The organism is Leptotrichia sp. oral taxon 223 (genome assembly GCF_013394795.1).
Taxonomy (GTDB): Bacteria; Fusobacteriota; Fusobacteriia; order Fusobacteriales; family Leptotrichiaceae; genus Leptotrichia.
In genome coordinates this window covers 461,372-519,042 of the sequence record NZ_JABXYU010000001.1, presented here as the reverse complement: position 1 = coordinate 519,042, position 57,671 = coordinate 461,372, and the positions used below count along the sequence as shown (strand labels likewise).

Below are 57,671 nucleotides of genomic sequence, written 5' to 3'. Positions count from 1 at the left end.
GATATTATAACCAGTTTTGATCTAGCGAGAACTTTTTGGATTGTACTAGGAGTTACAAGGGTTTACTACGACATTATGATAGCAAAACGTGGGAATAATCTGAATATGACAAGTATGCTGTATGTACAGATTATATTGCTGGGAAGTTATTTGATTTCTATTTACTTTAAATATGAAATTAAAGATATGCTGCTTCTAGTGATATTAGTGTGGCTGGTTATAAAGTTGATGATAGTAAATAGCATAAAATATTACAGATTGACAAATTATGCGAAAAAGATAATGGATAAGATATATTGACTAAATATTTAATAATTTTAAGTTTTGAGATTTATAAAAAAGAATACTGTTAGAGGAGGAGAATAAAAATGGGAAGAATGATTGGAATTGATTTGGGGACAACGAATAGTTTGGCAACATATATTGATGATAATGGGGAAATACAGTTTGTAAAAAATGAATATGGGAATATTTTAATTCCGTCTGTTGTGGGAATTGATGAAAATGATGAAATAATCGTGGGAGAACTGGCGAAGGAAAGAAGAATGATGAACGCTGGAGAAACTTCGAGCAATTTTAAAAGAAGGATGGGAACGGAAGCAAAAATTAAAGTAAAGAATAGAACTTTTGATGCACAAATGCTTTCTTCATTTGTACTGAAACATTTAAAGGAAAATGCTGAAAAGCAGCTGAATGAGAAGATAGACAGGGCAATAATAAGCGTACCTGCATATTTTAATGATAAACAGAGAAAAGATACCAAAATAGCAGCAGAACTGGCAGGGCTTACAGTGGAAAGGCTTATAAATGAGCCAACAGCTGCGGCATTGTCGCTTGGAAGCCATATTTTAGATCAGAATCTGAAATTTATAGTGCTTGACTTGGGTGGAGGGACATTTGATGTTACTTTGCTTGAAACATTTGAGGATATTATGGAAGTAATTTCGATAAGTGGGGATACGATGCTTGGTGGAGAGGACTTTACTACCAAAATATGTGAAATTTTCTTGAAAAATATAGGGTTATCAATATCTGACTTGAGCCGTGATGAAAGAACAAAATTGTACACAAAGGCAGACAGGGCAAAAAAACTGATAAGTTTGAAAGATGTGGAAATTGAACTGGAAATTAAAGGAAAAGATTATAAAGCAGAAATTACGCAGGCAGATTTCAGAGCAGCTGTAAAACCATTGCTTGTAAAAATAAAAGTTGCAATTGACAAGGCTTTGCAGGATGGAAATACAGATGCAAGAGAAATTGAGAAAGTTGTGCTAGTCGGAGGGGCTGTAAAATTGGGAATTGTGGAAGAATTTGTGGAAAAGTATTTTAATAAAATGCGTGGAGAAAAAACTTATTTTGACAATACTGATTTTATTGAAGGTAACAAACTCGTGTCAATAGCTCAAAATCCTGATACTGTCGTAGCTTACGGCGTTGGTGTAACTGTGGGAATGAAAGAGAGAAACAAAGCATTTAAGGAAAGAATTTTGACAGATGTGTGTCCATTTACACTCGGAATTGAAGTAATTGGACAGAGATTTGCACCGATTATTCCAAGAAATACAACCGTTCCGACAAGCAAGTCGGAGTATTTTTCAACAGTAGAAGACAATCAGACAATAATAAGAATCGCAATTTATCAAGGGGAAAGCTTGAATATAAATGATAATCTATTTTTGGGAGAATTTGAAATAAATGTGCCAAGAAATAATGCAGGAAATGAAACCGTAAATGTAAGATTCACTTACGATATAAACGGAATTTTAGAAGCAGAAGCAACTGCAATGAGTACGGGAGAAAAGAGAAATAAATTAATTATAAACGGCGATTTATCCGAAGAAGAAAAAAACGAAAGAATAAAAATATTGGAAGAAATAAAAATTCAGTCAGAAAATCAAAACAAAGATAAATTGCTGATTGAAAGGGCAAACCGAATTTATGCCGAAATAGTAAATACAGAAATTAGAAACTACATTTCAGAATATTTGGAAAATTATCAGATGATTGTAAGAACTGGCGATAGAATCCGAATTCAAAAAGTAAAAAAAGAATTTTCAGCTTTTCTTGATAAAATAGATCCAGAACTGAACGACTTGAGTGTTGATGATATTTTGAGAGATATTGACGAAAAAGAAGAAGATGAGGCTGTGGAAGAGGAAGATGAACTGGAGTTCTGGAATTAGAAAAATAAATTTTAAAATATTGTGTTTATTGAGATTTGTATACTTTTATAAATAATTAGTGTATTTTTTATAAGGAGAAAATAATTATGAAAATAAAAAAATTGTTGAAAATATTTGGGTTGTCAATTTTGGTAGGAAATATTGTGAATGCAGAATACATAAAAAAAAATGGAGAAATTTATTATCGGGACTGGAGTGAAGAAAAGACAAGAATATTAAAAAATATAGATAAAAAATCATTTGAAATATTGGAAAATGATTTTGCAAAAGATTAAGAATAATATTTATTATCAAGGGGAAAAGATTGAAAAAATAGATCCTAAAAGTGCTAAAATATTTGGAAGTCATTTTGTGAAGGATGAGAAAATTGTTTTTGATGCTTATGAAAAAAAGGAATTGAAAGATGTGGATACAAAAACGCTTAAATCGGTTGGAGATTATTATTTTAAAGATAAGAACAATGCTTATTTTGATATGAAAAAAATTGATGAAAAAGTTGATTTGGAGACGTTTGCTTATTTGGACTATTTTTATGCGAAAGATAAGAATAATCTGTATTTTTATGGACAAAAAGTGAAGGGTGTAAGTCCGAATAATTTTAATTTTTTGACTTTGTTAAGCAGCGTTCCTGATAACATAATTAAAAGTGGGAATGATTTTTATCTTGTTTATGAAAATGATTTGAATGAAAAGATATATGCGAAAAAAATGGATTTCCCAATTGACAGGGATACTTTTGAAAGTTTTTCCATGAGAGTTTATAAAGATAAAAATAATTTTTATTATTATGATGAAACTGATGATATAAAAAAAGGAAAAACGCTTATTAAATTTAAAAATGAGGCTGATATAAAAACACTTAAATTTTTGAAGGAAAAAAATGGTGAAAAAAGTGATGAATATATAAAAGATGAAAAGAATGTCTATTATGTGGATGAAGAAAATGCAGAGATAAAAAAGATAGAAAATGCTGATTACAAAACCTTTCAAGTTATTGAATACTTATATGCAAAGGATAAAAACAATGTTTATTATCAAGGGAAAAAGTTAAATAATATTAATCCAAATTACTTTAAAATTGTAGACAATGAAATAAAATATAATAATGAATTTTATAAAATTGATGACAATATGAATCTTATAAAAATAGAAAGAGAATAAAAAGTTGAAAAGTTAAAAAGGTATTTTATTTACTAAAAATTAAAGATTATAAAAAAAGGAGTAAGTGCATGAAAAGAAAAAATTTAGTAAAAATATTAACTTTATTTATCCTAGCAGGAAGCATTGCAAATGCAGAATATCTGAAAGAAAATGGCGAAATTTATTATCAAATGCCGTATTATGAGATTAAGTCTAAAGTAAAAGATGTGGATATTGAAAGTTTTGAAACTTTAAGGGAAGACAAAGGGCTTATTGGTGATTATTATGCAAAAGATAATAAAAATGTGTATCTTTTTGGTAAAAAACTTAAAGATGTTTCGCCTAAAGGATTTGAAATTTTAAAAGAAAATTATGTAAAAGATAGTGAAAATGTGTATAAAATTGAAATTGAGTATATAGACCCAATACCGATATTCTCAAATAATAAAATAAATACGAAAAAAATATCTGTAGACGGACTTGATGTTAAAACTTTTAGAGCTTTAGAAAATAGCAAAGATGTTACGAGCATAGATTATTTTGTTGATAAAAATAATATTTACTATGCCTATGAGAATTTGGAAAAGATACAAGGAGCAGATAAAAATTCTTTTGAGGTTTTGGGTTATTATATCGCAAAAGATAAAAATAATGTTTATTATAATGGTAAAAAAATGGAAAATGTGGATTCTAAGAGTTTTAAAAATTTTGGTGATTTTATAGGAAAAGATAAAAATAGAGTTTTTTACATTACAGGAAATGAGGATATCAAAGATGCTGATGCGTCAAGTTTTGAGATAATGGGAGATACTCGTTATTTTAGAGATAAAAATAATATTTTTGTTATTAAATACAGTAATGATTTTCCTGATGGACAAGGTTTTATAAAATTACCAAATATTGATAGGAACAGCTTTATTACTTTGAGCGAGGAATTTGGAAAAGATAAAAATGGAATTTATTATATTGGTGAAAAAATAAACGGAATTAATCCGAATAATATTAAAGTTATTGAGAAAATAGGACAGGATAATTATATTCTTCAAAGCGGAAATAATTACTATTTGACATTTAATAGCAATAAAGATTTGTATGACAGGAAAAACGATAAAATTGAAGTGAAAAAAATAAATAATTTGAACATTGATTTTGATACATTTAAGTATTTTGGAATTTTTAACTACTATAAGGATAAAAATAGTTTTTACTATCATTCAGATAATAATTTTAAAAAAATCAAAAGTGAAATTGATGTTAAAAGTGCTGAAAAAGTGCTTGAATTGAATGATTTTGTAAAAGATAAAAATAATCTTTATTATTTCTCTAATGGAAAAATTAATAAAATAAATTTGAATATTGATGTAAATAGTTTAGTATTTTTGGACAATAACAGTTTTCCTTACAGCAGTTATATAAAAGACAGAAATAACGTATATTTTGTAGATAATGAAAATGGGAAAGTAAAAATAGTAAAAAATGCTGATAAAAATACATTTCAAATTGTAAATGGAAATTATGGGATAGATAGGAAAAACGTTTATTATAATGGAGAAAAACTGGATTTTGTTGGTATTGAAGGACTTAAAATTTTTGATGATAATTACTTAAAAGATAATAAAAATGTCTATGAGATTTATACGACAGATGACGGAAAAACTAAAATAAGAACAATAAAAAATTTAAACATTGATGTGGCAAGTTTTGAGAATATTTTAAAAGAAGCATTTTATAAAGATAAAAATTCGGTTTATTATGTCGATATGACTGAAGATAAACAGGAATTAAAAAAACTGGAAGGAGCAGATGCTGCTACATTTGAGCTGGGAATTTTTTCAAAAGATAAAAATAGCGTATTTATTGATAAACATAGATTGGAAGGTGTTAGTCCGAAAGGATTTGAAATTTTGGATAAAAATAGGTTTCAATTTATAAAAGATTACAAGAATATTTACTATTTGAGTGAAAATGAAAATGGTACGACTTACACACCAGTAGTACTGAATATAAATGGAGTAGATATTTCAACATTTGAACTTGTTGAAAATTCTTCTATGGGAATTCATGCATATTTTAAAGATAGCAGAAATGTTTATTTTTTTACGACATCCAATGCTAGTAATATAATAGAAATTAGAAAAGTAAATGGAGCAGATCCAAAAACATTTAAATATTCAGGTTACTATTACTATGGAAAAGATGATAAAAATGTCTATTTGTTTAATAAAAGAGCAAACGGAATAGATGCAAAAACTTTTGAAAAAGTAAGTTATAATATCGCAAAAGACAAAAATGGGTTATATATTTTGGAAAGTATTAATGAATTTGAAATGAGAACTAAAAAATTGAAGATAGATGGATTGGACTGGAAAAGTTTTGTGAACATTGATGAGGATTATTATAAAGATAAAAATAATGTTTATTATGAATCAGATAATAATCTTTATAAAATAGAAAATGCTGATTTAAAAACTTTTGAAATTTTAGATTCAAGTTATACTGGTTATGGTAATTTTTCAAAAGATAAAGATTATATTTATCTAAATAATAAGAAATTAGAAGAAATAGATGCAAAAACTTTTGAAAAAATGCGGGCTAATCTTATAAGGGATAAAAACGGCATTTATAAAGTGGAAAAAGATGAAGAAAAACATGAATTTAAAATAGTTCCAATTAATGCAAAAATTAATTTTAAAAATCTAAAAAGCTTAGATTGGGGATATTTCAAAGATGACAAAAATATTTATTATTTTGACGAAGATAAATTTGAAAAAATAGAAGGGGCAGATGCTAGTTCATTTGAAAAAGTAGAATATTCTAGTTTTTACAAAGATAAAAATTATGTCTATTATAATGGTAAAAAGATAGTTGGAATGGATTTTAAAGATATTGAAAATATAGATGAGGAATGGTCAATTACAGAACTGGACGGAACGTGGATAAAATACAAAGATAACGTTTACTATAAAGGGAAAAAATTAAAAGGAATCAGCTCTGATAATTTTAGTTATTTTGATGGTGGATTATCGTATGATAAAATTTTAGTTGATAAAAACGGAATTTATAAATTTTTGAAAAATGAAGATAATGAAAAAACAATAGAAGTAACTCGACTGGATAGTAAAGGCATTGATTTAGAAACTCTTGAAAGAATTACTTCTCCAATGGACAGTTCCAATTATTTCAAAGATAAGAATGGCGTTTATTTTATGGATGGAAATAAATTTGTAAAAATAAATGGAGCGGATAAAGATAGTTTTGAAGTAACGATGAGAGGAAAATATGGGAAAGATAAAAATAACGTTTATTTCGAAGGGAAGAAAATGGAAGGGAAAAATCCAGTTGACTTTGAGGAGGAAATGGAGATTAAGCAATAAAAATTATTTTATTTGAATTGTTAATAAATCAAAAACTTGAGAATAAAAAAGGAGAGTTGTTGTGAACATTAAAGGACATTTGTTAAAAATTCTGCTTTTGTTTGTTTTGGCGGGGAGTGTTGCGAATGCGGATATTCGTGTGATTCCTATTTATAAAATTAATGGAAACAGTGTGTATTATAGAACAGAAAATGGATTAAAAAAATTGCAAAATGCAGATGCGAAAACATTTGAGATTTTGGGTTACCATGTTGCAAAAGATAAAAATTCTGTTTATTATTGGGATGAAAAATTAAATAAAATAGATCCAAAAACTTTTGAAGTAGTTGAAGGATATTATATTACAATGTTTAAAGATAAAAATGGAATTTATACTTTTGGAAAAAATTATGATAAATTAAAAATTATAAATTTTAAAGAAAATGGGATTGACATAGATTTTAATGATTTTAAAGTAATTTCAAGTGAAGATCCAACTATTTATAAAAATAAAAATGATATTTATTTCCAAAAAGGTGGGAAAATTTTACAAATAACAAATGTGGATGCAAAAACTTTTGAAAAAATAAATGGACGTAGCTATCTTGATAATAAATATTATCGGGATAAAAACAATGTTTACTATTTTTCTGAAGATAAAATGTTGAAACTGGAAAATGCAGATAGAAACAGTGTTAATGAATTAAGTGAAAATATTTTAAAAGATAAAAATTATGTCTATTTTGAAAATCAACAAATAAAAGGTTTAGATGTTAACAGTTTTAAAGTTATTTATGAAAATAGAATATCAGAACCTGAAAATTTGATAAAGGATAAAAATGGTGTCTATTATATTGATGAAAATAAAAAAACTTTAATAAAATTTAGAAATGATGAGATAGATATAGAAAGTTTTGGAATAGCGAATGAAATGTTGGATGATTATTTCAAGGATAAAAATAATGTTTATTATTTGCAGGGTTATAAACTTCATAGGTTAGATGATTTGGATATTGAGACTTATCAAAATATTTCTATGACAAGATACAAAAAGGATAAAAATAATTTGTATTTTAAGTGGAAAAAAGTGAAAGGTGTTAATCCTGACGATATTGAAATAATTGAAAATAATTTTATAAAAATAAAAAACACATTATATAAAATTTCTAATTTTGAAGGAAAAGAAGCTGAAATAGAACCTTTATCAGTTGATACAAATACTTTTGAAGAAATTGAAAATAATTATTATAGAGATAAGAATAATGTTTATTTCTATAAAGATGGAAATTTGCAAAAATTAAAAGATGCGAATGTTAAAAATTTTAAAATGTTGAAAGAAAGTTCTGATTTTGGAAAAGATCAGAGTACCATTTATTACAAAGGGTATAAATTAGAGCAAGTGGATAAAAATAGTTTTGAAATATTAGACGAAGCTTATGACGGTTCAATAATAAAAGATAAAAACGGGATTTATATTTTAACTGAAAAAAGTAATAAAATAAAAATTAATAAAATTTCAGAAAATCAAAATAATATTGATTTTAATAGTTTTATAGAAATTACGAATAATCCATATATTTTTAAAGATAAAAATGCTGTTTATACTTTGAATACAGATGATGATAAAACAGTTACGGTTTTTAGTTTTGAAAAAAATGATTATAAACTAAATAAACTAAATAAATTAAATAATATAAATCCTAAAAAATTTGATATGATGGAACTTAATTATTTTAAAGATGATAAAAATATTTTCTATTTTTCAGATAAAGAAAAAATGATGAAGAAAATTAAAAATGCTGATATTGAAAGTTTTGAAATAATGAATGATGATTATGCAAAAGATAAGAACGGTGAATATTATCGTGGAGAAAAGATTAGAGAAAATAGAGGAATTAAATAGGGTAAATTTCAAAAAAATGATATAATAAAAACAAGAATTGAAAAGAAAAAAGAATAATATGCGGAGCAAGAAATTTACTATATCTTAAAGAAATAGTTGAAAAAAGAAAGGGGCAAATTTAATATGGACATTAAGATTAAAGCAAAACTGCCAATTGGAATATCCGATTTCAAAAAAATTATCAAAAATGACTATTATTATTTTGATAAAACCAATCTAATTGAAAGTATTTTAAATGACGGTTCTGAGGTAAAACTATTTACTCGTCCAAGACGATTTGGAAAAACATTGAATATGTCGATGCTGAGATACTTTTTTGATGTTAAGAATAAAGATGAGAACAGGAGATTGTTTGAAGGGTTGAATATTTCTAAAAGTGAGTATTTTTACATGCAGGGGAATTTTCCTGTGATTTCGATTTCATTTAGAAATTATGATGAAGAAAACTGGGAAAATGGATTTAAGGCTATCAAAGGAATTGTAAAAAGGTTATATTCAGATTATAAATTTTTAATTGAAAAAATGGATGAGATTGAAATTGAAGAATTTAATTCTGTGCGAAGAGGATTAGATTCGGTAGAATGGGAGGCTTCTTTACTCAATTTGTCAAAATATTTGTATGAATATTATGGAAAAAAGGTGATTGTGTTGATTGATGAATATGATCAGCCTATAATAAATTCGTATATAAAAGGGAATTATGAAAAAGCCATAAGTTTTTTTAAAAGTTTTTATGGATTAGTTTTAAAAGATAACGAGTATCTTGAAATGGGAGTTATGACTGGAATTTTAAGGGTTGCAAAGGAAAATATTTTTTCTGGATTGAATAATTTAGAAGTTCACACAATTTTAGATGATGAATTTACAGAATATTTTGGGTTTATGGAAGATGAAGTGGAGAAAGCGCTTGAAGATTTTGGTTTGGAGTATGAATTGAAGGATGTCCAAAAATGGTATAATGGATATTTATTTGGAAATAGAAAAGTTTATAATCCGTGGTCTATTGTCAACTTTTTAAAAAATGGAAACTTGAAACCTTATTGGGTAAATACAAGTGGAAATGCTCTTATTAAATTATATTTGAAAAAGCTAAGAGACAGTATTTTTGATGATTTCACAAAACTTTTGAATAAAAAAAGTATCTTAAAAATTATTAATGATAATATGACTTTTGGTAATTTAAAAGCTAATTTTGAAAAAAATATTTGGAATTTATTTTTTCATAGCGGTTACTTGACTTTGGCAGAAAAATACAATGAAAATGATGTTTATTTGAAAATACCGAATGAAGAGATATTGAAAATGTTTTCAGAAATGTTTATAGAAGTATACTTTGACGATTATGAAAAATTTTTGTATATGTCAGATGCTTTAAGAAAAGGAGATATTTCAAATTTCAAAAAATATCTAAAAGAAATTCTATTGGAAAATGCTGGAATATTTGATGTGAGTGGAACTTACAAAGAGCAATTTTATCACGGATTGATGTTAGGATTAGTTTTAATTTTAAAAAATGAATACGAAATTACATCGAATAATTTTGCAGGAAAAGGGAGATATGATTTACTTTTAAAACCTAAAAATATTTTGGAAGGAAAAGAAGGGATTATTATTGAGTTGAAAATTATTAATGAAGTGAAAAATTTAAATGATAATAAAATTCATGAAAAACTTGAAAAAGAATGTGAAGTTGCATTAAAACAGATTGATAAGAAAGAATATAGTTCAGTTTTAAAAAATGCTGGGATTGAAAAAGTTTTGAAAATTGGGATTGCGTTTATGGGGAAAGAATTTGAAATAAAGTTTGAAAGAGAATAATAGAAAATAGTTTTTAAGATATGCTTTTAAAGCATAACTGGTTATAAAAAATAAGTATTTGATATAATAGGATAAATATTGTAAAATAAATCATAAGAAAATAAAAAATTTAGATTTTATTTAATTTTAAGAGGTGATTTTTTATGAATAAAGTATTAGTGGCTTACTTTTCAGCGACAGGGACAACAAAAAAAGTTGCAGAAAAATTGGCGAAAGCAACTGGGGGGAATTTGTTTGAGATAAAGCCGCAAGTTGAGTATACTTCTGAGGATTTGAACTGGAACGACAAAAAAAGTAGAAGTTCAGTGGAAATGAATGATGAATTTAGCCGTCCAGAAATTGAAAATGTTGTAGAGAATATTGATGATTATGATACTGTGTTTGTTGGATTTCCAGTTTGGTGGTATATTCCGCCTCGTATTATTCAGACTTTTATTGAAAAACATAATTTGAGCGGAAAAAAGATAATCACTTTTGCGACATCAGGTGGAAGTGGAATAAAAGGCTCAACAGATTTTTTGAAAAAAAATTATTCGGAATTGAATATTATTGAAGGCAAAAGATTTGGGTGGAATGAAAGCTTGGAAAGCATTGGAGCTTGGGTAGAAAAAATAAAAAAATTTTAATGAGAAAGAGAAATATTTTTTGATTAAACAGAGGTGAAAGAAAATGAGTAAAAAAATTACTGCAGGAAGAGATTTATTAGGTAATATTGCACCAAAATTTGCACAATTGAATGATGATGTTTTGTTTGGAGAAGTTTGGGCAAGAGAGAACAAGTTATCGGCTAGGGATAGAAGTCTTATTACTGTTACGGGACTTATGGCGAGTGGAATTTTGGATAGTTCTTTGAAATTTCATTTAAAAAGTGCTTTGGAAAATGGGGTTACAAGAAAAGAATTGGCAGAGGCTGTTACACATTTAGGATTTTATGTGGGATGGCCAAAAGCCTGGGCTGTATTTCGGCTTTTGAAAGAGATTTATTCAGAAGATGGGACGGCTGATCCTGTAAGCAGCTTGTTTGGGAAAGGCGATTATAACGAGGCTTATGCAAAATATTTTAATGGGAGAACTTATTTAAAAACATTAGTTGAGCCGAATGACACTTCAAAAGTTGGTATTCATAATGTTGTTTTCGAGCCGGGAGTTATAAATAATTGGCATTCTCATTCAAATGGACAAGTATTATTGGTGACTGATGGATACGGATGGTATCAAGAAGACGGGAAAGAAGCGATAGAATTACATCCAGGAGATGTTGTGAATATTCCTAAAAATGTTAAGCATTGGCATGGAGCGGCAAAAGACAGTTGGTTTACTCACATTGCTTTGTCAGATGGCGGTTCGACTGAATGGTTTGGGATATTGTCAGAAGATGAATATGAAAAGTTGCCAAAAGCGGTGAATGCGAGATAAGTTAGTATAATAAAATTATAAAATGAATGAGGATTTATGGAATTAAGAATTTTAAAATATTTTTTGATGGTTGCAAAAGAGGAAAATATAACAAAAGCGGCAAAATCACTTTATATCACACAACCGACATTATCACGGCAATTGGCACAGCTCGAGGAAGAGCTGGGAGTTAAACTTTTTACGAGGAGTAATCATAAAATTTTATTGACTGAAGATGGGAAGTTTTTGCAGCGAAGGGCGAGGGAAATACTTTATTTAACGGAAAAAACGAAAAAAGAGCTGTCTTATGACAATGAAATTGTTGCTGGAGAAATATCCATTGGATGTGGCGAATTTTTGGGAATGAATGAACTTGCAAAATTACTCTCGGAATTTCAGGAAAAGTATCCAAATGTTAAATTTGACATTTATAGTGGAACAGCCGAAGATATTATTTATAGAATTGAACACGGTTTTTTAGATATGGGACTTGTCTTTGACTATATAAATAAGGAAAAGTATAAATTTATAAGATTGAAACAGATTGAAGAATGGGGACTTTTGGTTAGAAAAGACCATAAATTGGCTTCAAATAAATTTATTTATCCAGAAGAAATAAAAAAAGAATCGGTAATTATTTCTAAAAATAAATTAATTCAAAATGAATTTGCAAATTGGATGGGAATTCCTACGGAGAAATTAAATGTTGGCGCTACTTTCACACTGGTTTATAATGCTGCGATGATGGTAAAAAATGGAATTGGAATAGCAGTTTGCTTAAAATTAGAGAATAATTTTGAAGATTTGAAATTTATTCCATTTTATAAAGCAGCAATTTCTAAGACAATTTTGGCTTGGAAACCGTGTTTAAAATATTCAGTGGCAACGGAAAAATTTATTAAATTTATTGAGGAGAAAAGAAATGCTACCAATTTTTAATATTTTTGAGCTTGGGGTCAAAGAAGGTAAAAAAAATGCATATGTGGCAGTTGGAGAAAATAATATTACAAAATCAGTTTTAAATGATAAAGGGACACTTGGGATGTATTTGGTGCAGGAAAAAGAAAATCCCAATATGACTTATATGTTTGAGGTTTATGAAGACGAGAAAAGTTACCAGGAACATATCAAGTCAGAACAATATAAAGAATTTTTAAGACAATCACCAACAATCTTGACTAATCATAAAAAGAAAATTCAAGTAATGCCAGAGTATATGGGAAATAAAAAGTTTGTGCAAACAAGAAATACTCGTGTAAATTATGTTACAGTTGATGTAAAAGAAGGATTTAATGATGCTTTCAGGGAAATTGTACTTGATGAAATGAAGCAGTCGATAAAAGAAGAAGGTGTTTATGTAATTTATGCTGCGACGGCAATAGGAAATCCAAATAAATGGTACTTTTTTGAAATTTATGAAAATGAAAAAGCGTATCAAAAACATAGGAAAACAGCTCATTTTAAAAAATATATTGAGCAAACGGAAAATATAATTGAAAATAAAGAATTTATAAATATTGAAGGTGTAAAATTGTTAAGTAAGGGTAATTTAAATTATGTGAAATAAAAAATATTAAATTTTGAACTTTGGTAGAATAACAATTTATGTAAAAAAATGGAGATGATTTCAAATGAAAACAACAAAAATAGAGGAAATAGATGTACCTAAAGTAGCACTAGGAACTTGGTCTTGGGGATTTGGAGGAATCGCTGGAGGAGATTCGATTTTTGGAAATAAATTAGGAAAAGATGAATTGAAACCAGTTTTTGATAGAGCAATGGATTTGGGACTAAAATTGTGGGATACTGCCACTGTTTATGCGAGTGGTCAATCTGAAACTATTTTGCGAGAATTTGTAAAAGGTAGAAGTGATGCGATAATTTCTACAAAATTTACACCTGAACTTGCAGAAGGAAGAGGAGATAATGCGATTTTTGAATTTCTTGATGAAAGTTTAGAAAGATTGAATAAGAAAGTCATTGATATTTATTGGATACATAATACAAAAGATATGGAGAAATGGACACCTAAATTGGTTGATTTGTTAAAATCAGGAAAAGTGAAAAAAGTAGGAGTTTCTAATCACAATTTAGAACAAATAAAATATGTGAATAATCTTTTGAAAGAAGCTGGATTTCAGTTACACGCCATTCAAAATCATTTTAGCTTACTTTACAGAACAATTGAAACAACTGGAATTTTAGATTATTGCAAGGAAAACAATATCGCAGTATTTTCATACATGGTACTGGAACAAGGCGCTTTATCTGGAAAATATACAAAAGAAAATCCATTGCCAGCTGGAACAAGAAGGGGTGAAGCATTCCCGCCTGAAACTTTGGCAAAATTGGAGCCATTATTTTATGAAATGAAAATTTTAGGTGGAAAATATTCTGCAACAATTCCTGAAATTGCGACTGCCTGGGCAATAGCAAAAGGAACAATTCCAATAATTGGAGTTACAAAACCTAATCAAGCTGACGATGCCAAAAGAGCTGCAAGTGTTGAATTAAGTGATGAAGATGTTGAGCTTATGGATAGAGTGGCTATTGGAACTGGCGTTACTGTGAAAGGTGAATGGGAAAGTTCGATGTAGTTTATTCATGGGATGAGCTTTATATCTAGCGTTTATAGAAACGATAGTTTGAAGGAATAAGCAAAAAAGCGTTGAAATATGCTAAAAAATTGTGGAATTAGCTAAATAAATTTAAAATATACTGTTAAAAAATAATGTTATTAAATAGCACCAAAAATTTTGGATACAAACAAGATTAGAGGTGCATTTTTTTGTTAAAAAAGTAAGTTTATTTTCAAAAACTTGATTTTATTACAATATATACTCGAATCCATTTAAAATAAAACTATATAAATTTAGGGTTTGAGTAAAATAGTCATAGCTTTTGAGTTCGCTTTTGAGGCAGTTTTACTATACAATAAAAATCATTAGAAATATAGAAATTTAATAGAGTAAATTTCAAAAAAATGATATAATAAAAACAGAAATTGAAAAGAAAAAAAGATAATGTGTATAACAATTACTGTATTTTAAACGAGGTTTTAGTATAAGAATTAGATATTTAAAAAGGAGTCGATATGAAAATTAGGAAAAATTTGTTAAAAATTTTAACATTGCTTATTTTATCAGGAAACATTATAAATGCGGGCTATATTAAAGAAAAAAATAAAATTTATTTTACTGATGAAGCTATAGAACCTGAAAGAAAGGAAATTGTAAAAAATGTAGATTTCAGGACTTTTAAAATTTTTGAGGAAAATGATGATTTTGCAAGTGATAAAAATAATATTTATTATAAAAATAAAAAGTTAGAAAATGTAGATGTGAATTCTTTTCAGATTGAAAATCCTTTTATCGTAAAAGATAAAGATAATGTTTTTTATATTACAAATAATGAAATTATAAAAATTAAAGGATTTAGTCCAGAAAAAAGTGAAGTTATTGTCCAGTTTTACGTACCAACTATACTAATTAATAAAAATGGTATTTATACTTTTGATAAATATGAAAATGGAGAAATTACGATAAAGTCAATAAAACCTGCTAGAATAGATATGAATACTCTAGAAGTCGTGGACGGAGAAAACATGACGATGCTTTTGTACTTAAAAGATAAAAATAACGTTTATTTTATTAATTATAAAGAAAGTGAACAGAAAATTTCAGATATTGATGTCGAAAATGCAGAGGATGCGGGAAATGATAACTATAATATCGATATTGAAATAAAAAAATTAGAGAGTGCAGATAGCGGCAGTTTTAAAATAGATTCTATATACGGGAAAGATAAAAATAACTTATATTTTTTAAATAAAAAAATAAAAGGTGTAAATCCTAAAACTTTTGAAATTGTTGGCTCAAATAAACTTATTATCAAAGATGATAAAGGGGTTTATTATCTTGGAAGAGAAGAAGTGAAAAAAATCCAAAATGCTGATTTAAATACTTTTGAAGAAGTATCGAAAGAGTATTATCGAGATAAAAATAATGTTTTTTACTATGATAATTATGATGGTGATGTAAAAAGAGTTAAAGGGGCAGATGCAAAAAGTTTTGAAGTAATAGATGGTTATGCGTTAGGAAGAGATAAAAATGCCGTTTATGACAGAGGAAAGCGGATAAAAGGTTTGGATCCCGTGACGTTTGAAGATTTGAGTGGAAATTTTTACAAAGATAAAAATGGAGTTTACTACGAAGGAGTGTTGATGAAGGGAATTGATTCAAAAACTTTTGAACCATTTGTAAATTATACACATGTGAAAGATAAAAATGGAATACATCACTTTTATCAAAAGGGCAATGACGTTGTTGTTGAAAAAGTTGAAATTTCTCCAGAAATTGATTTGAAAACTTTACAACCTATTGAAAATTATTCTGAATATTCAAAAGATAAAAATAATGTCTATTATAATTTTAAAAAAATAGAAGATGCAGATGTAAAAACTTTTGAGCCTGAAGGATATTCCATTGGGAAAGATAAAACAGGAGTTTATTATGGAACACATAAAGTAAGTGGCGTAGATGTAAATAGTCTTGAAGTTTTGAAAAATGATTTTTTCAAGGATAAAAATAATATTTATTATAAAAATAAAAAAATAGAAAATTTTAAGCCAAAAAATTTTGAAGTAATAGACTATTCTTTAGTAAAACAAAATAAAGATTTGTACTATTTTACTGAAGATGAAAATGATAATACAAAATTTGTCCTATTAGAAAGTAAAAATGTCGATATTGATACTTTTCAAATTCTTGATGAAGATTATACAAAAGATAAGAATAATGCTTATTACAAAGGTAAAATTTTTAAGGAAGCAGATGTAAAAACACTTAATAAACACTATAATAAAAATGATGACGGATATAAGATAAGAGATAAAAAGAAAGTATATAAAATAAAAAACAAATAATTTGAAAAAATAAAAATGATGTTTTGAATTAATTTTCTCTACATCATTTTTATTAAATTTAAATTTCCAGAAATTTTCTGCACACAATACCAATAATTATTAGTATTAGCCCAACTACACCTGGTAATATTCTTTTTAAAATTTTCTTTTCATATTCCTCATTAAAATTTATTAAATAGAATAATCCTGAAATAGTTATTAAAATTGTTCCACAAATCATACTCCATGTAGAAAAATAATTACTTTCTAATTGTAATAAACTAGAAACACCTAGTCCTATTACTGAAAATATACTTAAAAATATTCCCATCATTTCTAATATTTTTTGATCATATTTTTTTTGTTCATTAATTAACCCTCTGTATTTTTCTTCTATATCTTTTGTTTCTTTTAGTTGTTTATTTATTGTTTTTTCATGAGTTTCTATTAGTGTTTTTATTTCTTTTTCTTTTCTTTCAAAATCTGTTAGTAAAATATCAAATCGATATCGAAATAATGGTTTTTCATATTCCCAAATTAGTAATAATTTTTCATTAATTTCTTTTTTTAAATTATCTATAAACTTTTGAAATTCCCCTTTATTATCATCTATTATAGGTGGTCTATCACATGTTGGATGTATTTTTTCTTCCATTTCAATCAATTCTTTTTCTATTTCATAAATAATCCTATAATTCTTTTTAATATTTTCCCAATATTCCAAAAATATATCTTCACTTTTAAAAAAATTATCAAATTCTTTATAATTATCATGATTAATTTTAGCAATTTTTCTTTGGATTTCTTTTAGTTTATCATAATAATTTTCATCTTTTGCTGAATAGTAGTCATATTGATAATCATTAAATTGATTTTCTTGAGACAATGCTAACTGTTGTTGATAGTCTTCTTTCATCTCTTTGAAATATTCATGTTCTAATTTTTCAACTTGCCATTGTGATGAATATTTTATTTTACTCATTTATACACCTCATTTTTAAAAGTTTAGTTTTATTTACACTCAAAACTACTAGCCTTATTCTTGTCCCCACCAACATAAGTCGCTACTTTCGGATAAGGGCAAAGTGGTTGTTCTTTATTTGGGTCTGGATATTCTTTTCCAGCTTTTCCAATGATATAATCTGGGGCAATACCGTCTTCTGTCCATTTTTCAAGTGCTGTCAATGCGTCAAAGTTTTCCATTGCAGGGCCTCCACCGCAGTGATTCATTCCAGGAACCATGAATAAACGTGTGAAACTGTCAACATTTCCCATATTTTCCACTAATTTTTTATACCAGTCCCTAATGTCATGAGCTGAAAATACTGGATCAGATACACCTTCATAAATAATTATTTTCCCACCACGAGCTTTAAATGTTGACAAATCAGTTTTATCAGCATCATTTAATCCACCAATTTCATTTGTTTTGGCAACATCTTTGTCAAAATCAAATTCTGTTGGTTTCATTCCTGGTCTTGCAGGTTTTATATAATAATCACTCAAACTAGCTGTTCCCATCATGAAATTTATTGAATTTGGTGTTCCTGTTTTTGAAGTTCCATGTTTCCACATACGCCAACCCATTGTATTTATTCCTGCATCATAAGGCCAAGATGCGTAAACATTTTCGCCTTTACTATTTTTCGCACCGTTGAATATTGCATTTAATAATGCTACTTTTTTCTTTCCAATTTTTTTCTCAACCATTTCAGGTTTAAAGTCACATTTTTCCCAATTGTTTACAATTCCATCTTTCAAACCATCTTTAGCATCACATCTATCAAGTACACCTTGAGCAACAGCATCTAAATCCTCTTGCGTCAAAGCGTCTGCAACTATTTTGTTATCATTTTTATCAGTCGGTGCATATTTTAAAAATTGGTTGTTATCCCATGTTTCACCAATTGCAGCTTTCGACAATCTAAATCCAGGATTTCCCGCAATAATTCCATCAAACTCATTTGGATAATACATAGCAGCTTGCATTGCCTCACGACCTCCATTTGAACATCCCATAAAATAACTGTGTTTTGGCATCAAATTATACATTTCGTTGATTAATTGTTTTGCAACATTCGTAACTTTTCCAGTAGATTGGAAAGCATAATTTAAGATAGCTTGTTGATCTTTTGCAAAACTTGTATTACTTCCAGAATGTCCACTGTCAGTACTTACAACGGCATATCCACGAGTCAGAGCTGGTTCTGCGGTTGATCCTGACGGACAGGCTGTCCCAGTTGCTGGTGAAACGGAACCATCTAATCCTCCACCACCTTGAAATAAAAACTTATTATTCCATTTTGCAGGTAATCTCAACTCAAATCCAATCGAATAATCTTTCCCATCTGCACCTTTTCTATTTTCAATTTTCCCTTTTACAACACAGTGTGCAGGTGCCGAAGCCTTGGCCGTACTAGAACCACTAAATCTAGCATTAGCATCTTCTTCCAAAGGTCCTTCCTCTTTCCATTCTGTACTTGTAATCTCAGTCTGATAAATTTTACTGTTTTTTAAACTCATACATTTTTCCTTTGTTGCTCCAGTAAATACAACTGATTTTTTTTCAAGTTTTTTATTATTTGTTTTTGCTGCAAAAGATGTAATTCCTGCTGCCATTAAAAGTGATGAAATCATTATTAATTTAAACTTTTTCATTATACTTCCTCCTAAAAATAAACTATTACTTTACTATTACTAGTATACCATAAAAAATATAGAGTTTAAATTTATAAATTAAAAAAAAATTTTGACTAATTGACTTTTTTGGAAAATATAATGTAATTAAGTAGTTAAAAACCCTAAGGGGGAAAACTTTGTATTAAAGTAAAAAAATATTGGCAAATTGAACCGGAGTTTTTCATTTTTTTTGTTATAATAATTTTAATGAGTTCTAATAACTCATACTTTAATAAAAAGGAAGTTTAGAGCCGTGAATAGCGATGAATTTATTAGATTTCTAGTTATCATGTATATTATTTAGAGATTGACTAGATAGTCGAAAAGTATCGAATTTCACCTCTACCCTTAGGGGAGCAAGTTAATAAAATCAGCAATTTTCTAAAAGCCATACAAATCCTTTTCCCATTCGTATATCAGAATCTCTAAAATGATTTCCTTCATTCCAGTCTAAAATACAGTTTTTAACATTTTCAGAAATTTCTAAAATTTCAATATATTCTCTTATATTGTCTCCTATTTTTGATAAAATCTGATGTTTAGTCTTTTCTTCCAAATCCCCAAGACTCAAATAAACATTTTTTGCCAAAATCTCATTGTTTTTCACAAACTTCATCCAATCTTTATACCAAACTGATGGTGAAACTCCAGCTATTCCAGCAAAAATATCTTCCTGATAACCGCTCCAAAGCGAAAATAATCCAGCAAGAGAATATCCACCTAAAATATATTTCACATTCTTTTCTTGAATATTTATAAATTCTGCCAAACTTGGAATCAATTTTTCCTTTATAAACTCTAATGTTTTACCAGCTTCATTTCCAAAATTGCCTTTTCCACGAAGAAGAGGCATTTCCCATGGAGTTAGTTCGCTGTTCCAGTCGTCTATTTTAAATGCGGCAAGGCTAAAATTTTTACTTATATTTTCAGAAATATATCTTACTTCGTTATCAAGAGCGTCAATATCATGTTCGTCGACAGGCTGTATCAAAACATATTCCGTATTTTCATTTTCCTTCATATACAAAATACATTCTTTGCCTTCTATTTTTAAATTTAATTTTTTCATAGCAGCTCCTTTTTAATATTGAATTTATTTTAAATAAATTTTGATTAATATAATTAATTATAGCATATGTTTTTAAAAATTTTATTCAATTTATTTATACTATTTATAATTTTTTTCTTTGCTTAAATATATTTAATTTTTTTTAAAATTGTGGTAAAATAAATGAAATATTTGATGAAATCTTGGATTTTGCTAAGTTCTATCAATAAAAAATATTTATAGAGAGGGAAATGAAATGTTTAGAAAGAAAAAGGAAATTTTTTATGTTGGAAAAGTTAAAATTATTATTAATGAATCAACCCTTGATGTATTTAGAAATACAATCTATTATGTAGATGTGCAGGATGCTCTGTGTATTAAAGGTGTTCCGTTTATTACCTGTGATATTTATGAAGATGAATTTTCCGACCATTTAATTGCTCAGGTGGGACTGGAAGATGACGAGGAAAATGATATATTACCAAGTGTAGAGGAACTGAAAAAGAGAAAAATTGTTTGCTTTATTCAGTTAGATGAGCATATAATGAGATAAAACTGTTGAAGTGTTCAGAATTATGTACAAAATATTCAAATGGAGGTTATTTTTATGAATATAGAAATAGCACAAGTATGTAATATTGTATTGGCCACTAAAAGTGCTTTGAAAAAAAGAAATAGGATTAGATATAAGCCCATATATTATGAAAAAAAAGTTGAATTTGTATTTTTTAATAATAAAAAATATAAGGCTAAAAGTGTTGAGAAATGGTTTAATTATTGTATTGATAGAGGATTACAAAATATTAAGTTCTTAATTCCTCTATCTATAAAAGACAGTGATTTTCTTAATTTTACTAATATAAGTCAAGCTAGTATAGTCTGCTTTTTTGACAATAAATTAGTTACTTATTTTACTCCAAAATGGGAAGACTCCAATAATGAATGGCACATTATTTACACAGAACATGAATGGGAACCCCCTCTAAAAGCAAAACCTAAATTTTATGATAATACAGAAGATTTTAAAGATGTATTGAATAGAATAGCAATTTTAGCTGATAAAATTGATTTTCAAAATTTTGGAAATATTTTTAGAAAAGCTATTAGTATTTTAAATGGCGAAGAGATTGAAAATATACAAAAAACTTTTTATGGAATATATTTTTCTGAATTACCCAAAATTAATAAACTCCTTTTTTATGCCTCAGATATTTCTGACGTTTTTGGTGGAATGGGTTCCTGGAACGACAGCCCTCCTTATTATGCACACGAAAAAGGACTTGAAAGTGAATACGACAGTCTTTCAGAAGAACTTTTAACACAAATTAGGCTTGCTCTTTTATTAAATAATGCAAGAACACTCGCACCGCAAGGAACGAGATGAATTGTGTGAGAATTTTAGTAAGCATATAGGGAAACTTGTATGTAGACACGGAGCAAAACCGTGCAACAAAGAAACTGAATTGCTGGGAACTCTTAAAGCTGGTATAACCACAACATAGCAATCTTACTCATAAGAGGCAAATGTGAAGGTAGCGAAAGCAGAAAAAATATACTAGATGGTGCACGGTTAAATCCTAAACATTATGATAATAGACAATCAGCAGCTAAGCCTGAAAAGGAAAGTTCAACGACTATCCCTCGTGAGGGGAGTACAATACAAGCGATTGGTATTGGAAGTGGTTTCGCCTAAGTCCTTGAAATAGGATATGGATAAGATATAGTCTGTGCTTGTTAGAGATAACAAGAAGTTCAAGGATAATCTCCTTAATTTATTAAGGAGTATATGCCATGAGAACTGCATAAGTAGTAGCGCACTTATGTGAACGACGCTTCCCACTGTTGTGGGGTTTTAAAAACTTTAAAAATATTTAAAAATAAATAAAAAATATTACTTTTTTGACAGATAAAATGTAGAATACATGGTATAATATCTCTGATGAAAAGGAGGTGATTGTATATGTATTTAACATTAAAACAACAGGTAAAACATCTTAGTAAAAAAGAGTTTAGAAATTTAAAATGTTTATCTCATATAGCCAAGAACTTAACTAATGAAGCTATATATAATATTAGACAATACTATTTTAAAAATAAAAAGTATTTAAGTTATAATGAAAACTATAAAATACTTAAAAATAGTGAGAACTATAAGAAGTTAAATTCTAATATGGCTCAACAAATTCTAAAAGAAGTAGACGAAAGTTTCAAATCATTTTTTGGACTTTTAAAACTTGCTAAGAATGGTCAATACGATAATAAAAAAATAAAATTACCTAAATATCTTGCTAAGGATGGTTTTACAACTCTTGTTATAGGTTTTGTTAGATTAAAAGATGATATGCTGATAGTTCCTTATTCAAATTTGTTTAAGAAAACTCATCAGGAAGTTAAAATTAAACTACCACCAATATTAAAAGGCAAGAAAATAAAAGAAATTAGAATAATACCCAAACAACATTCTAGGTACTTTGAAATTCAATATACTTATGAAGTAGAAGAAGTTCAAAGGAAATTAAATAAAGAAAATGGACTAGGAATAGATTTAGGTATAGATAATCTTTGTACTTGTGTAACTAATAATGGAGCATCATTCCTAATAGATGGTAGGAAATTAAAATCAATAAATCAATACTATAACAAGACAAATGCAAAATTGCAAAGCATTAAAGATAAGCAAAAGATAGAGCATATAACATTAAGGCAAAAGAGAATAGCTAGAAGGAGAAATAATCGCATAGAAGATTATCTTTCAAAAGCAGCAAGAATAATAATAAATTATTGTCTTAATAATGATATAGGAAAAATAGTTCTAGGATATAATGAAGATTTTCAAAGAAATTCAAATATAGGAAGTGTAAATAATCAGAACTTTGTAAATATACCATATGGAAAATTAAGAGATAAATTAATATATCTATGTAAACTATATGGAATAGAATTTAAACTGCAAGAAGAGAGTTATACATCAAAAGCAAGTTTCTTTGATGGAGATGAAATTCCAGTATATGATAAAGAAAATCTGCAAGAATATATATTCAGTGGAAAAAGAATAAAAAGAGGACTATATCGAACAAGTGCAGGTAAACTCATAAATGCAGATTGTAATGGAGCATTAAACATATTAAGGAAAAGTAAAGTTGTGGATTTAAGTATCCTATACAATAGAGGTGAGCTGAACACACCTAAAAGAATAAGGGTAGTATAAAGCTATCAAACTTCTTAGAAAATTTTTAAATATTTTTAAAGATTTTAGAACCCCATGACGTAAGAAGTGGGAGGTTCAGATTCTGTAAATGAATGGTAAAATATAGTAAAATTATAATGGAGAATTTATATTGTAAATGTGATGTTAAGCAAACATGTGAATTATTAGATTAAAATAAATTAAAATTTTATGGAGGAAAAAAATGAGTATAAGTTTTTATGTAAAAAACAAGAAAAAATTTTTAGGTTATGAATCAGTTTTAAATGTTGAAACTGCATTGAGTTTGCTGGATAAGGAGCTTTACAGCTACAATACTGGAAATATTGATATTAATGATTTGCTGTTATCTCCTGTTTCTAATTATCAGTGTCTTTTAATAGGAGATGGAAAGGAAAGTGCAAGAGGATTTGAATTGTATTATGATAATAAAAATAAAAATTATAGCATAAGGGTTTTTACACCATCGTCCAGGGAAGATTGGCTTCTGGCATTGGAATACATAAAAGCGTTGGCTAAAAAATTTGATTCAAAAATTATAAGTGAAACGGGAGAAGAATATACAGTTGACAATATTGATAAATTTGACTATGAAGGTGATATACTTTATGGAATAGAAGGAATTTCATCACGAGTTAAAGGTGAAGATTCGACTCTTTACAGTATTTTTGGAGTAAATAGGATTGTTTCTTTTAATCAGGAAATGATTGATAGAATAGAAAATTCAGATAGCCCTATTGATACTTTTTCTAATATGGTAAAGGAAATACAATATTTAGATGCCTTCTCGGCAAATCAGCGATTTTTCAGAAATAAGGAAGACGGGAAAATAATAGGAGCTTATACTCTTACGCAAAATCTTAGAACGATACTTCCTTATAAACCTAGTGTTGAATTTGAAAATTCAGATATGGTTAAAAATGAAGATATTGCTTTCTGGAATATTGGACTGGTAACTATTGACGGAGATGAAAATGATCGAAACAGTTATAATGTTGCTGCACATTTGGATTATGATGACTTTATTAAAAATTTACCAGAAAATAAATATAGATTCATAGATGCTTCATATATTATGGTTGAACCGTTAAATAGGGAAGAACTTTTAGGATTAGTGAAATAAAAACTGTGGAGAGTGAGTAATGTTATTTTTAGCATATTTGTTTATTTTTTCTTTATTATCAGTTTTAATAGACTTATCAGTATTTTTTTCAATACTTTCTTTTGTATTAGGTGGAATGTTGTGTTTTAATAGCGGCTCTTCTTTACAAGGAATAGCAATTTGTGCTTTTGGATTATTGCACTTAATTTCAAGATTATGTTATCATAGTAAAGGAATGCGTGCTAGTGGTAATTCATATATTGATTATAATACAAGTTATAATTTTATTTCAATTTCTATAGCAACTGTTATTTTTACCATACCCATTTGGTATATTATTGTTAAATCAAACATAATAACATTAGGAAATTCACCTTTATATATTTTTATTCCAAGTCTTCTTATATCTTGGGCTATACTTTTTAAGATAGTGGACAGAATTTTTATACACAATAGAGAAACGCAAGAAGTAGTTTTAGGAGATTATTTTACTATTTATAAAGGTAGCAGAAGAAGGCGTAGACATATCTACATTTTTAAATTTAAAAATTCTCCAGATTTGTATTCTACTGGAATGTGGAGACACAAAATTTTTATAGATAAACTTGGCTCTAAATTTTCTTGTACTTTTGGAAAAGGGATTTTTGGAACAAGCTACATAACGAGTATAAAATTAACTGAAGATGCAGGAATAAATGCTCCTGAAAATACAGATCCATATAGTACTTTTCCTTTTAAAAAGAGAAGTTTAACAAAAAAAGATTATTCATTTCCTGGGTATATTTTATTATTTGTTAGTGGAATTCTAATATTTATTTTTGGAATTTTCATTCTTTATGTTGCTCATATTGGAGTTCAAAATTCTGATGTTAGCTTGTTAAAATATATTGAATTATATAAAGTTATTGGATTAAGTGGTATCATTTTAGGTATTACTCTTGTGATAATTTCTGCTTTTATTCTTATTAGAAAAAAATAATATTTGGAGGCTTATAGAATGAATGAACCTAAAAAATGGGGCTATATTTTTGATGAAAAGTTAAATATGTATGTTCCTAATTTACCAAGACAAAAAAAAATCGCAAAAGTACTTTTGATTTTATCATTAATATCTTTTGTTGCTGTTTTAATACAAATATATTTTTGGAATAAAATTTCTTATGAGAAAAGATCATTTTTAGCTTATACCCATGTAATATTTTTTCTTTTTTTAGCTATATATCTTGTTTTAAAAATAAATATTCATCTGATAGAGAAAAGGCTAGAAGAAATTAAAGGATTGAAATTGTCAAAAGATTTTGAAATAAGAGCTTTAAAAAATAGACGATTTTTTGGATATATGATGCTTTGGGTTCTTTTAATTGTTATGTTTTTTTCTTGTCCTAATATATTAAAGCAATTTTCAACTAGATATATTTTTTATTTAATTTTTGCCATTGTGGCATCTATTTATAATTTTTATACACTTTTTAAAGAATTTATAAATAGTAAATATTCTTTAATCATAATTGGAAAAACAATAAAAATATATTATGAAAATGATGAAAAAGAATTTATTACAACAGATAATATAAGTTATGTTAAATTCTATGCTATTGCTCGTGGAAGAGGAAGAAGGGATAGAAATCCTACTTTACAAATCTTTGATAGTGAAGAAAAAAAGCTTCTTGAAATGACTATAAGTGCTACTGATTATTATTCATTAAAAAAATATTTTGAAAAATATAATGTAACAATAGATAATCAATATAAAGAATTTTAAAAAGAAGAGGTAAAATACTGTGGAATTATTAGAAAAAGATGAGGAATATATTATTTCACTACTTGAACAAGGAAAAAAAATAGATGCTATTGTCTTTGTTAAAGATAAAACAGGAATGACTTTAAAAGAAGCTAAGGATTGTATTGATAAAAAAATCAATAATGAACACTATGAAAAAAATATATCTATTTCTGAAGAAGATGAAAAAAATTTATCTTCTTTGATTAATGAAAATAAAAAATTACAAACAGTTGCTTTTCTTCATAAAAATAAGGATATGTCTTTATTAGAAGCTAAAAATTATACAGATAATTTAATTTTTAAGAAAAACATTGAAACTAATAAAGCAAATACGGATAAACAGGGGTATATTTTTGATGAAAAATTGAATCTTTTTGTTCCAAATTTAGCAAGGCAAAAGAAAGCACGAAAAATAATGTTAAATATCTTTCTAGTACTTGTAGTTATTTCTTTAATTCAATTGATATTTTTAGATAGAAGTTCAGATATAAGAATGATAATTTTAAAATATTCTATCTTGGGTATTTTAGTTTTTATGATAACTTTACCTCTAGTTAGCTTAGATATCTATAATACAGAAAATAAATTAAAAATTCTTGGAAATTTAGAACTTTCAGATCAATTTGAAGTTAAAGCTTTCGTTAGTAATTTTGATTTATTTTCGAATATTTTGTTACTTCTTATATTTATTATTGTGATACCTATTGCTCTTGTTAAGACATATAAGAAAGGGGAATATAAAGATATTCTTTATCTTATTCTATTGATTGTTTTCACAATTTATGGAGTTTATGAGCTTTTAAAAATGCTTAAGTATAAAAAATATTCGTTAAATATAAGTAATAAAGAGATTACTCTGTTATATAATAAAAATGAAATAAAATCTATAAAAATTGAGAACATAAATTTTATTAATTTCTATACTAAAGAATTTAAGAAAGGAAGAAAGTATAATATTCCTATTATTCAAATTTTAGATAGAAAAAAGAATATATTTGCTGAGCTAGATATAAAAACAAGTGATTATATTTTATTGAAAAAGTATTTCAAAAAATATGAAGTATTAGTAGACGATGAGTTTAATAAGATTTAAAAGATAAGATTATGTGTAAATATTTAAGGAGGAATATAAAATGATTATTAGTATGATAATACTACAACTGGTAATACTTATTATCTCTAGTGCAACTCTTATATATTTAATAGTCAGAAAGAATACAATGGAATGTTTTTATGTAGAAAATGAAAACTTACATCTTAATTCTATACCTACAAAAAAAATCCCGCTTTTCGACATCGATTATGTAGAATTTTACTGTACTCGTATTCGTAATTCTTACAGAGGGCAAATAAGGATTTATAAGAAAAATGCAAAAGTGGTTAAACGTTTTTTTCAGACAAGTAAAATTTCACTTATTGTTACTGAAAAAATGGTTTTGGATGAAATACAGAAATTAACACCTATTTTAAAAGAATATTCTATACCATATACTATTAAATATGATTAAATTAGAGATATAGAATTTTTTAAATAAATTACTATTATTTTGCTTGTGCAGAAATGACAATATTTTATACTGAAAAGGAAGTGTTTTAAATGATAATGTTTGGAATGATTGGTGAGATAATGTTTATACCCTTAATTTTTATTTTATCAATATTTCTTGCTTTAGCAGCAAGAAAAAGAATAATGAGAAAAACTGTATTCGTAGAAATTGATGAGAATTTAAAAGACCTGGGGCCACGTGAATTTTTTTATAACATATTAAAAATAGAAAGAGCGGCAAACCCGATTTATTGTATAGAAATTTTTTTGTTAATAGTAGACACTGTATATATTTTATTTGGTGGATATTTAGAGTATATTAAAGAACTGGAATTTGTAAAGGAGTATCCTGATTTTTCCATAAGCCCTATAACTTCTGTGCTTATTAAATTTGGCATTCCAATTTTTTTATGGTTTGTTATACTTTTTCTATTATTATTTGCATTGTTTATGAGAAAGAAAGAAAATAAAAGAATTTTTAAAATGTTAGATGATTTAGATGAGGGTAACCTTTTAACTTATGCAAAAGAAGATTTTATTAATTCTGATAGAATAGTTAGAACTGGAATAATGTTGCAAAGTGATCTAAAACTTGGAAACAGATATTTATTTTGTGTTTATCCCGCATATATAATCCCTTATTCTTGGATTTATGATGTGAAAGTTGATAAATTTCTTAGTCGAGGAGGAAATTATTATTCTTTGAATTTTACTCTTAATAAATCTTTTGATTCTATACAAATATTTTTTGCTAAAAAAAATATCGCTGAAAAGGCTAGAGATTTTATTTTAAAAAAATAAAAATTATATTAAAGTTATTTATAGATGTATTCGACAACTTAAGTTTTTTTATTTTCACAAGGAGTTAAGCCTCTTTGTTTCAGAACATTTATTTTATCAAATCTTAAATACATATAGTTTTCGAGCAAGTCTATTTATTTTTCAAAAATTTACAAAGATAGTATTTTTTGATATAATAAAATTATGTAATTTTTTAGAAAGAGAAGTGAGAATAAATGGATTCACGAGGAATAAATGAGTTTATAAAAGAAAATGTTGATAAAATTTATGATGAAATGGTAAAAGTCAGAAGAGTTATTCATGAAAATCCTGAACTTGGGGATGAAGAATTTGAAACAAGTAAATTTATAAAAAATTTTTTAATGGAAAATGGAATTGAATTTTCTGAGATTATAAATACAGGAGTTGTTGCGACAATTTATAATGATAAGCAAAATATGGAAAATAAGACAGTTGCAACTCGTGCAGATATTGATGCATTGCCAATTTTGGAAGAAAATGAAGTTGAATATAAGTCAAAAAATATTGGGAAAATGCACGCTTGCGGACACGATGCACATACAACTATTCAGCTTGGAGCAGCAAAAATTTTGGCAGATAATAAGGATAAGTGGCATGGAACTGTGAGATTTTTCTTCCAGCCAGCGGAAGAAACAACTGGCGGTGCAGATAGAATGATAAAAAATGGAGCATTAAAATTTGAAAGTGATAAAAATCGAAAAATAGATGCATTTTTTGCATTGCACATGGCTCCAGAAATAGAACTTGGAAAAATTGGAATAAAATATGGAAAGGCACACGCTTCGTCAGCAAGAATACACCTTACGATAAATGGTACTTCTGCTCATGCTGCATTACCGCACAAAGGAGTCGATGCAATTTTAATCGGAGCAAAAGTTATGGAATACTTGCAGTCAATAGTAAGCAGAAGAATTGATCCAAGAGAAGAAGCTGTGATTACAATTGGAGCATTCAACGGAGGCTTTGCTGATAACGTAGTCTGCGATAAAGTGGAAATGAGAGGGACTGCAAGAACAATGTCCGAAGAAACAAGAACATTTATAATTGAAACAATTGAAAAAGACTTGCCTAAATTTGTAGAATCACTAGGCGGAACAGCAAATGTAGATGTCAAGCGTGGCTATGCTCCTGTAATTAACAACGAAGAAATGACAAAAAAAGTAGAAAACAATATTGTTGATTTATACGGTGAAAATGCTCTGGAATTAATAAAACAGCCTAGAATGGATGTTGAAGATGTTAGTTATTTCCTAAATGAAATTCCTGGATGTTTTTTTAGACTGGGAACAAGAGTGGAAGAAAAAGGTTTAATCTATGATTTGCACCATCCAAAATTTAATATTGATGAGGAAAGTTTAAAAATCGGAATGGGATTGCAATTGAAAAATATTTTAGAATATTTAAAATAATTTATTTGGATATTTGAAGAGAATTTTTAAATAAAAAAAAGGAATAAAATGAATAAAATAAAAAATAATTATGAAGTTGGGCAAAAACTGGAAATTGAAATAGAAAAAATAGTGTTTGGTGGAGAAGGACTTGGGAGAATTGATGGATTTGCAGTATTTGTACCGATGAGTGTGCCAGGAGATAAGGTAGAAATCGAGATTATTTCGGTTAAAAAGTCGTATGCGAGGGGGCTTATAACTAGGATAATTGAACCATCAAAGGACAGGATTGAGGATTTGTCCAAAATTAGTTTTGAGGATTTTGATGGCTGTGATTTTGGAATGCTTAAATACGAGAAACAGCTTGAATATAAGGATAAGATGCTTGAAGAAGTGTTGACAAAGATTGCTGAAATTGATTTGAAAAAGGTAAAAATTAGCAAAATTATTGGAAGTGATAAAAAAATTAATTATAGAAATAAGACAGCTGAGCCATTTTTCAAAAAGAATGGGATTATTCTGACAGGATTTTATTCAAGAAAGTCCCACAATGTATTTTCAGCTAAAGAAAGTCTTCTAAAGTCAGAAATTGCCAAAATAATTATTGATAAATTTTTGCAGAAAGTAAATAGTTTTGCAGGTACAAAAAAGGAATTTAAAGTTTTTAACGAAGTGAATAATACTGGATTTTTGAAGCAGATAATGGTTAGAAATAATGAAAAGATAAAGTTATGATAGTTGTTGTAGTGAATAAAAATTCGCAGTATAATCAGTTTTCAAAAGTGCTGGAAGAAATGTATGATGAGAATGACTGCATAAAATCAATCTATATTTCTGTAAAAACTGAACAGAATAATGTAATTTTAGGTAAAAATATTCATTTATTTGGAAGTCAGTATTTGGAAGAGGAAATGGACGGATTAAAATTCAAAATTTATCCAAATTCATTTTTTCAAATTAATAAAAAACAGGCACTAAAACTTTATGATGTTGCAATAAACTTTTTGAATGAAGAAAATAAAAATACTGATAAAATCTACGAAAAAATAGTAATTGACGCATTTTCAGGAACAGGAACAATTGCGATGATGCTTTCAAAAAATATAAAAAAAGTTATTGGAATTGAAAGTATGGAAAGTTCAACACTCGCTGCGAAACTGACTTCTTATGAAAACTCTATTCAAAATGTAGAATTTGTAAATGGAAAAGTTGAGAAGGAACTGCCAAAAATTTTGAAGAGAGAAGATGTCGGAGCAATAGTTTTTGACCCGCCAAGACGAGGAATCGAAGAATCAGCATTAAAGAGCGTTGTGCAGAATAAAATCGAAAAAATTGTCTATATTTCATGCAATCCTGCTACTTTTGCACGAGATGTGAAAATTTTGGCTGAAAATGGGTATGTTTTAAAGAAAGTTACTCCTGTGGATATGTTCCCGCAAACTGGGCATATTGAGGTAGTGGGATTATTGGAAAAAGTTGAAGCAATATCATTGAAGTAGGAGATAAAAATGTTATTATCAGTAGGAATATACAAAGAAAAGAAAGAAAAAAATTTTAGAATGGTAATATTACCATCAGGAAAAAATAAAATAGGATTAACTATGTACAAAGATTATGGAATAATTTCCTATCTAGATAAAAATAATAATGAAAAAATAGGAGAGTTTATATTTTGGGCATTAAATGAAACTGATGAGAAAAAAATTGAAAATGAAATTGATGTAGAATGGCATAAAAAATATTTTAATTATTCGTCTAATTTAAAAATTGTTAATTTATACAATAATATTGGATTTCAATTTTTTGAAAATAAGTATAGTTTGCTTTTAATGAAAAAAGATGGAAGAGGCTATTCACCTTTTAAAGACGAGAATGGAAATATAGTTGAACATATATTTCTAGAAAAACCAACAAATTTGGAATTGGGAACAAAAGTAATGGAAATGTTTGAGTTTAAAGAAAGATATGATGGAATTATAGAATAATTAGAGAAAGTACAACTTGTGTTATTAAAAGTAGTCTAAAGTTTTGAGTATAGTCCAATTATTTATAGATTAATTAAAAATTAAACTGAGAAAAGGAAGTTGATATTTATGAAAATATACACAAAATATGGTGACGAAGGTTTTACAAGACTTGCTGGCGGAGAACGTGTGAGCAAGACTCATGTGAGAGTGGAAGCGTATGGAACGATGGATGAAGTCTGTTCGCTGCTTGGAGTTATTGTGGCAGAAATTCGTGAAGATGAAAAATTAAATAGTGTGCTTGGGGAAATCCGTGAAGAATGTGAAAATATTCAGCAGCAGCTTTTTGACTGTGGAAGTGATTTGGCGGTACCTGAAGGCTTGCGGGAATACAAGCAGCAGATTGGTGATGTGGAGTGGCTTGAGCAGAGAATGGACGAGTATATTCTGCAATTGCCCAAATTAGAATGTTTTGTAATTCCAGGTGGAAGCAAAATTTCTAGCTTGTTTCATATGATGCGTACAAGTGTGCGTAATTTGGAGCGAAAGATGATTGCCGTAATTGAAGCAGGTGAAGGAATAAATAAAATTGGGCTTCAGTATATAAATAGACTTTCGGACTATTTTTTTGTAGTGGCTTGCCTTGTAAATTTAAAGTTGGGATTTAGTGAAACGGTTTATAAAAAGAGTAAAAAAATTTTTAGAAATAGTAAATAATACATATTTGAAACTTTTTTAAGATTGGAATTTATAATATTCTCTATTAAAATAACAGATTTGTTATACATTATGTTTAGCAAGGAATCAAGATTCCTCGTCAGAAAATAAATAAATATCATTTCTATTTTTCAAATGGGATTTAGTATTAAATATTTCTAAAATGGATTTTTTAAAAAATATCAGAAAAAGGAGCAAAATTAAATGAAATTAGGAATTATTGGAGCAGGAAATATGGGAAGTTCTATATTGAAGGGAGTTACAGCTTCAAACTTTCTTGAAAATAAAAATATAGCTATTTTTGATTTAAATAAGGAAAAAATTGAAAAATTGTCAAAAGAATATGGTGTAAAAAAAGCGAAAAATGAAAATGAACTTGCAAAGGAAAGTGATATTCTCGTTCTTTCTGTAAAACCAAATATTGTTCCAAAAGTATTGGAGAAAATAAAAAATGATTTGTCGGAAAAAACGATTGTTTTATCAATTGCTGCTGGAATTAGCATTAATTTTATTGAAAATATTATTGGAACTGACAAAAAAGTTATTAGAACTATGCCAAATACGCCTGCTCAAGTAATGGAAGGAATGACGGCAGTTTCTTTTAATCAAAATATTCAGGAAAATGAAAAAAGTGTGATTTTTAAATTGCTAGACAGCTTTGGGAAAAGTATTGAAATTGAGGAAAAACTTATGCACGCTTATACCGGAATCAGTGGCTCTTTGCCAGCGTATGTTTACGTATTTATAGAAGCTCTTGCGGATGGCGGGGTACTGGAAGGAATGCCAAGAAACAAGGCATATGAGATTATCGCTCAAACAGTTTTGGGTTCAGCTAAAATGCTGCTTGAAACAAAAAAACATCCAGGAGTTTTAAAGGACGAGGTAACTTCTCCAGGAGGAACTACAATTGCCGCCTTGAAAGTGCTGGAAGATGGTAAATTTAGAGGAACTGTAATGGAAGCTGTTAAGGCTTGTACAGAAAAGTCAAAGGAAATGGCAGGGGAGTAAAAAAATGAACTGTACCCAAAATCTTGGACATAAACAAGACTGAGGTGCAGTTTTTTTATTAGAAAAATTTGAGAAAATATTAATTTTAGTATTGAAAAGCTGTATTTATTCATATGTGGAATAATTTTTAAATTTATTTTGCATTTTGCTCTTGCATTTTCAAAAAAATGAGGTATACTCATAATAACAAAGTTATGTAAGCGGTTACATTTTGAAATTAAAATTTTGTATAACAGGAGGTGATAAAATGAAAAAAGCACTTGTAATTGGAAGTTTAAATATGGATATGACTGTAAAGGTGGAAAAATTGCCTAAACTAGGAGAAACGATTTTTGGAAATGAATTTTACGAAAGTTGTGGAGGAAAAGGTGCAAATCAAGCTGTTGCAGTGGCTAAACTTGGGATGGAAACAGAAATGATAGGAATGGTAGGAAAGGACAGCCAAGGGGAAAAATTAATTCAAAACTTAACTGATAATGGAGTTAAAGCTGACAATGTCATTAAAAGTGATGAATTAACAGGAAGAGCAATAATAACGGTAGATAAAAATGGAGATAATAATATCATTGTTATTCCAGGAAGTAATTTCAAAATTACAGAAAAAGATATTCAGAATAAAATAAATGTAATAGCAGAAAACGACATAGTAATTTTACAAAATGAAATTCCTTTGCCTGTAGTTGAATTTTGTCTTCTGAAAGCCAAAGAACTTGGGAAAATCACAGTATTTAATCCAGCTCCCGCTACAAAATTAAATGATAGAATTTTTCATAACACAGATTATTTAATACTTAACGAAACTGAAATGGAAGAAATATTTGAAATAAAAATTTCCGATGAAGGATATGCTGAAAAAATGCTTCATAAAAAAGAAGAACACAGAATAAAAAATATTATTCTTACGTTAGGTGAAAAAGGCTGCAACTTTTTTGATAAAAATAATAAGATTAATAAGTATGGTGCATATAGGGTAAAAGCAGTAGATACAACAGCGGCAGGAGATTCCTTTATTGGAGCATTTGCCATGAAAATATGCGATTCCGGAGATACAGAAAAGGCAATAAAATATGCAACAGCAGTTTCAGCAATAGTTGTAACAAGACAGGGAGCACAAAGTTCAATTCCTACAAAAGATGAAATAGAAGAATTCGTTAAGAAAAATTAGAAAAAAATTATGTATGTTTTTATATTATTCAAAAATGTAAACGGTTACATAACAGAAGAAAAAGTAATAAAATTTACAAGGAGTATAATATGAAAAAAAGTTTATTGTTAAATTCCGAAATATCATATGTAATTTCAAAACTGGGACATACAGATACAATAACAATAGGAGATGCAGGGCTGCCTATTCCCGAAGGAGTAGAAAGAATTGACTTATCTGTATCTAAAGGTATTCCTAATTTTATGCCAGTTTTGGAAGCAGTCGTTTCAGAACTTGAAGTAGAAGAAGTTACAATAGCTGAAGAGCTTGAAAATGCTTCGGAAAATAGCAAAAAAATATATCATGAAATAATGAAACTGTTTGGAGACAGGGATATTAAAATTAATTTTATTTCTCACGAAAAATTTAAAGAAGCTGTAAAAAAATCAAAAGCAGTTATCAGGACAGGAGAATTTACTCCTTATGCTAATATTATATTACAGTCGGGAGTAGTATTTTAAATGGAGGTTTCTGATGAAAGAAAAATTATTGGAACTAAAGGGTGTAACTAAGACTTTTCCTGGAGTTATTGCTTTAGATAATGTTGATTTCAGAGTTTACAAAGGCAGAATAATGGCTTTAGCAGGAGAAAATGGTGCAGGAAAATCAACTTTAATGAAAGTGATAACAGGAATTTATACTAAAGATAAGGGTGAGATTGTTTACAAAGGCAAAAATATTAACTTTTCAGGAATAACAGATTCAATAGAAGCAGGGATAGGTATAATCCATCAGGAATTAAATCTGCTGCCTGAATTAAGTATTATGGAAAATATATTTTTAGGACGGGAAATAGTCAACTCTATTGGAAAAATAGATTATAAGGTAATGAAAATGGAAACTTTGACAATATTGGAAAAACTGGGAGTGGATTATGATCCTTATACAAAAGTAGGAAAACTAAGTATTGCAGAGCAGCAAATGGTAGAAATAGCCAAAGTGCTGTCTCAGAATGCAAAGCTCATAATAATGGACGAGCCTACAGATGCGCTGACTGAAAAGGAAACAGAAAAATTGTTCAAGATAATAAAAGAATTAAAAGAGTCAGGTGCAGGCATAGTTTATATTTCTCACAGACTTAAAGAAATTTTTGAAATATGTGATGACATTACAATATTTAGGGATGGTAAATATATAGACGAGAAAGAAGTTTCAGACATAGATGAAAATCAGTTAATAGAATTAATGGTTGGAAGAAAACTTGAAAACTATTTTCCAAGAGATGAAATAGAATTAGGAGATGAAATTTTAGAAATAAAAAATATTTCTAATAAGTATGTACATGACGTGAGTTTTAAGCTGAAAAAAGGAGAAATTTTAGGAATTTCAGGACTAGTAGGTGCAGGAAGAACTGAACTTTGCAAGACGTTAATGGGAAGTATAAAAAAAGATTCAGGTGAAATTATTTTAAACAGAAAAAATCTAAAAATAAATTCTGAAGAAGAAGCGTTGAAACAGCATTTGTTTTACGTTTCCGAAGATAGAAAAAAAGATGGATTAATACTGGGAATGAGTGTAAAGGAGAATATGTCCCTGTCTGCAATAAGAAGATTTGAAAATAAGTTCCTAAAAATTAATTTTAAAAAAGAAGAGAAATTAGTAGACAGCTATATTTCAAAATTTAAAATTAAAACTCCAGGGATGGAACAGCTGATAAAAAATCTAAGTGGAGGAAATCAACAGAAGATAGCTATTGGAAAAGCTCTTATGACAGAACCTGAAATACTTATTCTTGATGAGCCTACAAGAGGGATAGATGTGGGAGCTAAAAGAGATATTTATCTGCTGATTAATGAATTGAAGAAAACAGGAATTTCAATTATACTTATTTCTTCTGAAATGCCTGAAATAATTGGATTAAGTGACAGAATACTTGTAATGTCCAATGGAAAAATCACTGCAGAATTTGACAGAAAGGAAGTTACACAGGAAAAATTGATGAAGGCGGCAGTCGTATCATTATAAAATTTCAAAGGAAAGGGGCTTACAAATGTATAAGTTAAAGGAAAAAATATTAAAAAATAAATCTCTAATAGGATTAATAATATTTTCAATTTTAATCAGTATTGTAAATCCGAGATTTTTAACAAGATTAAATTTACTGAATGTCTTTAGACAGACTTCTATAAATGCAATTATAGCAGTAGGTATGACATTAGTAATATTGACAGGAGGAATAGATCTTTCAGTAGGATCTATACTGGCATTAACAGGAGCCATTGGAGCTCTGCTTCTTCAAAATAAACTTCCAGGAATTGCAGTTATTCTGATCATAATAGCCTTAGGAGGAATTTTTGGATTTTTCAACGGAATAGTGGTATCAAAATTAAAATTACAGCCTTTTATTATTACGCTAGTGACAATGACTGTTCTTAGAGGATTTACATTGGTAACAACTAATGGGAAGCCTATAAAAATAGCAGAAAATTCAAAAATATTTGAAAGCATAGGAAACGGATATGTTTTAGGAATTCCTATTCCTGTAATATTGATGATAATAATATATCTGATAATGGGCTATATATTGAAAAATATGCGGTTTGGAAGATATATCTATGCTATTGGAGGAAATGAAGAAGCTACAAAACTTTCAGGAATAAATACTGTAAAATTTAAAACAATGGCATATATTTTAAGTGGTGTGTTTTCAGCGATTGCTGGAATAATAATTGCTTCAAGACTGTCATCGGCACAGCCTACAGCAGGGGACGGCTATGAACTGGATGCGATTGCGGCGGTAGTATTAGGAGGAACAAGCCTTTCAGGAGGAATAGGAACTGTAGGAGGGACATTGATAGGTGCGCTGATAATAGGGGTTTTATCTAATGCGCTTAACTTATTGAATGTTACGGCTTATTATCAGATGATAATAAAGGGACTGGTAATATTTATCGCTGTAATTATAGATATGAAATCAAATAAAAAATAAAATTTGGGAGGTATTTTTATGAAAAAAATAATTTTATCTGTTTTATTATTTGTATTGCTTTTTGCATGCGGAAATAAATCTGGAGGAAATGGGAAAAGTAAAAAAATTGGTGTAGTTCTTTCAACTCTTAATAATCCTTTTTTCGTTACGTTAAAGGAAGGGATTGAAGAAAAAGCAAAAGAACTGAATTATGAACTGATAATCATTGATTCACAGGATGATTCGGCTAAAGAATTATCAAGTGTTGAAGATTTGGTTACAAAAGGCGTGGATTTAATATTAATTAATCCTACAGATTCAGATGCAGTTGGAAATGCCATCAAAATAGCCAATGAGGCTAAAATTCCTGTAGTAACTCTAGATAGAGCGGCAAACAGCGGAGAAGTAGTAGCTCACGTTGCTTCTGACAATGTAAAGGGTGGAGAAATGGCAGGAAACTTTATTATTGAAAAATTAGGTGGAAAAGGAAAAGTAGTTGAATTGGAAGGTATTGCAGGAACAACAGCGGCAAGAGAACGTGGAGAAGGTTTTAATAAGGCTGTAAATGGAAAATTAGAAATAGTGGCAAAACAGACAGCAGACTTTGACAGAACGAAAGGGCTGTCAGTTATGGAAAATATATTGCAGGCACAGCCTGAAATACAGGCAGTTTTTGCCCATAATGATGAAATGGCATTAGGTGCTTTAAAAGCGATTGAAGCTTCTAAAAGAAATATTATTATTGTAGGATTTGATGCGATTGAAGATGCTGTAAAGGCAGTGCAGGATGGAAAACTGAGTGCAACAGTAGCTCAACAGCCTAAATTGATTGGAATTTTCGGAGTAGAAACAGCTTCAAAAATTTTAAATGGAGAAAAAGTTGAAAAAAATATTCCTGTTGAATTAAAATTAGTTACAAAATAAAAATTTGACAAACACACCGTTAAAATGTAAAATAGTATGAAATAAAAATGAAACGGTGGTACTATGAAAATACAGGATATAGCGAGACTGGCAAATGTTTCCGTTGCAACTGTCTCAAGAGTAATTAATAATAATGACAACGTAAGAGAAGAAACGAAGGAAAGAATAAATCGAATTATAAAGGAAAATAATTACTATCCTAACATAATTGCAAGAAATCTTTCTAAAAAGGAAAATAATACAATAGGGATAATAATTCCTGATATAAAAAACTTATATTTTGCAAGTATAATGGATGGAATAGTCAATGAAGCAAACAGAAGAAATTTAAATATTATTCTGGGATGTTCAAATGAAAACTTCGAATTACAGGCAAAATATATAGAATTATTCATAGAGCAGAGAGTTAAAGGGGTAATTATTGCAGTAACTCAGAATTCATACGATAAAATTGATTTTTTTGATCAGACATCTTCAAAAATACCATTAGTACTGATTGACAGAAAAATAGATAAACAGATGCCTGGAGTATTTTTTGAAAATTTTTATTCAGTTTACGGAGTTGTAGAAAAATTTATAAAACATGGAAAGAAAAAAATAGGATTTTTAGCGGGGCCTCAAACTATAAGTACAGCAAAGGAAAGATTAGATGGTTACAAAAAAGCCCTAAAAGATAATGGGATCAAGTATGACAAAAAATTAGTGCTTTATGGAGATTTTACGTTAGAAAGCGGCTATAATCTGGGAAAAGAAATTTTAGAAAGAGAAATAGATGCCATATATATTTCTAATAACTCAATGACATTAGGATTTTTAAAGGTTTTAAAAGAATTAAACATAAATTCTGAAAACATAAAGATTGCAACTTTTGAAGATAATGAAATCATAAGATTTATTGATGAGAAAATAGTGTCTTATAACATGCCTTTTTCAGAATTAGCTAAAAAAAGTATAGAAATATTGGAATCATTGCTGAAAAACGATACTTCAAATACAACAGTTGAAATAAACCTTTAAAAATACATAAATTACAACAGGTCTGTTCGATAACCAATTATATAAATTTGGAAATAATGAAATAAATATTATTCGCAAGGGATTGAACCCCCTTGCTTTGTTTTATTAAATTCTAAATATATATAGTTTCCAAATAAGTTTAATTACATAATCTGATATTTTTCTACATATTTTAACTTATGATTTATCCAATATTCTAACTGATTTTCAGCTTGATTTATACGGAATTCAAGATTATATTTTTTCATATCGACAAATAGAGAATCACCCTTTTGATAGATAGTTAAGTAATGCTTTCCTTTTTTATCCACGGCTACTATTTTTTCATTCTCAACTGAAAATGTGTATTGAATACTGTTATAATCACGATTTGGACTCCACACTAAACTTTTATCGCTAGTCATTTTTATATAAAATGCTGAATTCGTCGGAATAAACGCCAAGTTTAACCAATTTAGCCCTTTACTGTCAATTCCTCCAGAAATTCCCTTGTTCCCATAAGCAGTTATCTTGTATTCTCCTGTTCCTACATTTTTTACTCCTGCAAACACCATTCCTAGCGACTTTAGTTCAGCTTTTTCAAAATCCACGTTATCTTTATAGTTTAGAAAAAAATCATTTGCAGAATATTTTATAATTTTAGACTGATCCGTTATTTTTCCCTTTTTATTTATTTTTATAATTTTAAAATCTTTTTTCAAGGTATCAGATAAAAATTCATAAACATTGACTGCTGCATATCTCGAAGGCATAAAAGCCAGATAGTTTCCCACATTCAGCTGCACAGGATACTTATCTCCATTGCCTGTTATTATTCTGTAGCTTATATAATCTGGATTATTTGACATCCTGAATGAAAATTTTTCAAAATTGTTAAAATTTTCCTTATTTCCAGCATTTAATGTGAAACTTAACAAAGTTCCGATTAACAGCATAAATTTTAATAATATATTTTTTTTCATAAAAATCTCCTAAATTTTGATTTTAAAAATTTGTAAAAAAAGGAGTTAATTCAAAATTTAATTTGAAAAAACCCCTAAAAATTGTTTAATTATTTTTGATTTGCAATTATAGCAATTTCCACTCTTCTGTTTTGAGCTCTTCCAGCTTCTGTTGCATTACTTGCAATTGGCTGTCTGCTTCCATAACCACGTGAAGTTATTCTTGAGTTTGAAATACCTTGTGATTCAAGGTAAGATTCTACCGAACTTGCACGGTTTACAGATAATGGATTGTTAATCGCATCATTTCCTGTTGTATCTGTGTGTCCTGATACTATGATTGTTGAGTCAGGGTAAGTCTTTAGCACAGTTGCCACTGAATCCAGTGTATTTCTGAATTGCGGCTTGATTACATAGCTGTTTATGTCAAAAGTGATATTTTCAGGCGCTGTTAATTTGATTTCGCCTTCACCAGTTCTTTTTACATCTACACCTGTCCCTTTTAATTTATTTCTTAATTCTTTTTCCTGTCTGTCAAAAATATTTCCAATAGCCGCTCCAACTGCAGCCCCTCCAGCTGTACCAATTAATGTACCTTTTGTATCTTTTCCAATAGCCTGTCCAATTATAGCTCCTGTAGCTGCTCCAATTCCTGCACCGATTCCAGTTTTGCTAACCTTTCTCGTTCCATCAGTGGCAGTCGTGCAAGAAACTACTGTTAATAATGATAACAGAATAATTGCTAATACTTTTTTCATATTGACTCCTCCTTAATAAGAAAATATTTATTTTCAATATATTGTACTATATTATTCTATTATTTAAGTTTATTTTCACTTTGAAAATATTTTATCTTGAGGAATTAAATGTTTTAGTGAAAAAAATTGATAAATTTAAATTTTGAGTTATAATAATAATGAAATTTGAAATAATGTAAAGGGATGATGAAAATAATTTCATAGTTGGCTACAGGCTCTCACCTGAAGAAATTCACGGCAAAGAAATTGGTTATTTACTTGACGACAGCTTGTATTTAATCAATGAAGTAGTAAGATTGGGAGTAGACTGCATTTACACATCCCTTTAGGGAAATCGTGCCTATGCCAGCAAAGCCTATTTAGGAGAATGTAAGGGGCAATCAATTAATAAAGTTATAAAATCCATTATAGATGGACGTGCATTATTAATTGGAGCAGGAGACATAACTAGTGCTGATAAAATTTTGGAAGCTAGCGAATATTTAGATTTACTGGCATTAGCTTCATTAATAATAATAGATCCTGACACAAAAAATAAAATATCTGCTGGAAAAGAGAACGAGATAACACTAGATGTGGAAAATAGAATTGAAGATTTGGCATTTCCGAAAAACTTCCCGTCAATAGTGGTGGCAATGGAAGGAAATGGTTCTATTCCACAGAAAATATTAGATTTATTAAGAAAAATGAAATAAAAAAACTTAGGTTATCGAACAGGTCTAATATCGAAAATAAAAGAAGGATTTTTTTTAAGTAATAAAAATAAACACCGCACTTTTAATCTTTTTTGTATACAAGATTTTGAGTGCAGTTCAATTAAAATAGCTTCTAACTATTGACTTTGAAAAAATTTAAATATTAATATCTGGTGTATATTGTTCTAGTATCATAATTGATTTCAATGTCATATCCATTCAAATTTATATTTCTTACTTGTTTTGCAACATAATCAGCTTCTTCTCTTGTACGATATGAAAATTTTATATTTCTGTATCGCAATCCATTTATTCTACATAACGGATACGTTACTCTTACATACGCAAGATAATTCTCAGTATCCGCTTCTTTAATGCTGGTTACTTTTCCATTCTCGCAATAACCTGTAACATTTTCAAATGTTTTAGTTCCTGTTTCTTCAGCTTTGGTATAACTCAAAAATGAAATAGAAAAAGTTATTAATGCTAATAAGAATATTTTTTTCATTTTAAAATCTTCCTTTCTTTAATAATTTATTATTTTCCTTTGATTTTTATTATACCATAAAATTGTTATAAAGTCATATACAATATATATAAAAAAAATAGCTTTATTCAAGCACTTTAATATATTTAGATGTAGAAAAATAGAAAAAAAGATAAATTTAATTTTTAGAAAATAAAATTTTCATACAAAAAAACAGGAACAAATTCTATCCTGTCCCTGTTAAAATAATTTTATTATCTTTTTTCTCTTTCAATTCCTTCACATAACTCGTCTAAAGGATGAAAAATTCTTAAAATCCTGTTATCGTAATCTACTTGCATGCAAAATGATCCATCAGTATAATCTTCTCTTGATTTTAAATCAAAACCTCCACGTTTTGGAACAACAACTCTAGCTTCTCTTATCACTTTGATATTTTTATATCGTAAACCATTAATTCGACATAGCGAATATGTAGTTGTAATTCCTACATATGGAAGATCTTCTTCTCTATTTAAAATTTTTCCCCTTCCTTCACAATAGCCTGATTGAATTTCAATTGGTTCATCTTCAAAATCTGCCATTATTGTAAATGAACAAAGTAATATTGCTAATAAAAATAATATTTTTTTCATAGTAACCCATCCTTCCTAAGTTTATTTGTCTGATATTATTCCCCATTAAAATAATGGGTTTGCTAGAAAATAAATAACATATGTTTCTTATTTTTCAAATGGGGTTTAGTATTAATTTAAAATTTTAGCTTCTGAAACTAAAAATTAATAAAAGTGTAAAATTATGTGCAGTATAGAAGTGGTAAAATGTACCTGTATCTTGAATTCGTTTACCATAATTGATTTATTTAATCTTATAAATTTTAATAATAGTAATAGCTATCATAATTATAATCATAATCATAGTCACTATCATCATAATCGTAGTCGCCATCATCACAGCCGCAATCGTGATCATCGTCATAATCGCTGTCGCTATCATCATAATCATCATCATAGCTATCATTATCATAATAATAACTTTGATAATTGCTGTAATTCTGAGTATTGGTATTTTTTATAGCATATTTTAACTCATTTATAGCTTTATCTCTATATTTTATCCATCCAGCATTTACGTTTACTGACATTAGAGCCAGCATTCCTAATATTAAAATTTTATTTTTCATTTTTATTTTTTCCTTGTATAATATGGTTACATTATACAAGCTCCTTTCTTTTAAAGTTTTTAATCCATATTGTCATGCATTCTTGCAAATTCAATTAACCTGCCTTTTGTAAATTTTTGATAAGTTATTATTTCAATGTTTGCATCAGATCTTCCTCCCGTTCCAGGATTTCCACCTTCACTGTTATTTGAATTTTCTATTTTCTTTGTTCTGATTTTTAACCATTGCCTTTGTTCGTTTCTAAAATTCAAATTTTTATTTTCATAGATTTTCTATAATTTATAAAAATATTAGTAAAGTATTATGTTTTTCTTCGATATTCATTATACTATGAATTTTAAAAAAGTCAATATAATTAATATAATTACACGATTGTTCAAATCTAAATTTCTTTGATTTTTACAAACTCACATTTTATGCAGAATTGAATATAATTAAAAAATTTTTATATAAAAAAACAGATACAAGATACTATCCTGTCTCTGTTTTAAAATCAAATATAAAATAAATTAGAATGAAACACCAAGTCCTACACCAATATGAGAATTCTTATCCTTTGTATCATATCCACCATTTACTGTAAAATTAAAGTTTCCTGCTTCAAATCCTACTTTTACATTGCTCTTGAAATTTCCACGTCTTTCGTCTTTTGCGCCTTTTAAGTTGATTTTAGTGCTTGTATTCGTAAATTTAGCTTCGTTCACCTTGCTTTCAACTTTTCCTAGTTCATGTTCATAGCCAAGTCCTAAAGATGCTTTGAATTTTGTGTTTTCTGTAATTGGAGCGGAATATCCAACTTCAACTCCTGCAGATGGTTTTACAGAATAGTAATTGCTTCCTTTAACTTCCATATTTAAAGTTCCATCTTTTTCCTTAATTTTTGAAAATTTACCATAGCCAAGTTTTAGACCAGCGTAAGGTTTGACTGTAACATTTTCTCCAACTTGGAAAGTTTTTCCTAATTCGTTCTTGATTGCAAATCCGTAAGCATTGTAGTTAGCCTTGTTTTCATAAACATTATTTCCGATTACAAATCTTCTCTTCATATCATTTTTAGAAGCAAATCCATCTCCGCTTAAAGTCCATTCAAGATTATTTAAGTCAAATGTCTTGTAAGCACCTAATTTAAACATTGTTACATTTTCTTTTGATTTTCCATTGTCTTTAAATTTGAAGTTGTTAATAACTGTTCCAGCATAAATTCCCTGTTTTGCATCAGCATTATTGAATAAATATGAAATTCCGTAAGCTGAGCTGTTTGAATCTGCTAATTCTGGCGTTCTTGCCTCATGTTTATCCCTGTTAAAGAAAGTAGAAACATGATGTCCAGATTTATCAGCATTTTCTTTTTGTAAAGCAGAAAGTTTGTTGTCTAAAATATTATCAGTCTGTGCAATTCTTTGTTGAACATTGATATATTGACTTCCATTAATTTCACGGTAAGTTCTTGCCAACGCCTTTCTGTCGCTCAATGTATTTAAGTAATTGAATACTTGTTTGTCTTTTGAATCTGCCGCAGTTCCAGTATATTTTTCATCCAGCCCATTAGCCACTTCTGCAGTTGTTTCACTATCTGCAAATTTTGCATAGGATTGTTTTTTCAAAGTAACTTTTTCTATTTTGTTATTTTTAATTTCTGAATCAGCTTCCCATACTAAAGAACCAGTTTTTACATTCCAGTTTGCAATATTGCTTGATTGAATAGATTTGTTAAATAGATCAAGCACTTCATTTCCAACTGCTACTTCAGTAGCGTTAGTTTTTTCAGTAGCTTCTGCACCGATTAACAAGTCAGCACTTTGTAATCCTAAGTTTGAAAGACCTTCAATTGGTTTTGTTTTTCCTAATGTGTCTACGTAAACTCCCAAATCTCCGTTGATTGGTTTTGTTTTGCTTGAGAGAACTTTAATAGTTCTTGTGTTGTCTACACGGTCTCTTACGGCACCGCCACTAACTTCAATATCTCCATAATTCTTAATTATTCCGCCAGCAACAACAATTCCTGCACCGCCAGCAGATTCAATGTGGATTTTACCATTATTTGTAAATTCAGAATCTTTTCCAACAACTACACCGATTGCGTCTTTTGGAGTTCCAACAGTAGTTATTGTACCGCTGTTTGTACCTTTAGAACCATTTGCCAAGTACATTCCGATACCGCCATCCTTAGTGATGTTGATAGTTCCTTTGTTTTCTAAAGTATTTCCGTTGATTCCTGCCATACCGATTGAATCTTTACCGATTTCTATAATTCCGTTATTTATCATTTTTGCATTTGGATTATCGCTGTACATTCCCATACTTGGGTTGTTTCTATCAGATGAATCACCTATTCTGATTTTTCCTTTAGAACCATAATATTTTTGATTTTCTGCATTATAGGCACCATCTCCGCCAGCATAGATTCCAATTGACTTATCTCCATAAAGATTAATTTCACCAACACTTCCAATTACGTCTTGTGGAGTATCTGAAGCTGTAGGATCTTTCTTCTGGTTACGGACATTTGCCCACATTCCGATTACATTGGCTGCTGTACTTTCAATTTTTCCATTATTTAAATTTGCAATAAATCCTTTGTTGTCAAAGTAAGGCTTGTCCATATACATTCCTGTAGAATTTTCTCCGAGCAGAATATCTCCGTCGTTTCTTGCAGAATTGTGCGGAATAGGAGCAGAAGGTCCAAGCAGTCCGTAGTCAAATTCAGATTCTGCACTCCAGTAAATTGCAGCTGAATTTTTTCCAACTGAGATTGTTCCAAGGTTATTAAAGTTTGACGCAGTACCATATGCTCCGATTGAGTTGCTACCTTTCATATCGATAGTACCACGGTTATAGTTCACATCGTTTGGAACAAATTCATATTCAAATCCATACAGTCCTTTAATTCCAATTTGATTGTCTTTTGTTCCAGTAATTGTTTTACCAGAATTAATAGTGAAAGTAGAATTTGTAACATCTACTTTATTATACAAGTCGTTAGGATCATCCAAGTTTACATCCTTGTCTACAAAAAGTCTGGAATTATCAAATTTAACTAATTTATAGCCAGTACCATTAATTGTCGGCCTTTGATTTGCAGGAATTTTGGCAAGAAGATTTGAAACATCAGTTTTAGACAATTCTACCTCTACGCCTTTAAGTACGAATAAATACGAATTAGGTTCCATATTGAATGTCAATTTTTCAGCATTGTGTATAAGTTTTGTCAAGTAATGCTTAACAGCTTCCTGAGGATCCGTAAAAAAGTGTGTGTTTCCATTATAAACGCTGGTTCCTTCAAAAAATGCCATTGCTCCTCCACCTGCTTTTACATCCATTGTTGTTGAAGTAGCTATAGTAAGCGGTTTTGTAGCTGAACGGTTCAAGTAAAATCCAACTTCCCTGTCCTTGACTTCATAGTGAGTTTTGCTGGCAGTTTTAGGTGCGTCCAGTTTTTCTCCAGCAATTTTATATGCAAAAATGTCTAATTCTGAATTAGGAATTGCACTGAGATTTATTTTTGGAAATCTTGCATTTGTGCTTATTGACGGTGTTGCAGGATTTGGGGTTGCTGGGTTAGCTGGAGAACCTGGTGAAGTTGGATTGGTAACTGCTGGATTTCCAGAACCTTTACCATTTCCGCTTCCACTGTTTCTAATAGTTCCGCCAATGCCTGTTTTTAGGTTGCCCTTTCCATTATTGCTTGTACAGCTTAGCAAAGCAAGCAGGGAGATTGCAAGTAACATTAATTTTTTATTTTTTTTCATAGTAATCCTCTCCTTTAAAGAATATATATACCAAAATTTTATAACAGTAACTTAAATTCTGTTATTTGTTATATTCGGATTATAACTCATATTTTCAAAAAAAGTCAATAGTAAATTACATAAATTTTTAAAGTAATAAATTTTCTGTTTTTTTGAAAAAGAATTTGAAGATATTCAAACTGTCTAAAAAATTCAGAAAATAAAAAAAGCTGTCTTACATTTTAAATAAAACAGCTAGTTTTTGTATTTATTAATTTAAAATTTTAACTTCAGAAACAGAAATTAAAACAGGTGTAAAATGATGTCCTGTATGAGAATGATAAAATGAACCTGTAACTTGAATACGTTTACCATAAGCATTGCGTGATTTTAAATAGTTTATATGTTCTTCCAAGGGAGACATCTGGATTATGCTCTGACTGGTTTCTGTTTCGTTAAATTCGTCCCCTCCATTTGCTACTACTGTAATTGGCGAGCTTAACCTTAAAACATACGGTTTTTGAATTCCCGTTTCTGTTTCAAATTCCTTAATTCCAAAAGTTCCGACGATTGTAACTGGCTCATCATATTTGTATGTGGATTTATTAGGATTTTCAGGAACACGCTTTTGTTTATTTTCAGCATTTTTATCAGAAATCAAATCGCTTTCCAAAATCAGTTTCCATTCACCATTTACATTTTCAAAAACAAGATAGGAAGGATATTCTTTTGTACCTTTTTTAGTTGTAACTTCCTTGACAAATTCCGCTTTTGCCTGCTTATTGGAAATTTGTGTAACAGTAATATCTCCTTTTATTTTTTGCCCATAAACAGGATTATTTTCAAAAAATTTCTTCTGATCGGAAATATAGTACGTTTTAGTAACAGAGGATTGGTAATATTCAATTTTATCCCCTAAAATTTTTTCCAAAGTATCAAAGTCAGCATTACTTGAGGCTTCATTCCAGACATTAACCATTTTCTTGATTTATTAAATAGTTAAAAAAAATTTTTAAGTTTATAAAATTATTAGTATTTTTTCTATTACAAACATTATACTATGATTTTTATAAATGTCAAATCTCAGCTTTACTTAATTTTAAAGGAAGCAGCAAAGCGTTTTAGTAAATCCTTTTATAAAGTTGGAAATAAAAAACACTCAGAGAGCAGTTTTTTAAAGTTATTTCTCCAAGTGCCTTCTAATTTTATTTTTTACAAGAGTTTTCTATTACAAAGCAAGTCATTTTTTTTATTACAGCATCATTTTATAAATTGTTTATTAGTCAACAAATTCTGCATCTTCTAAGTATAAATTGTTATAGCCATTTCCATAAAATTCAACTGTGTAAGTATAGCCTTCTTCAAGCCTATCAAAAATACCATCTGTAAATGTGAAATATTTACCTGAATCTAAACTTCTGCATCTTGAATAGCTGGAATTAACATCTGTAACTCTGCATCGTACAACATATCTTGAAAATCCTAAAACTCCACACACTAAAAATATTCCTAAAACTAATTTTTTCATCTTAAATCACTCCTTATTTTTTATTTTTAATTTAGTAGGAAATATAATTGTTTTTATTATGTACTTCCTTTATTAATAGAATAAATGCTCTTAAAGTTCAATTGTAATAATTTAATTTTGTAATTATTTTTAGTAAAAATTTATTTTATTAATTTTATGGTAAATGACTTTCTTTGTTTTTGCGATCTAATTATACAACAAAAAAATTGATATGTCAACTATTTTTTTAAATATTTTATGTTTTTATTTATAGTAAATAAATAACCGTTATTTTTGAAAATCTTGATTAAAAAATGAATAAAAATTAAATTTGAAAACGTACTAAATTTTTTTTTAAAATCTAAATAAAAATCGTTTATATGGATAGTTAATGATAAAATTTAATTAAAGGATATTTTAATAGTTACATAGATTGTATAATAGCATAATCATGTAAAAAAATAACTTTAATTTCATGAATTTTTGATTTCTACTCTTTAAATGGGAAATAGTATAAATAATTTTCTCAATTTGATTTTTTTTCATTTTAAGTATATAATGTAAAATAAAAAACAGGAGAGAAAATGAAAATATACACTGCTCCAATGGCCGGAATTACTGATTATTCTTTTAGAAAAATACTTGAAAAATTTGAGCCTGACTTTTTGTTTACAGAAATGGTAAATGCGAATTTATTGAATCGTGAGGATGAAATTACTTTAAATGAGCTTTTGAAATGTGATAATAAGCAAAAAACTGGAACACAAATTTTTGGTGGAGATAAGGATGAGTTGGTTTCGGGAATTTTAAAGCTGAAAAATTTGGGATTTAGAAAAATTAATATAAATATGGGATGTCCACAGCCTAAGATTATAAAAAATGGAGCTGGCTCGGCACTTCTTGAAAACTATAACTTAGTTAATCAGGTTCTTTTGGAAACGCAAGATATTGGTGCTGAAATTTCAATAAAAATACGTGTTGGCTATAAGGATTTTGACAATCCTGAAATATTTTTAAATTTGGCAAATAAGCATAACCTTGATTTTATCTGTGTTCATGGACGGACTCAAAAACAAATGTATTCTGGAACTGCCAACTGGGAAATTGTTGAAAAACTAAGCAAAATGCCAAGAAATATACATTTTTTTGGAAACGGCGATTTATTTGAACCTTCCGAAATAAAACGAAGAATAACTCCGTGCAACCTTGACGGTATAATACTTTCACGTGGCATAATCGGTAATCCTTGGTTAATTTCACAAACAAGGGAATTTTTGCAGACTGGCAGAATAAACACAATTCAAACTTTTGATGAAACAAAATTACTTGTTTTGGAACATTTGCAAAATATCGTGAAAAATAAAGGAGAAAAGAAGGCTGTGCTTGAAATAAACAAATTTTTACGTCCATATTTCCAAAAATTCTGGGATAAAAATTTGGATAGAAATAGTGAAATTGCAGTAATTGAAAATTTTTATGATGAAAATTTAAAAAGTAAAATTGACAAAATTATTTTAGAAAAAGGAATTTTAGAAAAAATAAAGATGATTGAAATGCTGTAAACAAATTTTTAAATAAGTTTTTTTATTGAAATTCTTAATAAAAAAGGGTATAATCACAGTTAAGAATTAGCTGTGATTTTTTAAAGGAGAGTGTAAAAAATGATTTTTACAAATATGAATGATGAAGTGCAAAACAAAAGTTTGGCAAAGGATATTCAATTTTGCATTGAATTTGCGAAAAAAAATGAGAACAAAATTTTATCGCTTGTACATGGAAGTTATGATGTAGGATATAATGACATTAAAATGAATGTAGGAAAATATTTTACAAAAAGTGAAAATGAGAAATTTTGGGAAAGCCATAAAAAATATTTGGATGTACAAATTATGATTAATGGAACTGAAAAAGTTGCAATTAGTGATATTCGAAATATGGAAGTTAAGAGCTTTGATTCTGAAAAGGATTTGGTAATTCTGGAAGGTGAAAAAGCATTTGATGTAGTTATGAAAACTGGGGATGTGTTTGTATTTTTCCCAAATGATGTGCATAAGCCTGAACTTAATGTTTCCGAAAATGATAATTCTGGAAGTATAAGAAAGATTGTTACAAAGGTTGTTTTTAAAATTGAAATTTACAAAATGAATATTTAAAATATTGTTTATACTAAACCTTGTAAAAACAAATTAGAATCTATAATAGTTATGTTAACTGTAAAAAATGGTTTTAATTGATTTTTGCCGTTTAAATAGAAAATAGTAGTAATAAATAATAATATAGCCAATTTATAAAGATAAAAACTTGAAAAAATAAAAAAGGAGTTTAAAGATGAATTTTCCGGAACCATTAAAACAAGGAGATAAAGTGTTTTTAGTATGCACTTCTTCTCCTATTTTTGAGGAAGATATTGAAAAATGTAAGGAAGTTGTGAAAAACTTAGATTTTGAGCCAGTGTTAGGGGAGAGTCTTTTTGAGAATATTGGAGGATATATGGCGGGAACGCCTGAAATTAGGGCAAAAGATTTACATAGGGCTTTTTCTGATGGTGAAATTAAAGGGATTTTTTGTGTGAAGGGTGGATTTAGTGCTTCTCAGCTTTTGGATAAGCTGGATTATGAATTAATAAAGAAAAATCCTAAAGTTTTTGTGGGTTATAGCGATGTTACAAATTTGAGCATTGCTTTCAATCAGAAGTGTAATTTGGGAGTTTTTCATGGGCCTATGGTAAAATCAAATATGTTTAATGATTTTAATGAGTTTACAAAAAAATCTTTTTTTAATGCCTTGGATAAGAAAAAAGATGAAAAATGGTTATTTGAAAATCCAATAGATGAAAAAACTGGAGCAGAAAAAGAAACGTCACTTCTGTATAAAAAGGATTTTGAAAATAAAAAAATAAATGGTGAATTAACTGGTGGAAATCTTTCAATAATTGTTACAACTTTAGGAACAGATTATGAAATTGATACAAAAGGAAAAATATTTTTTATTGAGGAAATTGAAGAGGAAATCAGCAGGATTGACAGAATGATGACACATTTGAAATATGCTGGAAAATTTGAAGACTGTAATGCGGTTTTACTTGGAAATTTTGCAGGCTGTGAGAATACTTATGGAGAAAATTATGAGTTAATGGACTTTTTAAAAGATTTTTTCAAGGATTATGAAAAGCCTGTAATTTATGGACTTGAAAGTGGACATGAAAAGCCTGATTTGGTAACAATGCCGATGGGAGCAAAATGTACTTTGAAGATTAATGAAAATAAGAATGAAATTTATTTTGAAAAATAGAAGTAAAATTTTATAACAATTAAGTTGAAAGCCTTGTTAAAAAAATCAAATCTAATTTTTAAGAATTTGTCTTAAAGACTTTTATAATTTTATTTCATAAATTGCAATATTAATTGCGACATTTTACTAAATTTTTCTTATTTTAATTATATATTTTAATAGTTACATGGATTGTATAATAGAAAAAATAACTTTAGTTTCATAAACTTTTTGTTTATATTCTTTAAGCAGGAAATAGTATAAAATAAATTTACATAGAAAGAAGGAAAAAATCAATGTTTTTTGATATGCATGCAGATGTGTGGACGGATAATTTCTGGGAATATCAGAAGGGAAATAAGGACGTTATTAGAAATAAATACAAGGAAAAATTTTTGAAAGGAGGGCTTTCTGGAGGAATTTTTGTTATTTATTTGAATGTGAATGAAGTGGAGAATACTGAAGAATATTTTTTTGCAGATTTGCGAGCAATGACTGAGGAATTGTACCACGCAAGAGATTTGATAAAGGTTATAAAAGAGCCATCTGATTTTAAAATTTTTGAAAATTGGAAAAATGTTAAGGAAGAAGATAAAAAGTTTGGAATTATGCTTGGAATAGAAGGGCTTCCAGGGATTGGAGATAAACTTGATTATATTTATTTATTAAATCAGCTTGGTGTGCGACATATTGGAATGACTTGGAATGAAGCAAACGCTTTTGCAACAGGGCAGAGTGGAGATAAAAACAGGGGATTGACTTCACTTGGAATTGATGCTGTGAGAATAATCAATGAATTGGGAATCTTACTTGATGTTTCACATGCTAACGATAAAACATTCTGGGATATTGTCAAACATTCTAAAAAGCCTTTTTTTGCCTCACATTCAAATGCCAGAAGTCTTTGTCCGTCAATGAGGAACTTAACTGATGATCAAATTTTATGTATCGGTGAACGAGGGGGAATGGTTGGAATGAACAGTTATCACAATTTTGTCAGTCAAAATGAAAATGAAAAAAATCTGGAAATGCTTTTAAATCATCTGGAATATGTGGCTGAGAAAATTGGACTGGATAAAGTTGGATTTGGACTTGACTTTGCTGAATATTATACTCCAGAAGGAGAAGAGGTTGATGGACTTCTTGGTCTTCACGATGTTACAGAGTTAGGCAATGTAAAAAAAGCCTTGAAAAAAAGAGGATACTCTCAAAATGAGATTGAGATGGTAACTTATAAGAACTTTATTGATTTTTTTGGAAGAGTGAGAAATTTTAAATAAAAAGTGATAATAAAAACGGGGGAAAGAAAGGAATTTGATAGATGAATAATAAAAGAAAACCAATTATAGGGATTACTACTTCGCTGGAATTAAACCCAAATAGACTAAATGATCACAAGACGATAGTTTCTGTGGATTACAGCAAGGCGGTTATAAATGCTGGAGGAATACCATTTATTTTGCCAATAACAGAAAATATGGAAGTTATAAGGGAACAAATTCAGCTTCTGGACGGTCTTTTACTTTCTGGAGGAGGAGATCCTGATCCGATTTTATATGGAGAGAACTGTCTGCAGGAAGTTGGGAGTATTACACCAGAGCGGGATAAATTTGAGCTTGAAATTTTAGATGAGTTTATGAAAACTGGAAAGCCTATTTTTGGGATTTGTCGTGGATTGCAAATTGCAAATGTCTATTTTGGCGGAAGTTTGTATCAAGATGTAAAATATACGGGAACGACGATTAATCATATGCAAAAGTGGCTTCCTGACTTGCCTACACACGATATAAATATTGAAAAGGATAATATTTTATTTGAAATTTTTGGAGAAAAAACTAGAACAAACTCTTTCCATCATCAAATGATAAAAGATTTGGGAAATGGCTTGATTGCTATTGCAAAAGCAAACGATGGAATAGTAGAGGCTTTTCAAAACAAAAATCATAAATTCTTTTATGCAGTACAATGGCATCCTGAAATGATGGCAGTTCGTGGGAATGAGAAAATGCAGGAGATTTTTGACAAGTTTATTGAAAGTTGCGGGAAATAATTTAAATTTTAAATAAAAAAGTGAAAAACTAAAATTAATTAGTAATTCACTTTTTTTTGTTACATTTCAGATTTTCTATCTTAATACCATAAAAGATTGATTCCGTTTTCTTTACATTCCTTCACAATTTCAGGAGTCCAAACTGAGGCCTGAACTTCTCCAATGTGAGCTTTTTGCAATAAAAACATACAGATTCTTGACTGTCCGATTCCTCCACCGATTGTTAGTGGCAATTCATCGTTTAGAAGCATTTTGTGAAAATCAAGATTTTTTCTTTCTTCCAGATTTAACTCTTTTAATTGACGTTCTAGAGCGGCTTTGTCCACACGGATTCCCATTGATGATAATTCCAGCGATCTTTCAAGAACTGGATTCCACATAATCAAATCTCCATTTAATTCCCAATCATCATAATCTGGGGCACGGCCGTCGTGTCTTTGTCCTGAATTTAATACTTTTCCAATTTGCATAATAAATATTGCTCCATTTTCTTTTGAAAATTTGTCTTCCCTTTCGTTTGGAGTCAATTCAGGATATAAATTTTCCAGCTCTTGAGAAGTGATAAATGTTACTTCCTTTGGTAAAAATTTTTCAAATTTATCGAATTTGTCTGTCAATTCTTTTTCTGCATTTAAAAAGACTTGATATATTTTTTTTACAGTGTCCTTTAAAAAGTCAATATTTCTATCTTCTTTTGAAATAACTTTCTCCCAGTCCCACTGATCGACATAAATCGAATGTATATTGTCCAAATCCTCATCTCTTCTAATGGCATTCATATCTGTGTAAATCCCTTTTCCAGCTTCTACACCATACTGCTTTAATGCGATTCTTTTCCATTTTGCAAGCGAATGTACAATTTCCAATGTTACATCTGGCATTTCTTTTGTTTCAAAAGCCACAGGACGCTCAACACCGTTTAAGTTGTCATTAATCCCTGCCGTCTTTCTAACGAACATAGGTGCCGAAATTCTTGTTAAGTCCAACGCTTTTGCAAGCTCTTTTTCAAAACAGTCTTTTGCCGCTTTTATAGCGATTTCTGTTTCCATAATCCCGTATTTTGGATCATAATTTTTTGGAATTATAATACTTGACATATACTCTCCTTCTTTCACAGTTTTTTATTCTACCCGTAAATGTTATCAAAATTTTTATTTATTGTCAAATTTTTTATTTTTCTTAAAAAGAATATTTATAAATACTCAGATAAAAGATTTTTTTAACTTAAATTACAATATTAATTGTGCCAATTTTTTCTAAAACAACACCTCTTATCTTAAAGTTGAGAATGAAAGTACTGTTTTATCTATTTTCTGAATGTAATACAATAGAATCTGTTATTCCATAAAAAGTCTGTCTTCTTTTCTTTTACACTTTCAGGTATGCATTTCTGAATTTCACTTAAATCAAAATCTGTATTCCTGTAGTAATTTTTTGTAAAAATACTTTTCTTATATTGAGTTCCGATAAAATCTGCGGTTTCATCTGCTATCATTATTTTTGAACCAGGTTTTGATACACGGATCATTTCTTTTATAGCCAGAGCCTTATCAGTAAAAAAATTAATTCCTCCTACATGAAAAACAATATCAAAAGCATTGTCCTTAAAAGGTAAATCTTCTGCACAGCAATTTACTAATGTGAGGTTTGTTCTTTTTTTCCAGATTGAATGACATTTTTTTAACATACCACGGGAAATGTCTATACCTGTAAAATCTAAAGATTTTAAATCAACATTCTGTGGAATAAAATTTAAATCCTTTCCAGTGCCAATGGAAACATACAAAACAGAAATACCATTTTTCCATTCCAGATGTTCCATAAGATTTTTTCTCATTTCAGAAATTGTATTTCCATATCTGAGCAGTCCTATCCATTTTTCACCAAAATCATACCAGAATGATAATTTATCATACATATTCATATATTTTTCATTATCTCCTGCAAGATAATTTCCGTTTACATATGAAAATATTTTTCCATCTCCTTTTAAGCTTTCAATATTGATATTTTCTTTCAATTTTTTCAGAAATTTTTCCTCATTGGTTCTTATCATAGTGCTCTCCTTTAATTTTTTATTGTATAAATTAAATATATTTATAGTGAATTTTTTTTTAAATTAAGTAGATGATTACTATATAAATAAAAAAACAGATATTATTTTTAAATTTTGTTTTAAAACATTATGATTATATTATATATTATTTTTATCCTAAATTACAATATTAAATGATCAAACGAGCTGGGATTAGTGCATAACACTATCACCTAAACATTTAACTCATAAACATGTAAAGCATATAAGAATAACTGTTATTGCGATGTGAAAGGGACGATAACTGATACTCTTTATGCTTAAAAAAAGGAAAAATCTAAAATAAAATTACCCTTTTATTAATTTAACTGAATAATTAGATATAAATTGAAATTGTTTTAGTTTGTCAAATAAATATTAGGCTGTTTGTAATAAAAAAACTATTTAAGAATTTAGTAAGAAATCTTTTTTATATTATTTATAATATTTTCTATATCACTCATTAATAAAGATTGATTTTCTTCTGAATACATATGCGAAAAAAGAGAATTTAGATTTTCTTCAAAGTTTTCAGGCAAGATTTTGCATTGTTTCTTACAAAGTTGGATTAATCGTTTTTCACCAGGGTGTGTCACTTCATTAATCGCGAATAATAGATCAAAATATGAAGCTAGGAATTCTGTTATTCTATGGTTTATGCTGACAAAATCTTTTCTTGAAATTGCTTTTTTTATTTGTTTCGGATATGCTGGCATTGCAGAGTCTATTAATTCCAGCTGTCTTTTTATGATATTTTCTTTTAGTTGTTTTGGATAGTTTATGGTATATTTATTTTTGTATTTTTCAAGGGTTCCGTTTTTATCATATAAAATTTTGCAAGTAATTAGATTGTGCCACATGCAAGTTGTGTAGGAATTGTTTGGTTGGCATTCGATAACGACTCTTTCGATTCCTTTCATAAAATCTTCCATATTCCGATAGAGAATGTCAATTTCGATTCCATTGTT

The 57,671-nt window shown here is 28.5% G+C and carries 53 protein-coding genes and 1 pseudogene (2 of these 54 running past the window's edge); 39 read left to right on the top strand and 15 right to left on the bottom strand.

Features of this window, described 5'->3' with window-relative positions:
• From HW275_RS02480 to HW275_RS02425, 13 genes are all read left to right on the top strand, one after another.
• Positions 1 to 300, top strand: the final stretch of a protein-coding gene (locus HW275_RS02480; RefSeq protein WP_178934844.1) for a DnaJ domain-containing protein. The gene continues 945 nt to the left of window position 1, outside the view; the window shows 300 of its 1,245 coding nt (coding positions 946–1,245); its start codon lies off the left edge, out of view; it ends in the stop codon at positions 298 to 300.
• Between the two features lie 68 nt (positions 301 to 368).
• Positions 369 to 2,183, top strand: a complete 1,815-nt coding sequence (locus tag HW275_RS02475; RefSeq protein ID WP_178934843.1) for an Hsp70 family protein — start codon at positions 369 to 371, stop codon at positions 2,181 to 2,183.
• Between the two features lie 86 nt (positions 2,184 to 2,269).
• Positions 2,270 to 2,458: a DKNYY domain-containing protein gene (locus HW275_RS12315; RefSeq protein ID WP_255459987.1), complete on the top strand. Its 189-nt coding sequence runs from the start codon at positions 2,270 to 2,272 to the stop codon at positions 2,456 to 2,458.
• A complete protein-coding gene (locus HW275_RS02470) occupies positions 2,445 to 3,344 on the top strand; it encodes a DKNYY domain-containing protein (RefSeq protein ID WP_255459986.1) in 900 nt (299 codons plus the stop codon). Before HW275_RS12315 ends, HW275_RS02470 begins: the two co-directional genes overlap by 14 nt.
• A gap of 38 nt (positions 3,345 to 3,382) precedes the next feature.
• The gene (locus HW275_RS02465; RefSeq protein WP_370464338.1) at positions 3,383 to 6,697 is read left to right on the top strand and encodes a DKNYY domain-containing protein; all 3,315 of its coding nucleotides are present in this window, start codon (positions 3,383 to 3,385) and stop codon (positions 6,695 to 6,697) included.
• Between the two features lie 61 nt (positions 6,698 to 6,758).
• The gene (locus tag HW275_RS02460) at positions 6,759 to 8,579 is read left to right on the top strand and encodes a DKNYY domain-containing protein (RefSeq protein WP_178934841.1); all 1,821 of its coding nucleotides are present in this window, start codon (positions 6,759 to 6,761) and stop codon (positions 8,577 to 8,579) included.
• Between the two features lie 123 nt (positions 8,580 to 8,702).
• Complete coding sequence (locus tag HW275_RS02455; RefSeq protein ID WP_178934840.1) at positions 8,703 to 10,397, top strand: AAA family ATPase; 1,695 nt, start codon at positions 8,703 to 8,705, stop codon at positions 10,395 to 10,397.
• Between the two features lie 143 nt (positions 10,398 to 10,540).
• Positions 10,541 to 11,023: a flavodoxin gene (locus HW275_RS02450; protein WP_178934839.1), complete on the top strand. Its 483-nt coding sequence runs from the start codon at positions 10,541 to 10,543 to the stop codon at positions 11,021 to 11,023.
• A 43-nt stretch (positions 11,024 to 11,066) separates the two neighbouring features.
• Entirely contained in the window at positions 11,067 to 11,813 is a 747-nt protein-coding gene (locus HW275_RS02445; protein WP_178934838.1) for a carboxymuconolactone decarboxylase family protein, read from the top strand.
• Between the two features lie 36 nt (positions 11,814 to 11,849).
• The gene (locus tag HW275_RS02440) at positions 11,850 to 12,731 is read left to right on the top strand and encodes a LysR family transcriptional regulator (protein ID WP_178934836.1); all 882 of its coding nucleotides are present in this window, start codon (positions 11,850 to 11,852) and stop codon (positions 12,729 to 12,731) included.
• Positions 12,715 to 13,359, top strand: a complete 645-nt coding sequence (locus HW275_RS02435) for a putative quinol monooxygenase (protein WP_178934834.1) — start codon at positions 12,715 to 12,717, stop codon at positions 13,357 to 13,359. Before HW275_RS02440 ends, HW275_RS02435 begins: the two co-directional genes overlap by 17 nt.
• A 64-nt stretch (positions 13,360 to 13,423) precedes the next feature.
• On the top strand, positions 13,424 to 14,389 hold the full coding sequence (locus tag HW275_RS02430; protein ID WP_178934832.1) for an aldo/keto reductase: 966 nt from the start codon (positions 13,424 to 13,426) through the stop codon (positions 14,387 to 14,389).
• Between the two features lie 497 nt (positions 14,390 to 14,886).
• A complete protein-coding gene (locus HW275_RS02425) occupies positions 14,887 to 16,716 on the top strand; it encodes a DKNYY domain-containing protein (RefSeq protein WP_178934830.1) in 1,830 nt (609 codons plus the stop codon).
• Positions 16,717 to 16,774: 58 nt separating this feature from the next.
• On the opposite strand, the gene HW275_RS02420 is transcribed toward HW275_RS02425, so the two are convergent.
• The 3 genes from HW275_RS02420 to HW275_RS02410 all read right to left on the bottom strand — a co-directional run bounded on the left by HW275_RS02420 (position 16,775) and on the right by HW275_RS02410 (position 20,443).
• A complete protein-coding gene (locus HW275_RS02420) occupies positions 16,775 to 17,677 on the bottom strand; it encodes a hypothetical protein (RefSeq protein WP_178934828.1) in 903 nt (300 codons plus the stop codon).
• Between the two features lie 29 nt (positions 17,678 to 17,706).
• Complete coding sequence (locus HW275_RS02415) at positions 17,707 to 19,353, bottom strand: tannase/feruloyl esterase family alpha/beta hydrolase (protein ID WP_178934826.1); 1,647 nt, start codon at positions 19,351 to 19,353, stop codon at positions 17,707 to 17,709.
• A 391-nt stretch (positions 19,354 to 19,744) separates the two neighbouring features.
• Positions 19,745 to 20,443, bottom strand: coding sequence for an esterase (locus HW275_RS02410; protein WP_178934824.1), 699 nt, complete (start codon positions 20,441 to 20,443; stop codon positions 19,745 to 19,747).
• Positions 20,444 to 20,678: 235 nt separating this feature from the next.
• Here HW275_RS02410 and HW275_RS02405 point away from each other — a divergent pair, with 235 nt between their 5' ends.
• From HW275_RS02405 to HW275_RS02310, 20 genes and pseudogenes are all read left to right on the top strand, one after another.
• Positions 20,679 to 20,975 carry a hypothetical protein gene (locus HW275_RS02405; protein WP_178934822.1) on the top strand — a complete coding sequence of 99 codons (297 nt, stop codon included), beginning with the start codon at positions 20,679 to 20,681 and terminating at the stop codon, positions 20,973 to 20,975.
• Between the two features lie 54 nt (positions 20,976 to 21,029).
• The gene (locus HW275_RS02400; RefSeq protein ID WP_178934820.1) at positions 21,030 to 21,806 is read left to right on the top strand and encodes an RNA polymerase subunit sigma; all 777 of its coding nucleotides are present in this window, start codon (positions 21,030 to 21,032) and stop codon (positions 21,804 to 21,806) included.
• A gap of 576 nt (positions 21,807 to 22,382) precedes the next feature.
• Positions 22,383 to 23,630 carry an RNA-guided endonuclease TnpB family protein gene (locus HW275_RS02395; protein ID WP_178934818.1) on the top strand — a complete coding sequence of 416 codons (1,248 nt, stop codon included), beginning with the start codon at positions 22,383 to 22,385 and terminating at the stop codon, positions 23,628 to 23,630.
• Between the two features lie 202 nt (positions 23,631 to 23,832).
• Complete coding sequence (locus HW275_RS02390) at positions 23,833 to 24,750, top strand: DUF4299 family protein (protein WP_178934816.1); 918 nt, start codon at positions 23,833 to 23,835, stop codon at positions 24,748 to 24,750.
• Between the two features lie 19 nt (positions 24,751 to 24,769).
• Positions 24,770 to 25,708: a hypothetical protein gene (locus HW275_RS02385; RefSeq protein ID WP_178934815.1), complete on the top strand. Its 939-nt coding sequence runs from the start codon at positions 24,770 to 24,772 to the stop codon at positions 25,706 to 25,708.
• An 18-nt stretch (positions 25,709 to 25,726) separates the two neighbouring features.
• A complete protein-coding gene (locus tag HW275_RS02380) occupies positions 25,727 to 26,491 on the top strand; it encodes a hypothetical protein (protein ID WP_178934813.1) in 765 nt (254 codons plus the stop codon).
• Positions 26,492 to 26,510: 19 nt separating this feature from the next.
• On the top strand, positions 26,511 to 27,605 hold the full coding sequence (locus HW275_RS02375) for an ABC transporter permease (RefSeq protein ID WP_178934811.1): 1,095 nt from the start codon (positions 26,511 to 26,513) through the stop codon (positions 27,603 to 27,605).
• Positions 27,606 to 27,645: 40 nt separating this feature from the next.
• The gene (locus HW275_RS02370; protein WP_178934809.1) at positions 27,646 to 28,020 is read left to right on the top strand and encodes a hypothetical protein; all 375 of its coding nucleotides are present in this window, start codon (positions 27,646 to 27,648) and stop codon (positions 28,018 to 28,020) included.
• 89 nt (positions 28,021 to 28,109) lie between these two features.
• On the top strand, positions 28,110 to 28,859 hold the full coding sequence (locus HW275_RS02365; protein ID WP_178934807.1) for a hypothetical protein: 750 nt from the start codon (positions 28,110 to 28,112) through the stop codon (positions 28,857 to 28,859).
• A gap of 215 nt (positions 28,860 to 29,074) precedes the next feature.
• Positions 29,075 to 30,289, top strand: coding sequence for a M20 family metallopeptidase (locus HW275_RS02360; protein WP_178934805.1), 1,215 nt, complete (start codon positions 29,075 to 29,077; stop codon positions 30,287 to 30,289).
• A 48-nt stretch (positions 30,290 to 30,337) separates the two neighbouring features.
• Positions 30,338 to 31,767, top strand: a pseudogene (gene rlmD / locus HW275_RS02355) (23S rRNA (uracil(1939)-C(5))-methyltransferase RlmD).
• Between the two features lie 9 nt (positions 31,768 to 31,776).
• Entirely contained in the window at positions 31,777 to 32,253 is a 477-nt protein-coding gene (locus tag HW275_RS02350; RefSeq protein ID WP_146960876.1) for an osmolarity sensor protein EnvZ, read from the top strand.
• Between the two features lie 108 nt (positions 32,254 to 32,361).
• The gene (locus HW275_RS02345; protein WP_178934804.1) at positions 32,362 to 32,949 is read left to right on the top strand and encodes a cob(I)yrinic acid a,c-diamide adenosyltransferase; all 588 of its coding nucleotides are present in this window, start codon (positions 32,362 to 32,364) and stop codon (positions 32,947 to 32,949) included.
• Positions 32,950 to 33,153: 204 nt separating this feature from the next.
• The gene (proC, locus tag HW275_RS02340) at positions 33,154 to 33,957 is read left to right on the top strand and encodes a pyrroline-5-carboxylate reductase (protein WP_178934803.1); all 804 of its coding nucleotides are present in this window, start codon (positions 33,154 to 33,156) and stop codon (positions 33,955 to 33,957) included.
• 247 nt (positions 33,958 to 34,204) lie between these two features.
• The gene (rbsK, locus tag HW275_RS02335) at positions 34,205 to 35,122 is read left to right on the top strand and encodes a ribokinase (protein WP_178934802.1); all 918 of its coding nucleotides are present in this window, start codon (positions 34,205 to 34,207) and stop codon (positions 35,120 to 35,122) included.
• An 89-nt stretch (positions 35,123 to 35,211) separates the two neighbouring features.
• Complete coding sequence (rbsD, locus tag HW275_RS02330) at positions 35,212 to 35,622, top strand: D-ribose pyranase (RefSeq protein ID WP_178934801.1); 411 nt, start codon at positions 35,212 to 35,214, stop codon at positions 35,620 to 35,622.
• Between the two features lie 13 nt (positions 35,623 to 35,635).
• On the top strand, positions 35,636 to 37,126 hold the full coding sequence (gene rbsA, locus HW275_RS02325) for a ribose ABC transporter ATP-binding protein RbsA (protein ID WP_178934800.1): 1,491 nt from the start codon (positions 35,636 to 35,638) through the stop codon (positions 37,124 to 37,126).
• Positions 37,127 to 37,151: 25 nt separating this feature from the next.
• Entirely contained in the window at positions 37,152 to 38,090 is a 939-nt protein-coding gene (locus HW275_RS02320) for a ribose ABC transporter permease (RefSeq protein WP_178934799.1), read from the top strand.
• An 18-nt stretch (positions 38,091 to 38,108) separates the two neighbouring features.
• Complete coding sequence (gene rbsB / locus HW275_RS02315; RefSeq protein WP_178934798.1) at positions 38,109 to 38,993, top strand: ribose ABC transporter substrate-binding protein RbsB; 885 nt, start codon at positions 38,109 to 38,111, stop codon at positions 38,991 to 38,993.
• Positions 38,994 to 39,056: 63 nt separating this feature from the next.
• Positions 39,057 to 40,010, top strand: coding sequence for a LacI family DNA-binding transcriptional regulator (locus tag HW275_RS02310; RefSeq protein WP_178934796.1), 954 nt, complete (start codon positions 39,057 to 39,059; stop codon positions 40,008 to 40,010).
• Between the two features lie 143 nt (positions 40,011 to 40,153).
• Here HW275_RS02310 and HW275_RS02305 read toward each other — a convergent pair whose 3' ends face one another.
• Together HW275_RS02305 and HW275_RS02300 are read right to left on the bottom strand one after the other, a co-directional pair.
• Positions 40,154 to 40,972 carry an oligoendopeptidase gene (locus HW275_RS02305; protein WP_178934794.1) on the bottom strand — a complete coding sequence of 273 codons (819 nt, stop codon included), beginning with the start codon at positions 40,970 to 40,972 and terminating at the stop codon, positions 40,154 to 40,156.
• Between the two features lie 89 nt (positions 40,973 to 41,061).
• Positions 41,062 to 41,709, bottom strand: coding sequence for an OmpA family protein (locus tag HW275_RS02300; RefSeq protein WP_178934792.1), 648 nt, complete (start codon positions 41,707 to 41,709; stop codon positions 41,062 to 41,064).
• A 464-nt stretch (positions 41,710 to 42,173) separates the two neighbouring features.
• On the opposite strand from HW275_RS02300, the gene HW275_RS02295 reads away from it, so the two are divergent.
• Complete coding sequence (locus tag HW275_RS02295) at positions 42,174 to 42,404, top strand: hypothetical protein (RefSeq protein WP_178934790.1); 231 nt, start codon at positions 42,174 to 42,176, stop codon at positions 42,402 to 42,404.
• 163 nt (positions 42,405 to 42,567) lie between these two features.
• Here the strand turns inward: HW275_RS02295 and HW275_RS02290 are convergent, their stop codons facing one another.
• From HW275_RS02290 to HW275_RS02260, 7 genes are all read right to left on the bottom strand, one after another.
• Positions 42,568 to 42,912: a hypothetical protein gene (locus tag HW275_RS02290; RefSeq protein ID WP_178934788.1), complete on the bottom strand. Its 345-nt coding sequence runs from the start codon at positions 42,910 to 42,912 to the stop codon at positions 42,568 to 42,570.
• Between the two features lie 233 nt (positions 42,913 to 43,145).
• On the bottom strand, positions 43,146 to 43,526 hold the full coding sequence (locus tag HW275_RS02285) for a hypothetical protein (protein WP_178934786.1): 381 nt from the start codon (positions 43,524 to 43,526) through the stop codon (positions 43,146 to 43,148).
• 242 nt (positions 43,527 to 43,768) lie between these two features.
• Positions 43,769 to 44,074: a hypothetical protein gene (locus tag HW275_RS02280; protein WP_178934784.1), complete on the bottom strand. Its 306-nt coding sequence runs from the start codon at positions 44,072 to 44,074 to the stop codon at positions 43,769 to 43,771.
• Between the two features lie 59 nt (positions 44,075 to 44,133).
• The gene (locus tag HW275_RS02275) at positions 44,134 to 44,325 is read right to left on the bottom strand and encodes a hypothetical protein (protein ID WP_178934782.1); all 192 of its coding nucleotides are present in this window, start codon (positions 44,323 to 44,325) and stop codon (positions 44,134 to 44,136) included.
• A 258-nt stretch (positions 44,326 to 44,583) separates the two neighbouring features.
• Positions 44,584 to 47,823: an autotransporter domain-containing protein gene (locus tag HW275_RS02270; RefSeq protein ID WP_178934781.1), complete on the bottom strand. Its 3,240-nt coding sequence runs from the start codon at positions 47,821 to 47,823 to the stop codon at positions 44,584 to 44,586.
• Positions 47,824 to 48,073: 250 nt separating this feature from the next.
• Complete coding sequence (locus HW275_RS02265) at positions 48,074 to 48,781, bottom strand: DUF4431 domain-containing protein (protein WP_255459985.1); 708 nt, start codon at positions 48,779 to 48,781, stop codon at positions 48,074 to 48,076.
• Between the two features lie 300 nt (positions 48,782 to 49,081).
• The gene (locus HW275_RS02260) at positions 49,082 to 49,330 is read right to left on the bottom strand and encodes a hypothetical protein (RefSeq protein ID WP_178934779.1); all 249 of its coding nucleotides are present in this window, start codon (positions 49,328 to 49,330) and stop codon (positions 49,082 to 49,084) included.
• A 563-nt stretch (positions 49,331 to 49,893) separates the two neighbouring features.
• Between HW275_RS02260 and HW275_RS02255 the strand changes: the two genes are divergently transcribed.
• The 5 genes from HW275_RS02255 to HW275_RS02235 all read left to right on the top strand — a co-directional run bounded on the left by HW275_RS02255 (position 49,894) and on the right by HW275_RS02235 (position 54,629).
• Positions 49,894 to 50,871, top strand: a complete 978-nt coding sequence (locus tag HW275_RS02255; RefSeq protein WP_178934777.1) for a tRNA-dihydrouridine synthase — start codon at positions 49,894 to 49,896, stop codon at positions 50,869 to 50,871.
• A gap of 99 nt (positions 50,872 to 50,970) precedes the next feature.
• Positions 50,971 to 51,462, top strand: a complete 492-nt coding sequence (locus tag HW275_RS02250) for a YhcH/YjgK/YiaL family protein (protein ID WP_178934775.1) — start codon at positions 50,971 to 50,973, stop codon at positions 51,460 to 51,462.
• A 175-nt stretch (positions 51,463 to 51,637) separates the two neighbouring features.
• Positions 51,638 to 52,600, top strand: coding sequence for an LD-carboxypeptidase (locus HW275_RS02245; protein ID WP_178934773.1), 963 nt, complete (start codon positions 51,638 to 51,640; stop codon positions 52,598 to 52,600).
• 275 nt (positions 52,601 to 52,875) lie between these two features.
• Positions 52,876 to 53,859 (top strand): dipeptidase, encoded by a 984-nt coding sequence (locus tag HW275_RS02240; RefSeq protein ID WP_178934771.1) that lies wholly within the window; start codon positions 52,876 to 52,878, stop codon positions 53,857 to 53,859.
• 41 nt (positions 53,860 to 53,900) lie between these two features.
• On the top strand, positions 53,901 to 54,629 hold the full coding sequence (locus tag HW275_RS02235) for a gamma-glutamyl-gamma-aminobutyrate hydrolase family protein (RefSeq protein WP_178934769.1): 729 nt from the start codon (positions 53,901 to 53,903) through the stop codon (positions 54,627 to 54,629).
• A gap of 80 nt (positions 54,630 to 54,709) precedes the next feature.
• Here the strand turns inward: HW275_RS02235 and asnA are convergent, their stop codons facing one another.
• From asnA to HW275_RS02220, 3 genes are all read right to left on the bottom strand, one after another.
• Positions 54,710 to 55,726 carry an aspartate--ammonia ligase gene (asnA, locus tag HW275_RS02230; protein ID WP_178934767.1) on the bottom strand — a complete coding sequence of 339 codons (1,017 nt, stop codon included), beginning with the start codon at positions 55,724 to 55,726 and terminating at the stop codon, positions 54,710 to 54,712.
• A gap of 209 nt (positions 55,727 to 55,935) precedes the next feature.
• The gene (locus tag HW275_RS02225) at positions 55,936 to 56,685 is read right to left on the bottom strand and encodes a class I SAM-dependent methyltransferase (protein ID WP_146996326.1); all 750 of its coding nucleotides are present in this window, start codon (positions 56,683 to 56,685) and stop codon (positions 55,936 to 55,938) included.
• A 431-nt stretch (positions 56,686 to 57,116) separates the two neighbouring features.
• Positions 57,117 to 57,671, bottom strand: the 3' portion of a protein-coding gene (locus HW275_RS02220) for a DUF4037 domain-containing protein (protein ID WP_178934765.1). The gene runs 228 nt beyond the window's last position; only the last 555 of its 783 coding nucleotides appear in the window; the start codon falls outside the window, past its right edge; the stop codon is at positions 57,117 to 57,119.

What these genes read in the sequence shown, in the direction of transcription:
- HW275_RS02450 (WP_178934839.1), top strand. Translation starts at nt 10,541, where the DNA reads ATGAATAAAGTATTAGTGGCTTACTTTTCAGCGACAGGGACAACAAAA.
- rbsK (WP_178934802.1), top strand. Translation starts at nt 34,205, where the DNA reads ATGAAAAAAGCACTTGTAATTGGAAGTTTAAATATGGATATGACTGTA.
- HW275_RS02305 (WP_178934794.1), bottom strand. Translation starts at nt 40,972, where the DNA reads ATGAAAAAAAATATATTATTAAAATTTATGCTGTTAATCGGAACTTTG.
- HW275_RS12315 (WP_255459987.1), top strand. Translation starts at nt 2,270, where the DNA reads ATGAAAATAAAAAAATTGTTGAAAATATTTGGGTTGTCAATTTTGGTA.
- HW275_RS02365 (WP_178934807.1), top strand. Translation starts at nt 28,110, where the DNA reads ATGATAATGTTTGGAATGATTGGTGAGATAATGTTTATACCCTTAATT.
- HW275_RS02435 (WP_178934834.1), top strand. Translation starts at nt 12,715, where the DNA reads ATGCTACCAATTTTTAATATTTTTGAGCTTGGGGTCAAAGAAGGTAAA.
- HW275_RS02390 (WP_178934816.1), top strand. Translation starts at nt 23,833, where the DNA reads ATGAGTATAAGTTTTTATGTAAAAAACAAGAAAAAATTTTTAGGTTAT.
- HW275_RS02225 (WP_146996326.1), bottom strand. Translation starts at nt 56,685, where the DNA reads ATGATAAGAACCAATGAGGAAAAATTTCTGAAAAAATTGAAAGAAAAT.
- HW275_RS02235 (WP_178934769.1), top strand. Translation starts at nt 53,901, where the DNA reads ATGAATAATAAAAGAAAACCAATTATAGGGATTACTACTTCGCTGGAA.
- HW275_RS02475 (WP_178934843.1), top strand. Translation starts at nt 369, where the DNA reads ATGGGAAGAATGATTGGAATTGATTTGGGGACAACGAATAGTTTGGCA.
- HW275_RS02255 (WP_178934777.1), top strand. Translation starts at nt 49,894, where the DNA reads ATGAAAATATACACTGCTCCAATGGCCGGAATTACTGATTATTCTTTT.
- rbsD (WP_178934801.1), top strand. Translation starts at nt 35,212, where the DNA reads ATGAAAAAAAGTTTATTGTTAAATTCCGAAATATCATATGTAATTTCA.
- rbsB (WP_178934798.1), top strand. Translation starts at nt 38,109, where the DNA reads ATGAAAAAAATAATTTTATCTGTTTTATTATTTGTATTGCTTTTTGCA.
- HW275_RS02285 (WP_178934786.1), bottom strand. Translation starts at nt 43,526, where the DNA reads ATGAAAAAAATATTATTTTTATTAGCAATATTACTTTGTTCATTTACA.
- HW275_RS02405 (WP_178934822.1), top strand. Translation starts at nt 20,679, where the DNA reads ATGTTTAGAAAGAAAAAGGAAATTTTTTATGTTGGAAAAGTTAAAATT.
- HW275_RS02290 (WP_178934788.1), bottom strand. Translation starts at nt 42,912, where the DNA reads ATGAAAAAAATATTCTTATTAGCATTAATAACTTTTTCTATTTCATTT.
- asnA (WP_178934767.1), bottom strand. Translation starts at nt 55,726, where the DNA reads ATGTCAAGTATTATAATTCCAAAAAATTATGATCCAAAATACGGGATT.
- HW275_RS02410 (WP_178934824.1), bottom strand. Translation starts at nt 20,443, where the DNA reads ATGAAAAAATTAAATTTAAAAATAGAAGGCAAAGAATGTATTTTGTAT.
- HW275_RS02430 (WP_178934832.1), top strand. Translation starts at nt 13,424, where the DNA reads ATGAAAACAACAAAAATAGAGGAAATAGATGTACCTAAAGTAGCACTA.
- HW275_RS02300 (WP_178934792.1), bottom strand. Translation starts at nt 41,709, where the DNA reads ATGAAAAAAGTATTAGCAATTATTCTGTTATCATTATTAACAGTAGTT.
- HW275_RS02310 (WP_178934796.1), top strand. Translation starts at nt 39,057, where the DNA reads ATGAAAATACAGGATATAGCGAGACTGGCAAATGTTTCCGTTGCAACT.
- HW275_RS02440 (WP_178934836.1), top strand. Translation starts at nt 11,850, where the DNA reads ATGGAATTAAGAATTTTAAAATATTTTTTGATGGTTGCAAAAGAGGAA.
- HW275_RS02380 (WP_178934813.1), top strand. Translation starts at nt 25,727, where the DNA reads ATGAATGAACCTAAAAAATGGGGCTATATTTTTGATGAAAAGTTAAAT.
- HW275_RS02350 (WP_146960876.1), top strand. Translation starts at nt 31,777, where the DNA reads ATGTTATTATCAGTAGGAATATACAAAGAAAAGAAAGAAAAAAATTTT.
- HW275_RS02455 (WP_178934840.1), top strand. Translation starts at nt 8,703, where the DNA reads ATGGACATTAAGATTAAAGCAAAACTGCCAATTGGAATATCCGATTTC.
- HW275_RS02400 (WP_178934820.1), top strand. Translation starts at nt 21,030, where the DNA reads ATGAATATAGAAATAGCACAAGTATGTAATATTGTATTGGCCACTAAA.
- HW275_RS02245 (WP_178934773.1), top strand. Translation starts at nt 51,638, where the DNA reads ATGAATTTTCCGGAACCATTAAAACAAGGAGATAAAGTGTTTTTAGTA.
- HW275_RS02415 (WP_178934826.1), bottom strand. Translation starts at nt 19,353, where the DNA reads ATGAAAAAGTTTAAATTAATAATGATTTCATCACTTTTAATGGCAGCA.
- HW275_RS02260 (WP_178934779.1), bottom strand. Translation starts at nt 49,330, where the DNA reads ATGAAAAAATTAGTTTTAGGAATATTTTTAGTGTGTGGAGTTTTAGGA.
- HW275_RS02345 (WP_178934804.1), top strand. Translation starts at nt 32,362, where the DNA reads ATGAAAATATACACAAAATATGGTGACGAAGGTTTTACAAGACTTGCT.
- proC (WP_178934803.1), top strand. Translation starts at nt 33,154, where the DNA reads ATGAAATTAGGAATTATTGGAGCAGGAAATATGGGAAGTTCTATATTG.
- HW275_RS02425 (WP_178934830.1), top strand. Translation starts at nt 14,887, where the DNA reads ATGAAAATTAGGAAAAATTTGTTAAAAATTTTAACATTGCTTATTTTA.
- HW275_RS02240 (WP_178934771.1), top strand. Translation starts at nt 52,876, where the DNA reads ATGTTTTTTGATATGCATGCAGATGTGTGGACGGATAATTTCTGGGAA.
- HW275_RS02265 (WP_255459985.1), bottom strand. Translation starts at nt 48,781, where the DNA reads ATGGTTAATGTCTGGAATGAAGCCTCAAGTAATGCTGACTTTGATACT.
- HW275_RS02360 (WP_178934805.1), top strand. Translation starts at nt 29,075, where the DNA reads ATGGATTCACGAGGAATAAATGAGTTTATAAAAGAAAATGTTGATAAA.
- rbsA (WP_178934800.1), top strand. Translation starts at nt 35,636, where the DNA reads ATGAAAGAAAAATTATTGGAACTAAAGGGTGTAACTAAGACTTTTCCT.
- HW275_RS02320 (WP_178934799.1), top strand. Translation starts at nt 37,152, where the DNA reads ATGTATAAGTTAAAGGAAAAAATATTAAAAAATAAATCTCTAATAGGA.
- HW275_RS02280 (WP_178934784.1), bottom strand. Translation starts at nt 44,074, where the DNA reads ATGAAAAATAAAATTTTAATATTAGGAATGCTGGCTCTAATGTCAGTA.
- HW275_RS02370 (WP_178934809.1), top strand. Translation starts at nt 27,646, where the DNA reads ATGATTATTAGTATGATAATACTACAACTGGTAATACTTATTATCTCT.
- HW275_RS02270 (WP_178934781.1), bottom strand. Translation starts at nt 47,823, where the DNA reads ATGAAAAAAAATAAAAAATTAATGTTACTTGCAATCTCCCTGCTTGCT.
- HW275_RS02395 (WP_178934818.1), top strand. Translation starts at nt 22,383, where the DNA reads ATGTATTTAACATTAAAACAACAGGTAAAACATCTTAGTAAAAAAGAG.
- HW275_RS02420 (WP_178934828.1), bottom strand. Translation starts at nt 17,677, where the DNA reads ATGAGTAAAATAAAATATTCATCACAATGGCAAGTTGAAAAATTAGAA.
- HW275_RS02385 (WP_178934815.1), top strand. Translation starts at nt 24,770, where the DNA reads ATGTTATTTTTAGCATATTTGTTTATTTTTTCTTTATTATCAGTTTTA.
- HW275_RS02250 (WP_178934775.1), top strand. Translation starts at nt 50,971, where the DNA reads ATGATTTTTACAAATATGAATGATGAAGTGCAAAACAAAAGTTTGGCA.
- HW275_RS02445 (WP_178934838.1), top strand. Translation starts at nt 11,067, where the DNA reads ATGAGTAAAAAAATTACTGCAGGAAGAGATTTATTAGGTAATATTGCA.